The organism is Curtobacterium sp. MCLR17_044 (assembly GCF_003234435.1).
Classification (GTDB): domain Bacteria; phylum Actinomycetota; class Actinomycetes; order Actinomycetales; family Microbacteriaceae; genus Curtobacterium; species Curtobacterium flaccumfaciens.
Genome location: NZ_QKTC01000013.1, coordinates 1 through 57,671 on the forward strand (window position 1 = coordinate 1; position 57,671 = coordinate 57,671).

52 protein-coding genes and 1 other RNA gene (1 of these 53 running past the window's edge) are annotated in these 57,671 nt (G+C 70.8%); 21 read left to right on the forward strand and 32 right to left on the reverse strand.

Going from position 1 to position 57,671, the window contains the following annotated elements; all coding sequences use genetic code 11:
- Positions 1-1,479: LamG-like jellyroll fold domain-containing protein (locus DEJ04_RS10625; protein ID WP_258371354.1), on the forward strand; the 1,479-nt coding region annotated here is incomplete at its 5' end.
- Positions 1,480-1,529: 50 nt separating this feature from the next.
- On the opposite strand, the gene DEJ04_RS10630 is transcribed toward DEJ04_RS10625, so the two are convergent.
- Positions 1,530-1,772, reverse strand: coding sequence for a zf-HC2 domain-containing protein (locus DEJ04_RS10630; protein WP_027465838.1), 243 nt, complete (start codon positions 1,770-1,772; stop codon positions 1,530-1,532).
- Positions 1,769-2,620 (reverse strand): sigma-70 family RNA polymerase sigma factor, encoded by an 852-nt coding sequence (locus DEJ04_RS10635; RefSeq protein WP_111024012.1) that lies wholly within the window; start codon positions 2,618-2,620, stop codon positions 1,769-1,771. Before DEJ04_RS10635 ends, DEJ04_RS10630 begins: the two co-directional genes overlap by 4 nt.
- An 81-nt stretch (positions 2,621-2,701) precedes the next feature.
- On the opposite strand from DEJ04_RS10635, the gene aroA reads away from it, so the two are divergent.
- From aroA to DEJ04_RS10655, 4 genes are all read left to right on the forward strand, one after another.
- Complete coding sequence (aroA, locus tag DEJ04_RS10640; RefSeq protein WP_111047050.1) at positions 2,702-4,087, forward strand: 3-phosphoshikimate 1-carboxyvinyltransferase; 1,386 nt, start codon at positions 2,702-2,704, stop codon at positions 4,085-4,087.
- Positions 4,088-4,090: 3 nt separating this feature from the next.
- Complete coding sequence (gene rsgA / locus DEJ04_RS10645; protein ID WP_111047051.1) at positions 4,091-5,137, forward strand: ribosome small subunit-dependent GTPase A; 1,047 nt, start codon at positions 4,091-4,093, stop codon at positions 5,135-5,137.
- Between the two features lie 358 nt (positions 5,138-5,495).
- Entirely contained in the window at positions 5,496-6,668 is a 1,173-nt protein-coding gene (locus DEJ04_RS10650) for a hypothetical protein (RefSeq protein ID WP_146245672.1), read from the forward strand.
- A gap of 19 nt (positions 6,669-6,687) precedes the next feature.
- Positions 6,688-7,476 carry an inositol monophosphatase family protein gene (locus DEJ04_RS10655; protein WP_084741405.1) on the forward strand — a complete coding sequence of 263 codons (789 nt, stop codon included), beginning with the start codon at positions 6,688-6,690 and terminating at the stop codon, positions 7,474-7,476.
- Positions 7,477-7,494: 18 nt separating this feature from the next.
- Here DEJ04_RS10655 and DEJ04_RS10660 read toward each other — a convergent pair whose 3' ends face one another.
- Complete coding sequence (locus DEJ04_RS10660; RefSeq protein WP_111047052.1) at positions 7,495-9,054, reverse strand: MFS transporter; 1,560 nt, start codon at positions 9,052-9,054, stop codon at positions 7,495-7,497.
- Between the two features lie 524 nt (positions 9,055-9,578).
- Between DEJ04_RS10660 and DEJ04_RS10665 the strand changes: the two genes are divergently transcribed.
- The 5 genes from DEJ04_RS10665 to DEJ04_RS10685 all read left to right on the forward strand — a co-directional run bounded on the left by DEJ04_RS10665 (position 9,579) and on the right by DEJ04_RS10685 (position 18,252).
- Complete coding sequence (locus DEJ04_RS10665; RefSeq protein WP_111047053.1) at positions 9,579-12,278, forward strand: LuxR family transcriptional regulator; 2,700 nt, start codon at positions 9,579-9,581, stop codon at positions 12,276-12,278.
- A 491-nt stretch (positions 12,279-12,769) separates the two neighbouring features.
- A complete protein-coding gene (glmS, locus tag DEJ04_RS10670) occupies positions 12,770-14,584 on the forward strand; it encodes a glutamine--fructose-6-phosphate transaminase (isomerizing) (protein ID WP_071406356.1) in 1,815 nt (604 codons plus the stop codon).
- Between the two features lie 163 nt (positions 14,585-14,747).
- Positions 14,748-15,461, forward strand: a complete 714-nt coding sequence (locus tag DEJ04_RS10675; RefSeq protein WP_181433267.1) for a M50 family metallopeptidase — start codon at positions 14,748-14,750, stop codon at positions 15,459-15,461.
- 88 nt (positions 15,462-15,549) lie between these two features.
- Positions 15,550-16,935, forward strand: coding sequence for an O-acetylhomoserine aminocarboxypropyltransferase/cysteine synthase family protein (locus DEJ04_RS10680; RefSeq protein WP_111047055.1), 1,386 nt, complete (start codon positions 15,550-15,552; stop codon positions 16,933-16,935).
- Positions 16,936-18,252, forward strand: a complete 1,317-nt coding sequence (locus DEJ04_RS10685; RefSeq protein WP_111047056.1) for an LLM class flavin-dependent oxidoreductase — start codon at positions 16,936-16,938, stop codon at positions 18,250-18,252. It abuts the gene before it with no gap.
- 16 nt (positions 18,253-18,268) lie between these two features.
- Here the strand turns inward: DEJ04_RS10685 and DEJ04_RS10690 are convergent, their stop codons facing one another.
- The 8 genes from DEJ04_RS10690 to DEJ04_RS10725 form a co-directional block, all read right to left on the reverse strand.
- Positions 18,269-19,171 carry a hypothetical protein gene (locus DEJ04_RS10690; protein WP_111047057.1) on the reverse strand — a complete coding sequence of 301 codons (903 nt, stop codon included), beginning with the start codon at positions 19,169-19,171 and terminating at the stop codon, positions 18,269-18,271.
- Positions 19,172-19,333: 162 nt separating this feature from the next.
- Positions 19,334-19,710: a transfer-messenger RNA gene (ssrA, locus tag DEJ04_RS10695) on the reverse strand.
- 95 nt (positions 19,711-19,805) lie between these two features.
- On the reverse strand, positions 19,806-20,282 hold the full coding sequence (smpB, locus tag DEJ04_RS10700; RefSeq protein WP_027465851.1) for an SsrA-binding protein SmpB: 477 nt from the start codon (positions 20,280-20,282) through the stop codon (positions 19,806-19,808).
- Between the two features lie 130 nt (positions 20,283-20,412).
- A complete protein-coding gene (ftsX, locus tag DEJ04_RS10705) occupies positions 20,413-21,327 on the reverse strand; it encodes a permease-like cell division protein FtsX (RefSeq protein ID WP_027465852.1) in 915 nt (304 codons plus the stop codon).
- Entirely contained in the window at positions 21,324-22,079 is a 756-nt protein-coding gene (gene ftsE / locus DEJ04_RS10710; RefSeq protein WP_017888215.1) for a cell division ATP-binding protein FtsE, read from the reverse strand. The genes ftsX and ftsE overlap by 4 nt, the downstream gene beginning before the upstream one ends.
- Before the next feature lie 61 nt (positions 22,080-22,140).
- Positions 22,141-23,250: a peptide chain release factor 2 gene (gene prfB / locus DEJ04_RS10715; protein WP_071244840.1), complete on the reverse strand. Its 1,110-nt coding sequence runs from the start codon at positions 23,248-23,250 to the stop codon at positions 22,141-22,143.
- 45 nt (positions 23,251-23,295) lie between these two features.
- Positions 23,296-24,291, reverse strand: a complete 996-nt coding sequence (locus DEJ04_RS10720) for a Gfo/Idh/MocA family oxidoreductase (RefSeq protein ID WP_111047058.1) — start codon at positions 24,289-24,291, stop codon at positions 23,296-23,298.
- Positions 24,292-24,293: 2 nt separating this feature from the next.
- Positions 24,294-25,181, reverse strand: a complete 888-nt coding sequence (locus tag DEJ04_RS10725; protein ID WP_071406362.1) for a sugar phosphate isomerase/epimerase — start codon at positions 25,179-25,181, stop codon at positions 24,294-24,296.
- 68 nt (positions 25,182-25,249) lie between these two features.
- Here DEJ04_RS10725 and DEJ04_RS10730 point away from each other — a divergent pair, with 68 nt between their 5' ends.
- A complete protein-coding gene (locus tag DEJ04_RS10730; RefSeq protein WP_111047059.1) occupies positions 25,250-26,272 on the forward strand; it encodes a LacI family DNA-binding transcriptional regulator in 1,023 nt (340 codons plus the stop codon).
- A gap of 143 nt (positions 26,273-26,415) precedes the next feature.
- Here DEJ04_RS10730 and DEJ04_RS10735 read toward each other — a convergent pair whose 3' ends face one another.
- Entirely contained in the window at positions 26,416-26,910 is a 495-nt protein-coding gene (locus DEJ04_RS10735) for a GNAT family N-acetyltransferase (protein ID WP_220035563.1), read from the reverse strand.
- Between the two features lie 151 nt (positions 26,911-27,061).
- Here DEJ04_RS10735 and DEJ04_RS10740 point away from each other — a divergent pair, with 151 nt between their 5' ends.
- A complete protein-coding gene (locus DEJ04_RS10740) occupies positions 27,062-27,697 on the forward strand; it encodes a hypothetical protein (RefSeq protein WP_111047061.1) in 636 nt (211 codons plus the stop codon).
- On the opposite strand, the gene DEJ04_RS10745 is transcribed toward DEJ04_RS10740, so the two are convergent.
- The 4 genes from DEJ04_RS10745 to DEJ04_RS10760 all read right to left on the reverse strand — a co-directional run bounded on the left by DEJ04_RS10745 (position 27,690) and on the right by DEJ04_RS10760 (position 30,902).
- A complete protein-coding gene (locus tag DEJ04_RS10745; protein ID WP_146248694.1) occupies positions 27,690-28,070 on the reverse strand; it encodes a hypothetical protein in 381 nt (126 codons plus the stop codon). The two genes, DEJ04_RS10740 and DEJ04_RS10745, sit on opposite strands and share 8 nt — an antisense overlap.
- A gap of 174 nt (positions 28,071-28,244) precedes the next feature.
- Positions 28,245-28,706: a hypothetical protein gene (locus DEJ04_RS10750; protein WP_258371355.1), complete on the reverse strand. Its 462-nt coding sequence runs from the start codon at positions 28,704-28,706 to the stop codon at positions 28,245-28,247.
- A 107-nt stretch (positions 28,707-28,813) separates the two neighbouring features.
- A complete protein-coding gene (locus DEJ04_RS10755; RefSeq protein ID WP_146248695.1) occupies positions 28,814-29,617 on the reverse strand; it encodes a hypothetical protein in 804 nt (267 codons plus the stop codon).
- A gap of 103 nt (positions 29,618-29,720) precedes the next feature.
- The gene (locus tag DEJ04_RS10760) at positions 29,721-30,902 is read right to left on the reverse strand and encodes a cysteine desulfurase family protein (protein ID WP_111047064.1); all 1,182 of its coding nucleotides are present in this window, start codon (positions 30,900-30,902) and stop codon (positions 29,721-29,723) included.
- Positions 30,903-30,961: 59 nt separating this feature from the next.
- On the opposite strand from DEJ04_RS10760, the gene DEJ04_RS10765 reads away from it, so the two are divergent.
- From DEJ04_RS10765 to glgB, 3 genes are all read left to right on the forward strand, one after another.
- Complete coding sequence (locus DEJ04_RS10765) at positions 30,962-33,061, forward strand: glycogen-debranching protein (protein WP_111047065.1); 2,100 nt, start codon at positions 30,962-30,964, stop codon at positions 33,059-33,061.
- 174 nt (positions 33,062-33,235) lie between these two features.
- Positions 33,236-35,236 (forward strand): alpha-1,4-glucan--maltose-1-phosphate maltosyltransferase, encoded by a 2,001-nt coding sequence (locus tag DEJ04_RS10770; RefSeq protein WP_181437791.1) that lies wholly within the window; start codon positions 33,236-33,238, stop codon positions 35,234-35,236.
- A complete protein-coding gene (glgB, locus tag DEJ04_RS10775; RefSeq protein WP_111047066.1) occupies positions 35,233-37,794 on the forward strand; it encodes a 1,4-alpha-glucan branching protein GlgB in 2,562 nt (853 codons plus the stop codon). The genes DEJ04_RS10770 and glgB overlap by 4 nt, the downstream gene beginning before the upstream one ends.
- A 211-nt stretch (positions 37,795-38,005) precedes the next feature.
- Here glgB and DEJ04_RS10780 read toward each other — a convergent pair whose 3' ends face one another.
- A complete protein-coding gene (locus DEJ04_RS10780; RefSeq protein WP_111047067.1) occupies positions 38,006-39,016 on the reverse strand; it encodes a tetratricopeptide repeat protein in 1,011 nt (336 codons plus the stop codon).
- Positions 39,013-40,755: a hypothetical protein gene (locus tag DEJ04_RS10785; protein ID WP_111047068.1), complete on the reverse strand. Its 1,743-nt coding sequence runs from the start codon at positions 40,753-40,755 to the stop codon at positions 39,013-39,015. The genes DEJ04_RS10780 and DEJ04_RS10785 overlap by 4 nt, the downstream gene beginning before the upstream one ends.
- A 184-nt stretch (positions 40,756-40,939) precedes the next feature.
- Here DEJ04_RS10785 and DEJ04_RS10790 point away from each other — a divergent pair, with 184 nt between their 5' ends.
- Positions 40,940-42,781: a hypothetical protein gene (locus DEJ04_RS10790; RefSeq protein ID WP_111047069.1), complete on the forward strand. Its 1,842-nt coding sequence runs from the start codon at positions 40,940-40,942 to the stop codon at positions 42,779-42,781.
- 87 nt (positions 42,782-42,868) lie between these two features.
- Here DEJ04_RS10790 and DEJ04_RS10795 read toward each other — a convergent pair whose 3' ends face one another.
- From DEJ04_RS10795 to DEJ04_RS10840, 10 genes are all read right to left on the reverse strand, one after another.
- Positions 42,869-43,618 carry an alpha/beta hydrolase gene (locus DEJ04_RS10795; RefSeq protein WP_111047070.1) on the reverse strand — a complete coding sequence of 250 codons (750 nt, stop codon included), beginning with the start codon at positions 43,616-43,618 and terminating at the stop codon, positions 42,869-42,871.
- A complete protein-coding gene (locus DEJ04_RS10800) occupies positions 43,615-43,917 on the reverse strand; it encodes a hypothetical protein (RefSeq protein WP_111047071.1) in 303 nt (100 codons plus the stop codon). The genes DEJ04_RS10795 and DEJ04_RS10800 overlap by 4 nt, the downstream gene beginning before the upstream one ends.
- Positions 43,918-43,929: 12 nt before the next feature.
- A complete protein-coding gene (locus DEJ04_RS18700) occupies positions 43,930-44,844 on the reverse strand; it encodes a transglycosylase SLT domain-containing protein (RefSeq protein ID WP_258371356.1) in 915 nt (304 codons plus the stop codon).
- A 147-nt stretch (positions 44,845-44,991) separates the two neighbouring features.
- On the reverse strand, positions 44,992-45,540 hold the full coding sequence (locus DEJ04_RS10810) for a DivIVA domain-containing protein (RefSeq protein WP_071406375.1): 549 nt from the start codon (positions 45,538-45,540) through the stop codon (positions 44,992-44,994).
- A gap of 84 nt (positions 45,541-45,624) precedes the next feature.
- Positions 45,625-46,569 carry a phosphatidate cytidylyltransferase gene (locus tag DEJ04_RS10815; protein ID WP_111047122.1) on the reverse strand — a complete coding sequence of 315 codons (945 nt, stop codon included), beginning with the start codon at positions 46,567-46,569 and terminating at the stop codon, positions 45,625-45,627.
- 65 nt (positions 46,570-46,634) lie between these two features.
- Complete coding sequence (gene frr, locus DEJ04_RS10820) at positions 46,635-47,189, reverse strand: ribosome recycling factor (RefSeq protein WP_027465871.1); 555 nt, start codon at positions 47,187-47,189, stop codon at positions 46,635-46,637.
- A gap of 47 nt (positions 47,190-47,236) precedes the next feature.
- Entirely contained in the window at positions 47,237-47,956 is a 720-nt protein-coding gene (gene pyrH / locus DEJ04_RS10825) for a UMP kinase (RefSeq protein WP_071406376.1), read from the reverse strand.
- Between the two features lie 127 nt (positions 47,957-48,083).
- Complete coding sequence (tsf, locus tag DEJ04_RS10830) at positions 48,084-48,911, reverse strand: translation elongation factor Ts (RefSeq protein ID WP_027465873.1); 828 nt, start codon at positions 48,909-48,911, stop codon at positions 48,084-48,086.
- Between the two features lie 88 nt (positions 48,912-48,999).
- Positions 49,000-49,917, reverse strand: coding sequence for a 30S ribosomal protein S2 (gene rpsB, locus DEJ04_RS10835; RefSeq protein WP_027465874.1), 918 nt, complete (start codon positions 49,915-49,917; stop codon positions 49,000-49,002).
- A 322-nt stretch (positions 49,918-50,239) separates the two neighbouring features.
- Positions 50,240-51,682, reverse strand: coding sequence for a sugar porter family MFS transporter (locus tag DEJ04_RS10840; protein WP_258367097.1), 1,443 nt, complete (start codon positions 51,680-51,682; stop codon positions 50,240-50,242).
- 320 nt (positions 51,683-52,002) lie between these two features.
- On the opposite strand from DEJ04_RS10840, the gene DEJ04_RS10845 reads away from it, so the two are divergent.
- Positions 52,003-52,608: a murein hydrolase activator EnvC gene (locus DEJ04_RS10845; protein ID WP_111047073.1), complete on the forward strand. Its 606-nt coding sequence runs from the start codon at positions 52,003-52,005 to the stop codon at positions 52,606-52,608.
- 66 nt (positions 52,609-52,674) lie between these two features.
- Here the strand turns inward: DEJ04_RS10845 and DEJ04_RS10850 are convergent, their stop codons facing one another.
- Both DEJ04_RS10850 and DEJ04_RS18615 read right to left on the reverse strand, forming a co-directional pair.
- Positions 52,675-53,607 (reverse strand): tyrosine recombinase XerC, encoded by a 933-nt coding sequence (locus DEJ04_RS10850; RefSeq protein ID WP_111047074.1) that lies wholly within the window; start codon positions 53,605-53,607, stop codon positions 52,675-52,677.
- Between the two features lie 25 nt (positions 53,608-53,632).
- On the reverse strand, positions 53,633-54,196 hold the full coding sequence (locus DEJ04_RS18615) for a DNA-processing protein DprA (RefSeq protein ID WP_258371357.1): 564 nt from the start codon (positions 54,194-54,196) through the stop codon (positions 53,633-53,635).
- Here DEJ04_RS18615 and DEJ04_RS10860 point away from each other — a divergent pair.
- Together DEJ04_RS10860 and DEJ04_RS10865 are read left to right on the forward strand one after the other, a co-directional pair.
- Entirely contained in the window at positions 54,110-55,546 is a 1,437-nt protein-coding gene (locus tag DEJ04_RS10860) for a recombinase family protein (RefSeq protein WP_146248696.1), read from the forward strand. The two genes, DEJ04_RS18615 and DEJ04_RS10860, sit on opposite strands and share 87 nt — an antisense overlap.
- A 9-nt stretch (positions 55,547-55,555) precedes the next feature.
- Entirely contained in the window at positions 55,556-55,852 is a 297-nt protein-coding gene (locus tag DEJ04_RS10865; RefSeq protein ID WP_111047077.1) for a hypothetical protein, read from the forward strand.
- A gap of 57 nt (positions 55,853-55,909) precedes the next feature.
- Here DEJ04_RS10865 and DEJ04_RS18705 read toward each other — a convergent pair whose 3' ends face one another.
- Both DEJ04_RS18705 and DEJ04_RS18420 read right to left on the reverse strand, forming a co-directional pair.
- Positions 55,910-56,038: a hypothetical protein gene (locus DEJ04_RS18705; protein WP_258371358.1), complete on the reverse strand. Its 129-nt coding sequence runs from the start codon at positions 56,036-56,038 to the stop codon at positions 55,910-55,912.
- Positions 56,038-56,205 carry a hypothetical protein gene (locus DEJ04_RS18420; protein WP_181437792.1) on the reverse strand — a complete coding sequence of 56 codons (168 nt, stop codon included), beginning with the start codon at positions 56,203-56,205 and terminating at the stop codon, positions 56,038-56,040. Before DEJ04_RS18420 ends, DEJ04_RS18705 begins: the two co-directional genes overlap by 1 nt.
- Before the next feature lie 461 nt (positions 56,206-56,666).
- Between DEJ04_RS18420 and DEJ04_RS10870 the strand changes: the two genes are divergently transcribed.
- Together DEJ04_RS10870 and DEJ04_RS18210 are read left to right on the forward strand one after the other, a co-directional pair.
- Entirely contained in the window at positions 56,667-57,287 is a 621-nt protein-coding gene (locus DEJ04_RS10870; protein WP_111047078.1) for a hypothetical protein, read from the forward strand.
- A gap of 21 nt (positions 57,288-57,308) precedes the next feature.
- Positions 57,309-57,671, forward strand: the 5' portion of a protein-coding gene (locus DEJ04_RS18210; protein ID WP_146248697.1) for a hypothetical protein. Its footprint extends 180 nt past the window's final position; only the first 363 of its 543 coding nucleotides appear in the window; it begins with the start codon at positions 57,309-57,311; its stop codon lies off the right edge, out of view.

Here is a 57,671-nt window from a genome sequence, read left to right on the forward strand (position 1 = left end):
ACCCGACCCGCCCGACCCGAGGAGCAGCCGATGCCGAACGTCGCCACCCGCCGTCACGTCCGCTGCGTCGGCGACCTGCCCCGGCTGCTCCTCGCGGTCTCGGCACGGACGGTCCTCTGGTCGGTGCTGCTGCTCGCACTGTGGGCGTCGCTCCCCGCGGCGTTCGGGTGGCACGTCACGACGGTCGTCTCCGACTCGATGGCCCCCGGGATCCGCACCGGGGACGTCGTCGCCGCGATGCCCGTCGGACGCGATGACCTCGAGGCCGGACGGGTGCTGCTCGTCGAGGACCCCGACCACCGGGATCGACTCCGTCTGCACCGACTCGAGCGCATCGAACCGGACGGGGGCCTGCGTCTGCGCGGGGACGCGAACCCGACGGCCGACCGCACGGCCGTCGAACCCGCGGCGGTCCTCGGAGTCGGGGTGCTGCGGTTCCCGTGGATCGGGCTGCCGGGCGTCTGGATCCGCGGGGGCGACTGGACGTCCCTGCTGCTGGCCGGCGTCGTCACCGCCGTGCTCGTCGTCGCCGGGCGTGCTGATCGGGACATCGTCGCCGGTCGCCCCTGCCGCACCTGCGGCACGCCGCGCCGTGATCTCCACTCGCCCGTGGTCGCGGAGCCCCGGACGGCGGCCGTCACCGCCCCGACGTCGACCACCGTTCCGGTCGCGGTGTTCACGGCGGCGGCCATCACCCTCACCCTGCTCGCCGGAGCAGGAGCCGGAGCTGGCGCGGGCGCCGGGTTCAGCGGCTCGACCGGGACCGCCTCGGCGCTCTACACCGGCGGCTTCGGGTGCTTCCACCAGCCGGCACCCGGCACGTCACTGGCGTGGGACTTCGCCGAGAAGAACGGTCCGCAGGTCGTCGACTCGAGCGGGTCCGGGGCCGACGGGGCCTTCACGCCCGCCGCTGCCGCCCGGGTCGACGCGGACTGCGCGACGAACCCCTACGCGACGTTCTGGACCGAGGACGGCGCCGAAGGGTGGGCGGTCACGGACACCGCGGTCGACGCGCCGAACACCTTCACGATCGAGACCTGGTTCCGGACCGACGACACCGACGGTGGCCGGGTGTTCGGCTTCGGCTCGGACCGATCGGCGGCGTCGACCTACCGCGACCGGCACCTGTACATCGGCGCCGACGGAGTCCTGCGCTTCGGGGTCGAGGGCTCCGGATCGCAGTTCAAGTTCACCATCGGGTCCACCGCGCCCGTGAACGACGGCGCCTGGCACCACGTGGTGGCCACCTTCGAGGCACGGTCGATGACGCTCTGGGTCGACGGTTCGCTACAGGGCAGCCGATCCGATGCCGTCACGCTGCGGCAGTACCCCGGCCACTGGCGGGCCGGACGGCAGACGCTGTCCGGTTGGCCCGGTGCAGCGGGCTACGCCTTCACCGGTGACGTGGACACCGTCCGGGTGCACGACACCGTCCTCGACGCAACCGAGGTCGCGCAGGCGTTCCAGGCCGGGCGCTGACACCAGACCGTGCCAGGTCGCAGCCCAGCGAAGCCCAGCCCGGCGTGTCGTCAGTGCGTCGCCTGCTCCACCCGGATGCGCGCGAGGATCTCGCTGCGCAGCTGGTCGGGAGCGGTCTCCTTGCAGGCGCGACGGACGGTCTCCATGAGCACGACGCCGACGCGGTGCTCGGTCTGGCAGTCCTCGCACCCGTCCATGTGCTCGCGGATGTCCGCGGCGTCCTCGTGACGGAGCTCGTCGTGCAGGAACTCCTCGAGCTCGGCCTTCGCCTTCGAGCAGTCGCAGCCGCTCATCGTGCGTCCTTCCGTCCGGTGCGACCCGTGGCCGCGGTTGCCTTCGTCGTCTGTGCCGCGCCTCGTCCCCGTCCACGCATCGTCGCCGTCGACGCTGCGTCCGGGACGATGCCGGTCTCACGGGCGTGGTCCGCCAGGAGCCCACGGAGGAGCCGGCGGCCACGGTGGAGGCGGCTCATGACCGTCCCCACGGGGGTCTTCATGATGTCGGCGATCTCCTGGTACGAGAAGCCTTCGACATCGGCGAAGTACACGGCCATCCGGAAGTCCTCCGGGATGGCCTGCAGGGCGTCCTTCACGGCGGAGGACGGCAGGTGGTCGATCGCGTCGGCCTCGGCGGACCGGGCGGAGATCGACTGGGTGACGCTCTCCGCGCCGCCGAGCTGCCAGTCCTCGAGCTCGTCGATCGTGCCCTGGTACGGGTTCCGCTGGTTCTTGCGGTACGTGTTGATGAACGTGTTCGTGAGGATCCGGTACAGCCAGGCCTTCAGGTTGGTGCCCTGCTTGAACTGGCGGAACGCGGCGAAGGCCTTGACGAAGGTCTCCTGCACCAGGTCCGACGCGTCGGCCGGGTTGCGGGTCATCCGCATGGCCGCACCGTAGAGCTGGTCCATGAAGGGCAGGGCCTGGTCCTCGAACAGGGACCGCAGCTCCGCCTCGGAGACGGTCTTCGCGTCCACCGGCTCGTCTGCGGCGTCGTCGAGGGCTTCGTGCTCCTCTTCGACGGCGTCGAGCTGCACCTCGGTCTCGTCGACCAGGTGGTGCGGAGCTGCCTGCGGTTCGTCGGTCGTCATCGCCGCCAAGTCTAGGCCGAGCGTGCCGAGCGTCGTCGGCACCGCGGTCAGCACGGTCGCCGTGCCGGTCCGCTCTCGTGCGAGTGTTGCTGTCGCCACTGATCCTCCCGGTGCGTTCAGTACCCTGGTGAACCGATGGCAGACACGACGCATTCCCACAGCAGGGCCCAGCCCGCCGACCCCTGGATCGCCCCGGTCGCAGGGGGTCCGCTGCGCGGTGACGTCGCGCTGCCCGGGTCGAAGTCGCTGACGAACCGGGAGCTCGTGCTCGCGGCCCTCGCGGACGGCCCCTCGACGATCCGGCTCCCGCTGCACTCCCGTGACTCGGCGCTGATGATCGCGGGCCTCCGTGCGCTCGGCGTCGGCATCGAGGAGCTCGAGCCGGCGGCCGGCACCGCCCCGAACCCCTACGGCCCGGACCTCCGGATCACGCCCGCCCCGATGCACGGCGACGTCCGCCTGGACTGCGGGCTGGCCGGCACCGTGATGCGCTTCCTGCCGCCGCTCGCCGCCCTGGCCGTCGGGCCCGTCACGGTCGACGGCGACCCCTACGCCCGCAAGCGGCCGATGCACGCCATCGTGCAGGGACTGGTGGACCTCGGTGTGGACGTCACGGACGACGGCGGCGGCTCGATGCCGTTCTCGTTCACCGGTACCGGCTCGGTCCGCGGTGGCGCCCTGACGATCGACGCGTCGGCGTCCTCGCAGTTCGTCTCCGGCCTGCTGCTGTCGGCCCCCCGCTTCGACGAGGGCCTGCACCTCACCCACGTCGGCGAGCGCCTGCCGAGCATGCCGCACATCGAGATGACCGTCGCGGCGCTCCGTGCCCGCGGCGTCCGCGTCGACGAGCCGTCGGTCGGCGAGTGGGTCGTGCACCCGGGCCCGATCGGCGCGCGTGACGTCACGATCGAGCCCGACCTGTCCAATGCGGCGCCGTTCGCGGTCGCCGCGCTCGTCGCCGGCGGCACGGTCCGCATCCGCACCTGGCCGACCGAGACGACGCAGGTCGGCGCCGACCTCGAGACGCTCCTGCCCCTGTGGGGGGCGAGCGTGGCCCGTGACGGTGACGACCTGGTCGTCGACGGCGGCGTCGGGATCCGGGGTGGGGCCTCCTTGCCGGGTCTCGAAATCGACCTGAGCCGCGGCGGCGAACTCGCCCCGGCGCTCGTCGCGCTGGCCGCGCTGGCGGAGGGCCCGAGCGAGATCACCGGCATCGGTCACCTGCGGGGGCACGAGACGGACCGCCTGGCAGCGCTGGCAGCGGACCTCAACCGGTCTGGAGGCGCGGTGCACGAACTCGACGACGGCCTGCGGATCGAGCCGGCGCCGCTCCACGGCAGCGCCTGGGGCGCGTACGACGACCACCGGATGGCGACCGCGGGGGCGATCGTGGGCCTCGTCGTCGACGGCGTCGCCGTCGACGACATCGGGTCGACCGCGAAGACGCTGCCGCAGTTCCCGGAGCTGTGGGCCGCGCTCGTGGCGTCCTCGGTGACCGCTGCACCGGTGAGTGGGGACTGACGCATGAGCTGGTGGGACGACGTCGACGGTGACGACTCCGACGCGGACGAGCCGTACGGGCAGTACGACGAGTCGAGCGTGCGGGTGCGCCCCAACCCGAAGGGCAACCGACCGCGCACGAAGACCCGTCCGACGTACGACGACGCCCCGGTCGGCTGGGTGACGAACGTCGACCGCGGGCGGTTCGGCGTGCTGATCGACGACCACGTCATCACCGCGACGAAGGCCCGCGAGCTCGGCAAGAAGTCCGTCGTCACGGGCGACCACGTGTCGCTCGTCGGGGACGTCTCGGGCAACCCCGGGTCGCTCGCGCGCATCGTGAAGGTCGCCGAGCGCACCACCCTGCTGCGACGGAGTGCCGACGACTCCGACGAGGTCGAGCGCGTCATCGTGGCGAACGCCGACCAGATGCTCATCGTGGTGGCCGCCGCCGACCCCGAGCCGCGCACCCGCCTGATCGACCGGTACCTGGTGGCCGCGTTCGACGCCGGCCTCGACCCGATCCTCTGCATCACGAAGACCGACCTCGCCGACCCGGCTGCGTTCCTGGCGCACTTCGCGTGCCTGGATCTGCGGATCGTGACGAGCCGATCGGACGACGTCCCGTTCGAGGCGCTGCACGAGCTCCTGGACGACAAGGTGACCGTGACCGTCGGGCACTCCGGCGTCGGCAAGTCGACGCTGGTGAACGCCCTGACCGGGTCGACGCGGGCGATCGGGGTCGTGAACTCGGTGACCGGTCGGGGGCGGCACACGTCGTCGTCGTCGATCGCGCTGCAGGTCCGTGACGGCGGGTGGATCATCGACACGCCGGGTGTGCGGTCGTTCGGCCTGGGGCACGTCGACCCCGCGAACGTCTTCCGGGCGTTCGCGTCGCACGCCGTGCCGGTGCGGCCCGCGCGGGACGGCATCCCGTTGGCGCAGGCGCACGACTGGGAGATCGTCGACCGGGTGCAGGACGGGGAGCTCGGGCCGACCGGCGTCGAGCGGCTCGACTCGTTCCGGGCGCTGCTGACCGGCATGGGCGCGTCCGACCCCGGTTCCGAGTAGCGCGCCGGGCGGCGGTGCCGGCCGGGCGGCGGCTCGTCGGCGGCTGGTCGGTCGGCGGCTGGTCACGACACCCCGCGGTGTGTGCCTCGAGTGGTCACGAACTGTCGGCTGGAGGTGCGGCACCCGACCGTTCGTGACCACTCGAGCGCTGGCGCGCGGTGAGTCGTGACCACTCCGGTTCCCGCGCCCCTCGCACGGTGCAGACCTCGCACCGTGCGAGGGGCGCTTGAACGGTGCGAGGTCGTGCACTCCGTGCGGGCTCGCGGCCCTCGCACGGAGTGGGCAACCTCGCACCGGACAGTGCCTCGGCACCGGGCCGGCGTCGACAAGCACGCATCGGGGTTGTACAGTTGCGGTCGTGTCTGAAGTTGCAAAGTACAACTTTGCGCCGACCCCCGCTGTCGACGCCCCGTCCCCGAGCACGACGACGACGTCGCACGCGCACCACTCCCCCACCCACAAGTCCCCACGAGCCCCGAAGCCGCAGCGGTCCGACAGCGTCCTGCGCCCCGCCGGCCTCGGTCGCGTGCTGCTGACGTTCGCCTCGCACATCCTCGTGCCGCTGTTCCTGGCCGCCGGCATGGGCCTGGCCTACCTCGGTGCCTTCCACGCCCCGGCCCCGCAGGAACTGCCCGTCGGCATCGTCGGCCAGGGCGCGGCCACCCAGGTGTTCGCCCAGACCGTGACCGACCAGTCCGACGGTGCCCTCGTGGCCCATGTCGTCGCATCGACGAAGGCGGCCGAGCAGCAGGTGCGCGACCGCGACCTCGCCGCCGTGTACGCGCCGACGGCGACGGGTGCCACGCTCTACGTCTCGACCGCCGCGTCGGAGACCACCGCGAGCGCCGCGCAGAAGGTGTTCCTGCCGATCGCCTACGACCAGCACGTGCCGTTCCGGGTCGTCGACGTCGTGCCCACGGGCGACCAGGACACCACCGGCCAGGGGCTGTTCTTCCTGCTCGTGGCCCTGAGCGTCGGCGGGTACGCGTCCGCGATCGCCGTGGCCTCGGTCGCGACGAAGCTCCGTGCCGTGTGGACCGCGGTCATCGGGCTCGCCACCGCCGGGGTCGTCGCCGGCATCGGCGTGATCGTCGCCGGACCGATCTACGGCGTCATCACCACCCACCACTGGCAGGTGTTCCTGTTCGCCTGGCTCTACGACGCGATCATCGTCGCACTCGGCGTCGGGCTGCACCCCGTGCTCGGACGGTGGACCACCCCGATCCTCACGATGCTGTTCGTGATGCTGAACTTCACGTCGTCCGGCGGGATCTTCCAGCCGGCGTTCCAGCCCGGGTTCTTCGCCGCCCTGCACACCTTCTGGAGCGGTGCCGCGTGGCTGCAGGCCGCACAGGACCTGCAGTACTTCCCGGACGCGTCGCTCGGCCGGTCGTCGCTCGTGCTCGCCCTCTGGCTGGCCGCCGCGCTCCTGCTCTGCGTCGTGGTGCACGGGCTCGTCGCCCGCCGGACCCGCATCGCCCGCGAGCGCGAGGTCACCCGGCTCGAGGAAGAAGAGGTCGTCGCCGCGTAGCGACGGTAGGTTGGGCGACGTGGACCTCAGCGCCGACCTGGACTTCGCCCGCTCCCTCGCCGACACCGCCGACGCGATCAGCCTCGAGCGCTTCCGTGCCGCCGACCTGCACGTGACGAAGAAGGCCGACAGCACGCACGTCACCGACGCCGACCAGGCCGTCGAACGGGCCCTGCGCGAGCGGCTCGCCGCCGAGCGACCGGACGACGCGTTCCTCGGCGAGGAGACGACGGCGGACACCGGGGCCGAGGCCGTCAGCGAAGGACACCGCCAGTGGGTGGTCGACCCGATCGACGGCACCGCCAACTACCTGCGCGGCGTGCCGGTGTGGGCGACCCTCATCGCGCTCGCGGTCGACGGCCGTCCGGTGCTCGGCGTCGTCAGTGCTCCCGCCCTCGGCAAGCGCTGGTGGGCGGCCGAGGGTTCCGGCGCGTTCTCGCTGGACGGACCGCTCCGGGTCTCCGGGGTGTCCGAGCTCGCCGACGTGAGCCTGAGCTACAACAGCATCCAGCAGTGGGACGACGACGACCGCCTCGAGCCGCTCGTCGACCTGTCGCGCCGGGTCTGGCGGACCCGGGCCTACGGCGACATGTGGTCGTACATGATGGTGGCCGAGGGCGTCCTCGACGTCGCCGGCGAACCGGACCTGAAGCCGTGGGACATCGCAGCCCTCGTCCCCATCGTCGAAGAGGCCGGCGGCCGCTTCACCTCGCTCGACGGCGATCCCGGGCCGTGGCACGGCAGCGCGCTCGCCTCGAACGGCCTGGTGCACGACGCCGTCGTCGAGGTCATCCGCCGCGACTCCTAGGCACGGTCGGCGGGCAGGTCAGCCCCGCTCGGCGGATCCGGACGCCCCGGTGCGCTCGGCGGACCCCGCAGCCGTGCCAGGGTGCTCGGCGTCACCGCCCGACCGCCGCGCCGCCCGCCGACGCGCCACCAGGTCCGCACCGGCCAGCACGAGCGCCAGCGCCATCAGCGACACCGTGAACGTCGTGCCGCTGCGGAACGCGTCGTGGTACGCGTCAAGACGAGCGCCGGAGCCACCGGAACCCGAGCCCGCCGCCTCGCTCCGCACGATCCCGTAGAAGATGCTCGTCGCGACCGCGGTGCCGATCGCGGTACCGACACGCTGCCCGAGCTGCTGCATCGACCCCGCCACGCCGGACTGCTCGACGGGGATCTCGGCCAGGGTCAGGGTCTGGTTCGGCGACACCACGAACCCGCCACCGAGTCCGCCCACCAGGAACGCGCCCGCCATCGCCCACGGGGTGACCTCCGGCGGGGTGGCGACGGCGGCGACCATGAGCAGCAGGAAGCCGACGACGACCATCCCGAGCCCGGCGACGACCAACGCCCGCCCGACCCGGTCGACGATCCGTCCGCCGATGTACGAGCCGACGGCACTCGTCGCGGCGAAGGGGATGCTCACCATGCCGGCGAACAGGGGCGAGAGCCCGAGGCCCTCCTGCAGGTACAGCGTGACCATGAGGAACGACGCCGGCAGCGCCGCGAAGTAGACCGCCACGATCGACAGCCCGTTGCGGTACGACGACAGCCGGAAGAGCTCGAAGTGCACCACGGGCGACTTGCCCTGCCGCTTGAACCGCTGCTCCCAGAGCACGAACAGCACGAGGAACACCGCGAAGCCGACCAGCCAGAACCAGCGGGTCGCGGAACCACCACCGCCGCTGGTCAGCACGAACGGCAGCATCAGGGTGATGATCGCCGCGCCGAGCAGCAGGATGCCGACGACGTCCAGTTCACGGTCCTGCGCCTTCCCCTGGGCACCCTTCGGCAGCAGGCGGACGGCGAAGAGCAGTGCGGCGATCCCGAGGGGCACGTTCATCCAGAACAGCAGCCGCCAGCCGGACTCCTCGCCGCCGATCGCGATGAGGCCACCGCCGATGGTCGGCCCGAGGGCCGTGGAGATGCCGATCATCGCCCCGAACAGCCCGAACGCGCGGCCTCGCTCCGGTCCGCGGAACAGCTGCTGCACCAGTCCGATGACCTGGGGCATCTGGATCCCGGCGGCGAATCCCTGCAGGATCCGGGTGACGATCAGGACCTCGATGTTCGGTGCGACGGCGCACAGCAGGCTCGATCCGGTGAACGCACTGAGCCCCACGATGAACATGACGCGCCGGCTCTTCAGGTCCCCGAGCCGACCCGCGGGCACCAGGGCGAGGCCGAACGCCAGCGCGTACCCCGCCACGATGAGCTGGAGCGACGAGCTGGTGGCCCCGAGGGACTGCTCGATCGAGGGCAGCCCGACGTTCACCTTGGACAGGTCGAGGATCGTCAGGGCCGCCACCGCGACGCACACGGCGAAGGCGCGCCACCGGGTGCGGTCATCGAGGCGGGCGTCGGTCGGTTCAGCGTTGGACATCCCGTCCTGGCTACACCTGCGACGACGAACGAGGTCCGGACAGAGCTGTACCCCGGTTCCGTCAGGCGGACCCGGATCGGGGTGCAGAGGGCTGGTGCCACACCCCCCCGTGGCCCCCCGTACTGGGGGCACCGTTCTGGACATCTGCGAGCCGGAGTCCGCTCGGCGGGCCGGTACCTGAGTTATCGTGCTCCAGACGGCAGGTCACGTGACGCTCTCGGATTCCCTAGATCCGGACGGCGGAACAGACCGGTCGTGTTCGTCCGAAGACCCTAACCCGAGGGGTGATACAGACGATGACATCATCGTTCCCGAGCGGAACCGAGTGCACCCACACTCGTCGACCGCATCCAATCCACGACAGTTCCGGCGCGCGCTCAGTCGCCGCCGCTCGTCCGCACTCCGCCACGGTCACCCGCCGTGCAGCAGTCCGGTCCGCCTCCGTGCGCCCCGTCGCAGCGACCCCCGTGTTCGCCGACGCCCTCCTCGCAGCATCCGCCTCCGGACCCGGAGGCCGGTGAGTCATGGCACTCACCGGTCGACGTCTCGAGGTCGACCGGATCGCGACCCTCGCAGTGCTCCCACGGGAGTCCGCGATGGTCGTGGTCGGCGACCCTGGTTCCGGACGCAGCAGCGTCCTCGACGCGGTCTCGAACCGCGTTTCCCTCCCCGTCGTCCGGGTCGGTGTCAACGGGAGTGAATCCCGCTGGCCACTGGCCGGGGTGACCTCCCTGTTCACCGCGCTCGACGACCCTCGAGCGACCGCACACATCGCCCACCTGCTGCAGGCCGGCGGGACCGCGGCCGCCGTGACGGCCGGGCTGGCGGCGGCGCACGACTTCCTCGACGCCGTGCACGCCCTGACCCTCCCGCCGACGCTCGTCCTCATCGACGACCTCGACCGGATGGACTCGGAGAGCCAGGAACTCATCGCGTTCCTCGCCGGACGACTCGCGGGCACCGCCCTGCGTGTCGTGGCGACGGTCCGCTCGGTGCCGTCGGACGGGCCGCTCGCGGCCCTGCCGACCCTGCGCATCGAACCGCTGCCCTCGGACGAGGCACTGATCCTCGCCCGGGCCATGGCACCCGCCGAGGCGAACGACGGCGTCCTCGCCGTCCTCGCCGAGGAGACCGGTGGCAACCCCGGCGCGCTCCGCGAACAGCTCGCGGTGCTCACCCGGGAGCAGCTCACCGGCGCGGAGCCGATCGTGCTCCCGCTCCGACCCACTCCGACGACCGAGGCCATCGCGGCACTCGCACTCGGGCCCGCCGCGGGACGCGATCTGGACGTCCTCGCGAAGCTCGCCCTGGTGCCCGTCGCGAAGACCACGGCGTGGGACCGCGATGAGCTGGACGACCTGGTCGGGGCCGGTCTCGCGACCGTCCGCGGCCAGAGCGTCACCGTCCGGCACCCGCTGGTCCGTTCCGCGCTCTACTGGCGGATGCCCGCCCGTGACCGTCGTGCGGCACACGCCGAGCTGGCCACGGCGAGCGCGGAGAGCGACCCGCGGTCGGCCGCGTGGCACCGGAGCTTCGTCGACGACGTCCCCGACGTGGTCGCACTGCTCCAGGCTGCACGGTCGTACGTCGTGGACGGCAACGTGCACGCCGCGATCGCGCTGACCGAGCGTGCCCTGCACATCGGTGGCGGGACCGAGGACGAGCACGTCGCGCTCCTCGGGGTCGCGGAGGCCATGCTCGGCAAGCGCCTCCTCGGCTTCGCTGCGCGGTACCTCGCGGCGCTCCGTCCGTTCCGGACGACGCCGAACGAGGTCCGCCGGCTCCGCCTGCAGTACTCGGCCGAGTACCTCAGCGGTGACGCCGTGCACGCGGACGAGCTGCTCGTCCCCGTCGACGCGACCGACCCGGCCGAGGTGGACGCCGTCGCCGGGCTGATGGCCATGGTGGCCTGCTTCCGTGCCGAGGCGTGGGAGCTCGACCAGGCGAAGGACCTGCTGCACCGGATCGAACCGCTCGAGGGGTCGGCGTCCGCGCACACCCTCGAGATCACGACGACCGCGCGGGAGCTCATCGCCGCCGTGGACGGCGTGCTGCCGCCCGACACCGAACTGCACGACGGGCTCGCGACGTCGGAGCTCGTGGCGATGTCCGACCCGGCCCTGCTGCTCCTCGCCCACGCGCTCAGCATCAGCGAACGCTACCGGAGCGCGCGACGGGTGTTCGCACTCGTGCTCGCCCGGGGGCCGGAGACCGCGGCGGTGTGGACCGAGGCGGCCCGCTACCTGACGTCCGAGAACGAGGTGCGCTCCGGCAACTTCCGGCAGGCGCTCCGCGCGATCGACGTGTGGGAGTCCGGTTCGTCCGTCGCCGAGCGGTTGCGTGAGCCCTCCCGGGCGATCGCCGTCGCGTGGCGGCACTTCGCCGAGGGCCGTTCCGCCGAGGCGCTCGACGTCGTGGACCGATGCCTCGAGCACCGTTCGACGAGTCGGCTCTGGGGTGCGACGGCGAAGCTGCACGCGCTCCGCGGCAAGGTCCTGCTGCTCGACGGTCGACTCGACGAGGCAGCCACCGCGCTCGAGGCCGCCGACGCCATCGGTCGGTCGCTCCGGAACCCCGCGGTGCTCCGGCACCTCGGCGACCTGGTCGAGGCGTACGTGCGCCTCGGAAGGATCGACGACGCGCGGACGATCACGGCTCGCCTGGCGGCGGACCACCACGCCCGTCCGGGGCGCTGGGGTGCCCTGGTGCTGGCGCGGAGCCTCGCGCTCGTCGCCGACGACACCACCCGCGAGCCGGCCCGGCGCCGTGCGCTGGAACTGTTCCAGCCGCACGACTCGCAGTACGAGCGGGCTCGCACGTTCGCGGCGCTGGCCGCCGTCGGCAACCCGGCGGAACGGCCGCGTCTCGGAGCGGCGGCCGCAGCGGCGTACGAGGCGGCCGGCCTGCGTCGACCGCTCGTGACCCCGGCTCCGGCTGCGGCGATGCCGCAGTTCGGCACGGGCTCGTCGTCGATCCGGTCCGCACCGGTGCTCTCGCCGGCGTTCCCCGCGACGCCGCGCAGCGCCCCCGACGCGTCGGCGGTGCTCACGTCACTGACCGCCGAGGAGCGCGCGGTGGTGCAGAAGGTCACCGAGGGCTACCGCAACCGCGAGATCGCCTCGTCGCTGTTCATGTCGCAGCGCACGGTGGAACTGCGGCTCACGCAGATCTACCGCAAGGTCGGCGCGCGATCGCGATCGCACCTGGTCGCGCTCCTCACGTAGGAGACGCACCACAGGACGGACGGGAGGCCCGGTACCAGCTGGTACCGGGCCTCCCGTCCGTCGTCCCTCCACGTCTTCACGCAACCGACCTCGCAGGCTCGGTCGGCGCTGGCGCCGCGCGCCGCTGGCGCGTCGCTCCACGCGAAGCGCGCGCGCTTGCGGGAGTCCGCACGCGACCGCAGCGCGGTGCGCCCCCGCACGCGGGGAACCGCAAGAGCGTCCGACGGGTGTTGCCGTGTGGTCGGCGGCGGGTGAGGCTTCTCCTGCACCGACCGCCGTGCCCCTCCCCCGGGGGCCAGCCCGCGGTACCCCGTCCGGTACCCGAACCCCTCGGCCCAACGACACCGACGTCCGTCCTCGCCTGATCCGAGGACGGGCGTCGGTTCCCGGGCCGGGAGGCCCCGGACGCGCGGCAGACCCGACGGCGGTCGGTGCCGCACCAGTCCCACCTCCCCGTTCCACCCACCCTCGTTCCCCCGAAGGGACAGCCGATGTGCGGCATCATCGCGGCCCGCGTGTCTGACGACGCGACCCCCTACCTGCTCGACGGACTCGAACGACTCGAGTACCGCGGGTACGACTCCGCCGGCATCGCCGTCCGGACGGCCGTCGGCCGCACCGAGACGATCCGCTCGGTCTCCCGCGTCGGCGACCTGCGCACCCTCGTCGCTGCACGCTCCGGTGACGCGCTCACCGGCGTCGGCATCGGCCACACCCGCTGGGCCACGCACGGTGCCGTGCGCGAGGCGAACGCGCACCCACACGCCGACTGCACCGGCCGGATCTCGATCGTGCACAACGGCATCGTCGAGAACGCGGACCGGCTGCGCCAGACGCTCGAGGCGCAGGGGCACCGCTTCCGGTCCGACGTCGACTCCGAGGTCATCGCGCACCTGGTCGAGCGGGCGCTGGCGGTCGACCCGGACCTGATGCTCGCGGTGCAGATCGCGACGGCGCAGCTCGAGGGCTCGTGGGCGATCGTGGTCCTGGACGCCCGGGACGGCCGCATGGTCGTGGCGGCGGACCGTTCGCCGCTCGTCGTCGCCCGCTCCGGCCGCGGCGACTTCGTGGCGAGCGACATCGGCGCGATCGCCGAGTGGTGCGAGACGTTCGTGGCGCTGCGCGACGGCGACGTCGTCGAGCTCGGTGAGGCCTGGACCTGGTCGTCCGACGGCATCACGGTGCCCGTGCCGTTCCCCACGCCGTCCCCGTTCGCCGCCGCAGCACTCGACCTCGGCGACCACACCGACCACATGGCGAAGGAGATCGACGAGCAGGCCGACGTCGTCGCGACGATCCTGGACCGGGTGACCCGCCGCACCGCCGACGGCAGCATGTGGGTGGGCCTCGGCCTGGCCGGCTTCCACCGGCTGGCGATCGTCGCCTGCGGTACGTCGCTCAACGCCGGCCAGGTGATCGCGACCGCACTGCGCGGGATCGGTGGTGTGCCGACCGACATCGTCGTCGCGAGCGAGGCCGACCAGGCCGTGCTCGGTCCGGGAACCCTGGTCGTCGCGATCAGCCAGTCCGGTGAGACGGCCGACGTGCTCCGTGCCCTGGACCGGTTCGAGGACCGCCACCCGGTGCTCGCGCTGACGAACAACATGCACTCCTCGCTCGCTCGGCGGGCCGACGCCGTGCTGGACTGCCACGCCGGCCCGGAGATCGGGGTCGCGGCCACGAAGACGTTCACGGCGCAGGTCGTGGTGGGCGTCGCGGCGATGATCTCGGCGATGGTGGCGTCCGGCCGCATCGAACCGTCGCGCGCCCAGGTGCTCGTCGACGAGCTGCTCGACCTGCCGGCCCGGATCGAGCACGCCGCGCGGGTGTCCGCCGAGCGGATGCCGCTGCTGGTGTCGAGCGTCAAGGAGGCGACCGGGTTCCTGTTCCTCGGCCGCGGTGCCGGACTGCCGTACGCCGCCGAGGGCGCCCTGAAGCTCAAGGAGCTCAGCTACCGCTGGGCCGAGGCCTACCCCGCCGGCGAACTCAAGCACGGGCCGCTCGCGCTGGTGGACGACGGCACCCCGGTGGTCGTCATCGATCACGGTGAGCCGAAGATCCAGTCGGCGATCGCCGAGGTCCGGGCACGCGGTGGCTTCGTCATCACGATCGGCGGCGAGTCGGCGGACATCCCCGCGCTCGGCCGCCGTGGCACCGGCGACCTGGCCTGGGGTGCGATGACCGCGCCGTGGGGTCCGCTCGAGGCCGTCGTGCCACTGCAGATGCTCGCGCGGGAACTGGCCCTGCAGCTCGGGTGCGACGTCGACAAACCCCGGAACCTCGCGAAGTCGGTGACGGTCGAATAGCCGGGCGCCGACGCGTGAACCGCCTGACGGTCTTCCTCGCCGTCCTCACCGCCCTGGCGATCGCCGGCACCGTGGTCCTGGTCACGGTGGTGCTGACGACGCCCGGGCTCTCCTGACGCCGGTCCCGCAGGGTCTTCCTGGGCGGGGCTGCGATGCTGGTCACTTGACCACCGCAGCCCCGCCCCTCGTCTTCGTCGCGCTCCTCGTCGGCGCCGTCCTGCCGTTCGTGCCGTTCGTCGGCCGCGTGGCCCGCATCGCCGCGACCATCGCGCACGAGGTCGGGCACGCGATCGTCGTCGTGCCGTTCGGCGGGCGGATCCAGCGGATCGAGCTGCACCCGGACGGGTCCGGCGAGGCCTGGGTCCAGCTCGGCCGGGTGCCCGGCGGCATCCGGTGGCTCGTCCGGATCCTGAACCTGTACGCCGGGTACAGCGCACCCCTGTGGGCGGGGGTGCTCCTGGTCACCGGGGTGCTGCACGGCTCCCGCTGGCTGCCCGTGGTGGTGCTCGCGGTCATCGGGCTCGTGGCGCTGGCGTTCGTCCGGAACTGGTTCGGCCTGCTCGTCGTGCTCGGCTTCGACGCGCTCGCCCTGTGGGTGGCCGTCCGCCCGTCCGAGGCCACCGTCCTGGTGGTCGCCGCCGTCGGGGCGTTCTTCGTCGTCGACGGCCTGCGCTCGGTGGTGCAGGTCGGCCGCTGGCTGGTCACCGGCGCCCGGGTGCAGACCGACTTCCACATCGCCGCGGCCGAGATGCGGGTGCCGGCGTCCCTGTGGTTCGTGCTGTTCGTCGCCGTGAACGCCGTCGCGGTGTGGCTGGCGCGCGAGCCGCTGCTCCAGGTCTGGGACACCGTCGTCGCCGGGGTCCGCGCGCTCGTCTGAGGCTGTGCGCGCGTAACCGGGGGCCGCAATCGCCTCTCCGCACCGAGGGGCTGCGAGGCTACCGCCAGACGACCCCCGGAGGTGTCCCATGGCGACCGACGACCACGGCTTCGCGACCGAGCAGGTACACGGCGGCTTCGTGCCCGACACCGGGCACGGCGCCCGGGTCCCCGCGATCCACATGTCCTCCGGGTTCCTGTTCGACGACTTCGACCAGGCCCGCGACCGCTTCGCCGACACCGATGACGGCTACACCTACACGCGCCTCGGCAACCCCACGAACGCCGACGTCGAGCGTCGCGTGGCGCTGCTCGAACGCGGTGTCCAGGCGATCCTGGTCGGCAGCGGTCAGGCTGCGGCGACCGTGGCGTTCCTCGGCCTGCTGCAGGCCGGCGACCACGTCGTCAGCGCCCGGAGCATCTACGAGGGCACGCGCGGGCTGCTGCTGCAGAACCTCGGCCGGCTCGGCATCGAGGTCGACTTCGTCACCGATGCCCGCGACCTCGACGCCTGGGCCGCCGCGGTCCGACCGAACACGAAGGCGTTCTTCGCCGAGACGATCCCGAACCCGAAGAACGACGTCCTCGACATCACCGGTGTCGCCGAGACCGCACACCGCGCCGGCGTCCCGCTGATCGTCGACAACACCCTCGCCACGCCGTACGTGGTGCGCCCGGTCGAGCACGGTGCGGACATCGTCGTGCACTCGGCGTCGAAGTTCCTCTCCGGGCACGGCGCCGGACTCGGCGGCGTGGTCGTCGACGGCGGCCGCTTCGACTGGTCCGCCGCCCCCGAGCGCTGGACCCACCTGACCAGCCCCGAACGGTCCCTCGGCGGCGAGAGCTACGTCGACCGGTACGGCAACCGGGCCTTCGCCGTGTTCGCCCGCGACGTCGTCGCCGCACGCATCGGCCCGGCGCCGTCGCCGTTCAACGCGTTCCTGCTCCGCCAGGGCATCGAGACGCTGTCACTGCGGGTGGAACGCCACTGCGCGAACGCGCTGGCCGTCGCGTCCTGGCTGGACCAGCAGCCGGAGGTGACGAGCGTCGACCACGCGGGCCTGGCCTCCAGTCCGTTCCACGACCTCGCCCAGCGCTACCTGCCCCGCGGGGCCGGGTCCGTCTTCGCCTTCACGCTCGCCGGTGGCGAAGCCGCCGCGCGGGCGTTCATCGACGCCGTGCAGCTGTTCAGCCGGATGACCCACCTGGGCGACGTCCGCTCGCTGATCCTGCACCCGGCCACCACCACGCATGCCGGCCGCACGCCGGAAGAGCGAGCCGAGCAGGGCATCGACGACGGCCTGATCCGGCTGTCGGTCGGCATCGAGGACGTCGCGGACCTGCTCCGCGACCTGGAACGCGGGCTCGTCGCGGTGCGGTCCGCAGACGCCGCCGCCGGCCTGGAGGCACGTGGAGCGTCCGACGCGCAGCGCACGGCAGTCGGTGGGCCGGCCCTCGACCGGCAGGAGCGCTGAATGGCCGAGCTGCAGCACTTCGGGTACTTCTTCTCGCGCGGCTTCGGCCCGCAGGCCTGGGGCCGGTCCGACTGGGACTGGGGCCACGACTGGACGAAGCCGGACCTGTACCAGGAGTCCGTCCGGACGCTCGAGCAGGCCGGCATGGACCTGGTGATCGCCGAGGACGCCGTCTCGCTCGGCTCCCCCGCGACCCTCGACCTGCGCATCCGGCAGGCGTACGGCGGCCCGAAGCACGACCCGCTGCTGCTCGCGCCGTACCTGTTCGCCGCCACCTCGCACATCGGCATCGCGCCGACCGTCAACGCGGGGATCACCCCGCCGTACCTGGCGGCACGGCAGTTCGCGACCCTGGCGCACCTGTCCTCGGACCGGCTGGGCATCAACATCGTCACCGACGTCGGCAGCGCACGCCACGCCGGCCTGCCGCTGCTGCCGCACGACCAGGCGTACGACCGCGCCGAAGAGTGGATCACGCTGCTCCGCCGGCTCTGGCACTCGTGGGGCGACGCGTACGTCGGCGCACCGGACTCGTGGCACTTCGCGGACGGCGACGCGCTCGACGCGTTCCACCACGAGGGCGCCCACTTCACCGCCGACGGTCCGCTCAACGCGCTGCCGCTGGCGTCGGACCCCGTGGTCGTCTCCCCCGGTGGCTCGGGCCGAGGGCTCGCGTTCGCCGGGACCCACTCGGACGTGCAGCTCGCGCTCGCGCCGCTGTCCGCCGCCGCGGTGACGGACTACCGCGCCCGGGTGATCGCGGCAGCCGAGGCCGCAGGGCGGTCCACCGCGGACCTGCGGATCCTGTTCGTGCTCAAGCCCGTGATCGTGTCCTCACCGGAGGAGGCCGACCGCATCGTCGCGGCGTCCGAGCACCCCACCGACGACGCGCTGCGTGCGGCGGCGATCGCGTGGTCGAGCGACTCCGAGACCGACCTGCTCGCACTCGACCTGGATGCCCCGGTGCCCGACGGGACCTTTGGGGAGCACGTCTCGGCCGGCACGATCCGCGGGCTGCTCGGGGACACCCCGGACGCACCGCTGCGGGAGCTGCTCACCCGCAAGGCGCGGCAGGGGCGGATCGCGCCGGGGTCAGGATCGCGGTCCGGGTTCGTCGGGACAGCGGACGAGTTCGCGGACTTCATCGAGGAGCTCGGCAGCGACGCCGACAACGACGGGATCATCTTCTCGGGCGACCTGCACCCGGCGCAGATCCACCGGATGTTCGGCGACCTGGTGCCCGTGCTCCGGCGCCGAGGGCTCCTGCGACGGGAGTACGGCGCCGGAGGGATCCGGGCGAACCTGTTCGACTTCTAGCGGGGGCTGCTGCGAGCTACTTCTTCTTCTTGGACTTCTTCTTCGCGTCGTCGTCCTTCTTCGACTTCTTCTTGCCGTTGTCGTCCTTCTTCGACTTCTTCTTCGCGTCGTCGTCCTTCTTGGACTTCTTCTTCGCGTCGTCGTCCTTCTTCGACTTCTTCTTGCCGTCGTCGTCCTTCTTGGACTTCTTCTTGCCGTCGTCCTTCTTCGACTTCGCCTTGCTCGCACCCGTCGGCAGCGGCAGGACGGCCGACACGGCCTCCGGCTCCGCCTGCGAGGCGTCGGCGTCGTCGGACGCAGCCTCGGTCTCCGGCGACTCCACCCCGTCGATCGGCTCGACGACCACGGCCGAGCCGGTGTCCAGCTCGACGTCGACCGCGTGCTCCTCGAGCACCGGTGCCAGGGCGTCGGCGACCCGCTCGACCGTCAGGACCGCGTCCGCCTCGGCGAGCCGGAGCAGCGCCTGCGCGGTCCGGACCCGGGTGGTCGTCTTGCGCTCGAGGACGTCGGACCGTGCCCCCTCGAGGAACGTGCGCAGCGCGCGTTCCACGGCGGAGCGTCCGCGCGGGGCAGCGCGATCGAGCCGATCGAGTTCCCCGGCGACCCCGGAGACGTCGTCGGCGACGTGCTCGTGGCGGACCGACTCGATGAGCGCGGCGATGGCGGCGGCGGCACGCTCGACCGCGGCGGAGCGCTGGTCGAGCACGACGAGCATCTCGACCACCGAGCCGTACGTGACGGTCTCGAGCCGCACCGGTTCGGCGCCGCGGCCGCGAACGACCAGGCGGGTGTCGGGGTTCGGCAGCCATGCGGCGAGGGCGGCGACCGTGGCGACGGAGCCCACGATCCGCTCGTACTCACTGAGCACCACTCGTTCCTGCTCCCGCAGACGGACACGGATCGCGATCTCCTGCACCACGTGCTGACCTCTCGTTCGGGTTCGACGCGAGCGTGTTCTGCGCGCCTGCTCCGGAGCGTAGTCCTCGGACGTGGCGGAACAGCGAACGCCCCGGCACTGTCCAGGGGACGGTGCCGGGGCGTTCAGGTGGCGCAGCGTGACAGCGGTTCGTCGTTCGGCGAATGGTGGAGATGGGGGGAATCGAACCCCCGTCCATCGCTGCAATTCGACGTCTTCTACGGGCGTATCCGGATAGTTCGTTCTGCTCGGCCCCGTCCTTTGCTACCGGCTTCTAGGACGACGGGCCCAGTCTCAGTGCAAGTCCCGCACGGCCCTGAGGCGCAACCGTGCAGCAAGTCCTCTGGATGACGTCGGGATCAGGTTAGAAGACGGTCACCTGGCCGACGGACTTCATGTGCTGGGCTGCTTACGCAGCGAGAGCGAAGTCAGTGCGCTTGGAATTGGCACTTGTTGTTTTCCACGGATCGTTTACGAGATAACCGTGGGTCCTCGGCCCGCTTCCCGTCGGCACACAGGCAATGTCGAAACCGATCATCCCCATGCGGGCCGGACGTGCGAGCCGCTGTCACGCTGTTGAGTTGCCAATGCCCCTGTCGGAGCAGTCCCTCAGTCTAGCCGAGGAGGTGCGTCGGCGCTACTCTCCGACGCGGTTCCGGGTGCGCATGGCCCGCTCGGCCTCACGCTTGTCGGTCTTCTCGCGCAGCGCCTGGCGCTTGTCGAACTCGCGCTTGCCCTTCGCGACGGCGATCTCGATCTTGGCCCGACCGTCGTGGAAGTAGATCTGCAGCGGCACGAGGGTGTAGCCGCCCTGCGCCGTCTTGTGCGAGATCTTCACGATCTGCTGCTTGTGCAGGAGCAGCTTGCGCTTCCGCCGCGGCGAGTGGTTGTTCCACGTGCCCTCGGTGTACTCCGGGATGTGCACGGCGTCGATCCACGCTTCGCCACCGTCGATGTAGGCGTACCCGTCGACCAGGGACGCGCGCCCCATCCGCAGGGACTTCACCTCGGTGCCGGACAGGACCATGCCCGCTTCGTACGTGTCCTCGATGAGGTAGTCGTGCCGGGCGCGACGGTTCGTCGCGACGATCTTCTCCCCGCGTTCCTTCGCCATGACGACTCCTCTCGATGGTGACCGGTGCAGTGCGCTGCGCGGGTGGTTCCGCGCAGCCCTACAGACTACTCAACACGAAGCGGGCGGCACACCTTCCCGGCGCGCCGCCCGCTCGCGGATGCTGTGTGCGTCAGACCTTCAGGTACCGGCGGATGGCGATCGACGCCGACGCCGCGGCGAGGAGCACCCCGATCACGATCACCGCGGGGACCACGATGGCCGCGTCCCCCATGCCGATGAACGCCGTGCCGGTGAAGCGCTCCGCCAGGAAGTTCCGGACGAAGAACCAGACCACGGCGGTGATGGCGCCACCGGCGAGGACGGCTCCGATGGCGGCGGCGATCACCCCCTCGAGCACGAACGGTGTCTGGATGAACCGGTTCGATGCACCGACGAGCCGCATGATGCCGAGCTCTCGCCGTCGACTGAACGCCGACAGGCGGATCGTCGTCGCGATGAGCAACACCGCCGCCACGAGCATGAGCGCCGCGATGCCGATCGCCGTGTACGACGACGCGTTGAGCAGGTTGAAGATCGGCTGCAGGTACCCGCGTTGATCGACGACGCTCTGCACGCCGGCGACCTTCGACAGGCTCTCGACCAGGACGTCTGCCTGCGACGGGTTCTTCAGGTTCACCCAGAAGGTCTCGTTCAGGTACTCCGGCTTGACGAACTCCGTCGCGGCCGAGTCCTTGAACTGCTCCTTGAACCGGGTGAAGGCCTGGTCCTGGTTCTCGTAGTAGGTCTTCTCGATGTACGGCTTGAGCGTCGACGAGTCGAGCTGCGCCTGGACCTGCTCGCGCTGGTCGGCGGTGGCCTTCGCGCCGGTGCAGTTGCCCGTGGTGTCGGTGTCGGTGCACAGGTAGACGGCGACCTGCGCCCGGTCGTACCAGTACCCCTTCATCTGGTTGATCTGCATCTGGAGCAGGATCGCCGTGCCGACGAAGGTCAGGGAGATGAAGGTCACGAGGACGACGGAGACGACCATCGACGCATTGCGCCGCAGGCCCGAGCCGACCTCGGACATGACGAGCCCGAGCCTCATCGGATGAGCCCCGGGATCGTCTGGATGCCGGTGGTGTTGGACACGGTGCCTCGCTGGATCGGGACGGCCTGGGTCTGGTAGCCGCCGGACTGTTCGTCGCGCAGGACGGTGCCGTTCGAGAGCTCGATGACCCGCCGCTGCATCTGGTTCACGATGCTGGCGTCGTGCGTCGCCATCAGCACGGTGGTGCCTCCCTGGTTGATGCGTTCGAGGAGCGCCATGATGCCGGCGGACGTCGTGGGGTCCAGGTTCCCGGTGGGCTCGTCGGCCAGCAGGATCGCCGGCTTGTTCACGACGGCGCGGGCGATGGCCACACGCTGCTGCTCACCACCGGAGAGTTCGTGCGGCATGCGAGTGGCCTTGCCGGCGAGCCCGACGAGCTTCAGCACGTCGGTCACGGCCTCGCTGATGAAGCCCTTGCTCTTGCCGATGACCTGCAGCGAGAACGCCACGTTGTCGAACACGTTCTTGTTCGGCAGCAGACGGAAATCTTGGAAGACCACCCCGAGGTTGCGGCGGAAGTACGGGACCTTCCGCGATGCCAGGGACCCGAGGCGCTGCCCGAGCACGTGGATCTGCCCGCTCGTGGGCTTCTCCTCCTTGAGCACGAGGCGCAGGAAGCTGGACTTGCCGGAACCGGACGCGCCCACGAGGAACACGAACTCGCCCTTGAGGATCTCGAGGGTGAGGTTGTCGAGCGCCGGACTCGGGTTGCCCGAGTAGACCTTGGTGACCTGGTCGAATTTGATCATGACCGGATCAGGGTAGGTCGCCCCGCTTGGAAAGCAAGCGAGGCGCGCGGCTCAGGAACCCCTACTCGGCAGCGGATTGCTTGCGCCAGCGGATGCCCGCGTTGATGAAGCCGTCCAGATCGCCGTCGAACACGGCTGAGGGGTTGTTCACCTCGTGCTCCGTCCGGAGGTCCTTGACCATCTGGTACGGCGCCAGGACGTAGGAGCGGATCTGGTCGCCCCAGCTCGCCGTGATGTTGCCGGCGAGTTCCTTCTTCTTCGCGTTCTCCTCTTCCTTCTTCAGGAGGAGCAGGCGCGACTGCAGCACGCGCATGGCGGCCGCACGGTTCTGGATCTGCGACTTCTCGTTCTGCATCGAGACGACGGTGCCGGTCGGGATGTGCGTCAGGCGCACCGCGGAGTCGGTCGTGTTGACGGACTGGCCGCCGGGGCCCGACGAGCGGAACACGTCGACGCGGATGTCGTTCTCGGGGATGTCGATGACGGCGGTCTCCGGCATGAGCGGGATGACCTCGACCGCGGCGAAGGACGTCTGGCGCTTGCCGGCGGCACCGAACGGCGACATCCGGACGAGGCGGTGGGTGCCGGCCTCGACCGACAGCGTGCCGAACGCGTGCGGGGCGTCGATCTCGAACGTCGCGGACTTGATGCCCGCTTCTTCGGCGTACGAGGTGTCCATCACGGTGGTCTTGAAGTTGTGCTGCTCGGCGTACCGGAGGTACATGCGGAGGAGCATCTCGGCGAAGTCCGCCGCGTCGACACCGCCCGCGCCGGCGCGGATCGTGATGACCGCCGGACGGTCGTCGTACTCGCCGTCGAGGAGCGTCTGCACCTCGAAGTCACCGATCATCTTCTGGATCGCCTTGAGCTCGGCGAGCGCTTCGTCGGCGGACTCCTGGTCGTCGCCCTCGTTCGCCATCTCGACCAGCACCTCGAGGTCGTCGATGCGCTGCTCGGTGTCGGTGATCTTCTTCAGCTCCGACTGGCGGTGCGAGAGCGCGCTCGTCACCTGCTGCGCGTGGTCGACGTCGTCCCAGAGGTCCTGGGCCCCGGCCTGCTCGCTGAGGTCGGCGATCTCACGCTGCAGGCGGTCGACGTCGACCACTGAGCGGATGTTGCCGAAGGTCTCGCGAAGGGCGGAGAGCTGCTCGGTGAAGTCCAGTTCGACCATGGTCATCGATCCTACCGGCGCGAGTCCGACTCGGCCGACCGGGGGTCAGTAGTCGATGTGCTCCGTCCGTCCCGACGACAGGGCACGAGTGGCCGCCTCGGCGATGGCCTGGGCCCTGAGCCCGTCCTCCAGGGAGACCGGCGGCTCGGATCCGGACTCGAGCGACGCGACGAAGGCGGCGAGCGTCGCGGCGTAGGTGGGCTGCACACGCTCGAACCAGCCGTCGTGGAGTCCGTCCGCGACGATCTGCCCATCGGTGTAACGAGCGACGTTCCCGCGGTGGTTCCGCCGCGACTCGACGAGTCCGGACGATCCCATGACCTCGATGCGCTCGTCGTAGCCGTAGCCGGTGCGCCGCACGCTGTCGATCTGCACGAGCGCGCCGGAGGGCATCGTGAGGGTCGTGACCGATGTGTCCACGTCGCCGAACTCGCGGATGGCCGGGTCGACGAGCGCCGAACCCGCCACCGCGACCGTCACCGGATCCTCGCCGGTGATCCACCGCACGAGGTCGAAGAAGTGCACGGTCTGGTCGCGGAGCTGGCCGCCGGAGACCCGCAGGTAGTCGAGCGGCGGCAGGGACGGGCCACGGGAGCTGAGCTGGAGGAGTTCGACCGCACCGATCTCCCCCGCGGCGACGATGCGTTGCAACTCGGCGTGGTCACGGTCCCACCGCCGGTTGAAGTCGAGCATCGCCGGCACGCCGCTGGCACGCACGTGCTCCACCACCGCGACCGCGTCGGCGTACCCGGCAGCGATGGGTTTCTCGCAGAGCACGGCGATCCCGGCGTCGGCGGCAGCGTGCAGGTGCTGCGCGTGGGTGTCGGTGGAGGAAGCGACGAAGACCGCGTCGACCTGCGCCGCGTCGAACGCCTCGTCCCGGGTGAGCGCCCGCGTGCCGTGCCGTGCCGCCAGCGATGCAGCGCGGTCACGGTCGACGTCGTGGATCCCCACGAACTCGACGTCGGGGTGCGCTGCGAGGGACGCGGCGTGCACGGCGCCGATGAAGCCGGCACCGACGAGTGCGAAGCGTTGCGTCATGATCAGCCCACCAGGATCGCGGTCAGGTCGTGCATGGTGCGTGCGACGACGGCGGGATCCTGTTCGTTCGCCCGGTCGGAGAACATCTCGGTGACCCACCATCCGTCGTACCCGGTGGCCTTGATCGCGTCGACCCACTGCTGCAGCGGGATCGCACCGCCACCGATGACGACGTTCCGGTGGACGGCTTGGTCGGGAACCGTCCGGTCGCGGTCCAGGTCGAACCCGTCCGACAGGTGGACGGCCTTGATGATGGACGCGGGCAGCGCTCGGACCTCGGCCAGCGTGTCCCCGGTCGTCCAGAAGTGCCAGGTGTCGAGTGCGATCCCCACGTTGTCGCGCCCGGCCTCCTCGATGATGTCCAGCGCGTGCCGGCATCGGTTGAGGTGCGCCCAGGCGAGGGGCTCCAGGTAGACCTCGAGCCCGTGGTCCGCGGCGATGTCCGCCGCCAGACGGACGTTCGCACCGGTGATGCGGACCGCTGCGTCCTCGTCGAGTCCGAGCGTCGCCCGGTACCGGGTGTCGTCGTCGGCCAGCCGGCCAGCGCGGTGGTCACGGACGACGGCGGAATCGACCGGCCCGGTGCAGAGCTGCACGATGGGCGCACCGACGGCGGTCGCCACACCGCACATCCGCTCGACCTCCGCGACGAAGTCGTCGCGACCGGCACCTTGACGCTCGATGTCGAGCACGGCACCGAGCCCCGTCACTTCGAGGCCCTCGAGCAGTGGCGGCAGTGTCTGGACGTCGTAGCCGGCATCGAGGTACCGGTAGAGCTTCGGGCTCTGCAGCTCGATGCCGCCGTAGCCGGCTTCCTTCGCGAGGCGGACGTCCTGGACGACGTTGCCGTGGAACGTCGTCGTGACGTTCATGGAGATCTTCGGGGGCATCTGCGCTCGCTTCGTTGGACAGCACTGGAACAAACTGGACCGGTCCAGAATAGGACTAGCCTGCTCTCATGTCGAGACCGCACCACGCTCCGACCATCCGGGACGTCGCCGAGCGCGCCGGGGTCTCGAAGTCGCTGGTCTCACTCGCGCTCCGCGGCGACCCAGGAGTCAGCGACGCCCGTCGGGCGGCCGTCGAACGAGCAGTCGTCGAACTCGGCTACCGACCGAACCGCGCAGCGAGGAGCCTCGGCGAGCAGCGGACGGGCACGGTCGGAGTGCTCCTGAACGACTTGCGGAACCCCTGGTTCGTCGACCTGCTCGCCGGACTCACCGCGACGCTCGACACCGTCGGACTGGCACCCATCCTGGTCGACTCGGCGACCACACGGCGCGTGGGCGGTTCGCCCGTGGACATGCTCCTGCGACAACAGGTGGACGGCATCGTCGTGGTCGGCACCACAGAGGACGACGCCGCGCTCCGTCGGGCGGTCCAGGAGGTCCCGGTGGTCCTCGCCGGGACGTACGAGCCTGACGACCTGCACGCCGACGTGGTCGTGAACGACGACCATGCCGGCGCGTCGATCGCGACAGAGCACCTCCTCGCGCTCGGACACACCCGGATCGGTCACCTCGTCGGCCCGGGGCGCGTCGGAGAGCTCCGCGAGCAGGGTTTCCGCGCGACCATGACCCGCCACGGTGCCGACGCCGTCGTGGTGCCGGCCGGCATGAGCGAGGAGAGCGGGTACGCGGCGGCCCGACGAGTCCTGGGCACGGCCGACCGTCCGACCGCGCTCGTGGCCTACAACGACCTCGTCGCCATCGGCGCGTTGTCCGCGGCCGACGACCTCGGCCTCGTCGTCCCGGACGACGTGTCCCTCGTCGGGTACGACGACACCTACCTCGGCAGCATCCGGCACATCTCGCTCACCACTGTCGACAACGGGACGTTCGCGATCGGGGCCCAGGCGGCACGGTGGCTCGGTGAACGCGTGCAGGGGCGAGACCCGGAGCCGCGCGTGCACCGAGTACCGGTGTCACTCGTGGTGCGGCGCACCACGAGCGGTCCGAGACCGACGGACGGCGACCGCTGACGACGACGTCGCCGACGGTCCGGGGTCCCAGCGCGCCCGCCTGTCCGGCGCGCACCCGGAAGGCCGACCGGGAGGCCCGGCGCAGGTCCGCCTCGCTGGTCGCGGTCTTCCTCCGAACGCCTCGCACCCCCGCCTCGGCCCCGTCATCCGGGCCTCCGGTGCGACCTGGCGATCGCGTACCGTCGCAGCCGCACGCCACCGCGGCGCTCGGTCGACAGCAGGACGGCGTCGTAGTGCTCCAGCACCCCGATGGAGCCGTCGTTGTCGTCATGGCAGACGGCGATCACCGGGTCGATCCCGACGCGCGACGCGTGCGCGAGCACCTGGCCCAGCGCCCAGGTCGCCACGCCTCGGCCCCTCGCCGACGGGCGGATCCCGTACCCGACGTGGCCGAACCGCTGCACGCCGGCCGCGTCTCCCGGCGCCCGGAGTGCGATCCCGCCCAGGACGCGGCCGTCCTCGACGATCCACCAGAGGGCCCCGGGTCTGGCGTGCAGTCGGCCGACCCAGGTGCGGAACCCGTCCTCGTCGCCGACGTCGTCGTGCGCGGTGATCCCGAATCCGTCCTCGTGCACACCCGGCCCCCACTCGGCATACGCTTCGGCCCACGCCTCGTACAACGCCGTCTGCGGTCTCACCAACTCGAGCATGTCCAAGTATCACAACGAAGCGGGTCGGTGGCGATCCCCTCCTGCGGATCCGACGCCAGTCGCTTCCGGGGTCGCGTGCGCGACCCCCACCGACCGTGACCCGTAGAGTCGAGAGACTCTCGACGTCAGGACCCGAACGATGACCAGCCCCGCAACCGACCCAGCCGGAGCCGAGCGTTGGGCAGCCGCCGCCCGGCTCGCCGACGGCCAGAGTGACGACGGGCTCCGCCGCCGCCGGACCCGCGTGTTCGTGTGGGCGGGGGCACTCGTCCTGGTGTCGTGGGCGGTCGGGGTGGTCCTGGCACTGGTGCTGGTGCCGGCCACCGGGAGCAGCCACGCGAGTGGCGGCGATGGCGTGCAGCTGCTCGTCCAGCTCCTGCTGTTGCTGCTCGGGCTGGTCGTCGGCATCGTCGGTTTCGTGTGGGCCTTCCGCTCCGGTCACTACGTCACTCGCTGGCGATCGGTGAGCAGCCCGCTCTCCCGCGCGGAGCAGCGGTCGGTGCGGCGTCAGATCGCCGGCAAGGAGCCGATCGACGACGAGCACGCGGACATCGTCGTCGCGGTGGCCGTGCAGAACCGTCGAGCCACGCTCGGGATCCTGCCGATCTTCGGCGCCGTGATGCTGTTCGCCGCCTCGACGGCGGTGAGCACGGACAGTCTGCCCATCAAGCTGATCGAGCTCGTCGCGTCGTTCGCGGTGGTGCTCGGGGTCGTGCAACTGGCCGTGCAGTACCGACGAGCCGGGCGGTTCCTCTCGGAGCGCCCCGTCAGCTGACGTCGTCCGGCTGGCCGCCCGCACCGCTCGACCGTCGGCGGCGTCGGCTCCTCATGACCAGCAGGAGACCGACCAAGGACGCGGCGCTCCCGAGGAACACCCCCGCCCCGACCCACGTCGTGACGGACGTGCCGTGCCCGAAGAGCGCGTTGATGAGCATGCCGAGTCCGACAGCCACGCCGGTGAGCAACACCGCGCAGGTCGGTTCGAGCCACGGAGGCGACAGGAGCGACCGTCGGTCGACCGGGAGGCCGCGGTCCAGTCGAGCACGCGCAGCTCGCTCGCGGTCCTGGATCGCGATCCCGATCGTCGGCCCCCAGAAGGCCACCGTGGCCTGGCTGCCGTCGGGATCGACCAGGATCAGGATCGCCACCGTCGCAACCGCACCGCTGAGGTACCACCAGGGGAAGACCCGACGGATCGGGACGGCCCAGCGGCTGTCCCGCCGAGTGCCGTTCCGCGGGTGGTGCTCGCCGCCACTCGTGACCACGGTCAGCGCTCCCGGCGCAGATCGGCGCTGCCCTGTGGGCTCGGAGTGGTCACGGGCTCAGGCTACTGGCGGACGTCCGTCCACCTCGCCGCTCCCGGTGACTGCTTCCGCAGTGCCGTCACGTGCCCGAGACCGCGCAACCGCCAGTGCCTGGTCAGCCGACGCGAGGAGCACCGGATCACTGGCCCGTCTGAGCGCGACGGCGAGTGTGAAGTCCTCGACGGCACGGTCGACGCTCCCGGCTGCGAGGAGCGCCTTGCCCCGGTGTTGCCGCATCACGGCCTCGCGAGTCGTCCCGATGCACTCGGCGACGAGGAGGTCGTACTCGCGCACAGCGGTGCGGGTGTCGCCGAGGTCACGGTGGCAGTCGGCCCGCAGTGCTCGGACACGCTGCGTCGAGGCGACCCGTTCGAGACGACGAAGCGCATCGCCCGCCTTGCCGGTCCACAGCAACTCGATCTCCTCACGGAGTGGGTCGTCGGCCGATCCTGCGCGGAACGCAGCGAGGTCGGTGATCACCGGACGGAGATCGGCGGACCGGATTCGCCAACCGGGGCCACCCTCGACGTCGATCGTGGTGGCCGTCCCCCGGGTGTGCGGCGTTCGAGGTTCCGGGATGCACGCCGTCACGGTCGTCCCTTGCGGAACGGAAACCGGAACGACCGTCGCCGAACCGCCACGGGCCGAAGCCCTTCTGCCAATCGCGTCAGCTCCACACGCAGGTCCGCATCAACGGTCGGCACCCCGACACCCGGGTGCCGAGGGAACGGGTTGCCCTCGATCCCGAGCACGGTCAGTGCGGCGTGGGCGTGCCCGGATGCCGCCTCCGGGTCGCCCAGCCGGCTCGCGACGCGGGCCCGCGCTGTCAGGTACCGGACGACGCGGTCGCGGAAGAACGCCGTCCTCCGGATCGAGTCCTCGGCGCCGGCGAGCAGTGCGTCCGCCTCGGCGAGCGACGAGGGATCGCCGAGCTGCAGGAGCACCTCGGCCAGGAGGACCTCCGACATGCCGGTGGTGAACGAGTCGGAGCCGCACTCGGCGATGCGCCGGAGGACGCTCCAGTACTCGTCAGCGGCGTCACGCAGACGTCCCGACAACGCCAGCGACATCGCGAGCACCTCCCCGCCGTCGTTCACGCGCGCCTGCGACCCGCCGACGGCCTCGATCTCCTCCATGAACCGGACGAGCAGCCCCCGACCGACCTCGCGGACGCCCTCGTCCGCGTCGCCCTGCAGGGCGAGGGTCACCCCCTGGATGCGGATGTACTCGAGCCTGGACGATCTCGCTCGTGCGAGCTTCGCTTCGAACGCCGCAGCGATCTCGTCGTCCCACTCGGTCGAGCGGTACCAGTTGTCGTCCCGCGGCGGTCGGACGCGCGCTGGACGGCGGACGTCCCCTGCGTCGTGTACGTCGTCCGGCCTCGGCACCACGAGCAGCAGTATGCCCTGGAAGGGGACCGGCGTCAGCGTCGCAGCCGAGATCGCCGGTGTCCCGCCCAGGCGCAACCCGCAACGACTGCGCCGGAGTCAACCACTACCGCCCGAGCAGCGGCTCCCGCGACGCCATCCCAGCTGCACCGGCCCGAGCGACCGCATCGGGCAGCGCCGTCAGGAACGCGTCGACGTCGGCATCGGTCGTCGTGTGGCCGAGCGTGATCCGGAGCGCACCACGGGCGTCCTGCTCCGACAGTCCCATCGCGAGCAGCACGTGCGACGCCTCGGGCACGCCGGCCTGGCACGCCGACCCGGTCGACACCGCGACCCCGGCGGCGTCGAGCAGGAACAGGAGCGAATCGCCCTCGCACCCGGGGAACGTGAAGTGGGCGTTGCCCGGCAGCCGGTCGACCGGGTCCCCCATCAGCGCCGCTGACGGCACGGCCGCACGGACCCCGGCGACCAGGCGGTCACGCAGGGCGACGAGCGACGGGTGCGGCATCGGCTCGGCGACGACCGCGCTGGCCGCGATACCGAAGGCCGCAGCCGCCGGGGCGTCCTGGGTGCCGCTCCGCACCTGCCGCTGCTGCCCACCGCCGTGGATGAGGGGTTCGACGGTGGCCTTCCGCCCGAGCACGAGTGCACCGATGCCGACGGGCCCGCCGATCTTGTGCGCGGAGACGCTGAGGGCGTCGAGGCCGGACCCGGCGAACGACACCGGCACCTGCCCGTAGGCGGCGACCGCGTCGCTGTGCACGGGCACGCCGGCGGCGTGCGCGAGCTCCACGATCCGTGACACGGGCTGGATGGTGCCCACCTCGTTGTTCGCCCACAGGAACGTGACCAGGGCGACGTCCGAGGCGTCGGCGAGCCGCGCCTCCAGTCCGGCGAGGTCGACGCGACCCTGCGCGTCCAACGGGACCACGTCGATGACGGCGCCCTCGTGCGTCTCCAGCCAGGTCAGGGTGTCGACGGTGGCGTGGTGCTCGCCGCCCGGGACGACGATGCGGGGCCGCTGGCGGTCGCGCTGGCGAGCCCAGAACAGGCCCTTCACGGCGAGGTTGATGCTCTCGGTGCCGCCGGAGGTGAACACGACCTCCACGGGGTCGGCGTCGAGCGAGCGGGCGACGGCGGCGCGGCCGTCCTCGAGCAGCATCTTGGCGCGCTGACCGGCGCTGTGGATGGACGACGGGTTGCCGACGGTGCCCAGGGCATCGGTGAAGGCGGCGAGCGCCTCCGGCAGGATCGGCGTCGTCGCGGCGTGGTCGAGGTAGACCGACAAATGCACCCCCTGGATCGAGCAGTGTCCAGGATACGCGCCGGTCCTCGTACCCTTGTCGCGTGCACGAGACAGCGATCGACCTGACGCCGGGGTTCTCCCTGGGCGGGACCGTCCCCCGGTTCACCCTGCGGTCCGCGACGGCGACGGACGTCGTCCTGGTCGTGGCGAGCGCGGGGAGCGCCGACGGAGCCGACCCCTCCGACGTGCGGCCGACACGGTACGCGCTCGAGCGGGTGCTGGACACGGACGTGTGGACCGGCGAGGTCCCCGGGATCGTGCCCGGCGACCGCTACCACCTGCTCGTCGACGGGCCGGTCGGGCCGCGGCACGAGTTCGACCCGACGCGTCCGCTGCTCGACCCGTACGCGCGGGGCATCCTGCCGACCGGCGACGACGAGGCGGCCGGCCCCCGATGGACCAGCGTGGTCGTCGACGACGCGTTCGACTGGGGCGGCGTCGTGAAGCCGCAGGTCCCGCTCGACCGTGCCGTCGTCTACGAGGCGAACGTCCGCACCCTGACGGCCGCGAACCCGCACCTGCCGGAGCACCTGCGCGGCACGTACGCCGGAGTCGCCCACGAGAGCACGATCGCGCACCTGCACCGCATCGGCGTCACGACGCTCGAGCTGCTGCCCGTGCAGGCGTTCGACACCGAGCGGTGGCTCCGCGACGCCGGCCGACAGAACGCCTGGGGCTACAACACGCTCGGGTTCTTCGCCCCGCACGCCGCGCACGCCTCGGCACCGGCGCAGCAGGAGGGCGCCGACGCCGTCCTGCGCGAGTTCAAGGGCATGGTCCGGCTGCTGCACGAGGCCGGCATCCAGGTCGTCCTCGACGTCGTCTACAACCACACCGCGGAAGAGGGCCTGGGCGGTCCGACGACGAGCCTGCGCGGCATCGACGGCGCGAACCGCTACCGCTGGGCGCAGACCGACCCGCCCCGCCGGGACACCTACTACGACACCACCGGGTGCGGGAACACGCTCGACACCTCGGTCGAGGCGACGGCGGACCTCATCCTCGACAGCCTGGTGTACTGGGCGCGCGAGGTGCAGGTCGACGGGTTCCGCTTCGACCTGATGGCCGCCCTGGCCCGCGACGGCGAGCACCGGTTCGACCCGTCGCACCCGCTGCTCGAGCGCATCCGGAACCACCCCGACCTGCAGGACACCCTGGTGATCGCCGAGCCGTGGGACGTCGGCCCGGACGGCTGGAAGACCGGGGAGTTCGGCGCGGCCGGGCACCGCACGAGCGAGTGGAACGACGGGTTCCGCAACACGGTCCGCCAGTTCTGGCTCACCGACATCGCCGAGGAGCGCCGCACCGGCCTGCCGCAGACCGGGATCGGTGCGCTCGCCGGAGCCCTGACCGGGTCGCGTCACGTCTTCGGCGCCGATCGCGGCCCGCTGGCGAGCGTCAACTTCGTCACGGCGCACGACGGGTTCACCCTGCTCGACCTGGTGTCGTACGACGGCAAGCACAACGAGGCGAACGGCGAGGACAACCGCGACGGCTCGAACGACAACCGCTCGTTCAACCACGGCATCGAGGGTGACACCGCCGACCGCGGGGTCCGCGCCGCGCGCGGCCGGTCGATGCGCAACCTGGTGGCGACCCTGATGCTCTCCGCCGGGGTGCCGATGCTCACCGCCGGCGACGAGCGGAGCCGCACGCAGCACGGCAACAACAACGCCTACGTGGTGTCCGACGACCTGACCCCGGTGGACTGGTCCGACGACGAGGACGCCGAGACGATGACCGAGGCCGTCGCCGCGCTGGCCCGGTTCCGGCAGGCGCACCCGTCGCTCCGCCCCACCCGCTTCGGCGTCGAGGGGCAGGAGACCCCCGGGGCCTCGCGGATGTCCTGGTACGGGCCGGACGGGCACCCGATGACGATCGAGGGCTGGGACCAGCCGGTGCACCGCGCCCTGCAGTACTTCGTCGAGTCGACGCCGGAGCACGAGCCCTTCGACCGCGTCCTGGTGGTCGTGCACGGCAGCGGCCGCACCCGCGACCTGACCCTGCCGGTGCGCGAGGACGTCCTCGGGTACCGCCTGGCCTGGTCGAGCGAGAAGCACCGCGACCACGAGCGCCTGCGTCCCGCCGGGCAGGTCTTCACCGCCTACGGCCCCGGCATCCACCTGTTCGAGGTGGCGTAGCGCCGAGCAGGCGGGTGCGGCCCGGCGTCGCGACCGGGTGGCGGACGGGAGGCCCGTGGCGGCCCCGCCACGGGCCTCCCGTCCGGTCCTCAACAGGCTCCACGGCGCGCCCGGCCCTCCACAGCGGGCCGATTCCGGGGAACGCGGAGCCGCTCGCCGGGTAGCGTCGCTTCCGTGGCCACCGCAGACCGACCCCGCCGCCCGAAGATCGGGCGCATCCCGATCACCGAGCTCGCCCCGAGGACGCCGAACGGCTTCCCCGGCAAGGCATTCGACGGCGAGGTGATCACGTTCGGTGCAACCGTCTTCCGAGAAGGACACGGCATCATCGGCGCCGACCTCGTCCTCGAACGCCCAGACGGTGGAACCCGCACCGTCCCCATGACCCTCGGTGCCCCCGGCACCGACCGCTACGAAGCCACCGTGCAGGTCGACCACGTCGGCGTCTGGACGTGGCACGTCGAGTCGTACTCCGACGACTGGGCGAGCTGGCTGCACGGCGCACGCCTGAAGATCGCGGCCGGCGTCGACACCGAGGCGACCCTGCTCGACGGTGCCGTGCTGCTCGACCGGCTGGCCGAGGAGACCGACTCCCCCGCCGCCACCCGTGCCGCCGCACGCGTCCGCGACACCGACCTCGACCCCGCCGAGCGCCTGGCCGCCGTCGACGACCCGCGGATCGTCGCCGAGGTCGAGGAAGCCCCGCTCACCTCGCTCCGGACCCGCTCCGCCACCCAGCTGCTCGACGTCGAACGCACCCGCGCCGGCGTCGGCGCCTGGTACGAGTTCTTCCCCCGCTCGGAAGGCGCGAAGAAGAACCCCGACGGCTCCTGGAAGAGCGGCGACTTCCGCACCGCGGCCCGCCGGCTGCCCGCCGTTGCCCGGATGGGCTTCGACGTCATCTACCTGCCGCCGATCCACCCCATCGGCACCACCGCCCGCAAGGGGCCGAACAACACGCTCACGCCCGGGCCGAACGACCCCGGCAGCCCCTGGGCGATCGGCTCCCCCGAGGGCGGGCACGACGCGATCCACCCCGACCTCGGAACCGAGGACGACTTCCGCGACTTCGTCGAGACGGCGAAGAACACCGGCATGGAGGTCGCGCTCGACTTCGCGCTGCAGTGCTCCCCCGACCACCCCTGGGTCACGCAGCACCCGGAGTGGTTCACGCAGCGCGCCGACGGCTCCATCGCGACCGCCGAGAACCCGCCGAAGCGCTACCAGGACATCTACCCGATCCAGTTCGACACCGACCCCGAGGGCCTGGTCACCGAGGTCGAGCGGGTCCTGCGCCACTGGATCGCCTTCGGCATCCGGATCTTCCGCGTCGACAACCCGCACACCAAGCCGCTCTGGTTCTGGGAACGGGTCATCCGTGAGATCCGCGACGAGCACCCCGACACCGTGTTCCTCGCCGAGGCGTTCACCCGCCCGGCGATGATGCGCGCGCTCGCCGAGGCCGGGTTCCAGCAGTCGTACTCGTACTTCACCTGGCGCAACACGAAGGACGAGATCGAGGACTACTTCACGGAGCTCTCGCACGAGACGAGCGACTACCTGCGCCCGAACCTCTTCGTGAACACGCCCGACATCCTCACCGAGTACCTGCAGTTCGGCGGCCGTGCCGGCTACAAGGTGCGCGCGGCACTCGCCGCCACCGGTGCGCCGACGTGGGGCATGTACGCCGGGTACGAGCTGTTCGAGGACGTCGCCCGACCGGGCTCGGAAGAGAACATCGACAACGAGAAGTACGAGTACAAGCCGCGCGACTTCGCCCTGGCCGAGGCCGAAGGTGCGTCCCTGGCGCCGTACGTGACGATGCTCAACCGCCTCCGTGCGGCGCACCCCGCGCTGCGACAGCTGCGGAACCTGCACGTGCACGCCGCCGACGACCCGGCGATCGTCGTCTACTCGAAGCACCTGTCGGGCGAGTACATCCGGTCAGGGCGCCCCGACACCGTGATCGTGGTCGCCAACGTCGACCCGCACTCCGCCCGCGAGACCACCGTGCACCTGGACCTCGCCGCACTCGGTCTGCCGACCGAGGGCCTGTTCGACGTCCGTGACGTCGTGACCGGTCAGCGCTGGACCTGGGGCGCGTCGAACTACGTCCGCCTGGACGCGTTCCAGGAGCCCGTGCACCTGCTCGTCGTGGAAGGACCCCACCGATGACCCCCGAACCGACCGACCCCACGAAGCGCGGACCGGCCGTCCCGCCGGTGCCGCCTCCGCCGCCGGCCGTGCCGCGGTACGAGCCGAAGGTGTCAGCGCCCGACGAGGACCTGCCCGGCGCTCCGCCGGCGCAGCGCGAGGCGCCCGACCGCGGCGTGGCGGAGTCCGCCACGCTCGCCGGGCACCCCGCCGACCCGACGCACCCGCGGCAGCCGCCCGTCGCAGCCGCCTCGACTTCCGACTCCCCGACGGCCCCGACCGGCGGCGCTGCACCCGTGGTCCGTCCGGCCTCCGTCGACGCGCCGGTCGCCCCCAGCGCCGCTGCTCCGGCGTCGGCTGCTGCCTCGGCTCCGGCCGCCGCTGCCGCCACCGGTACGGCCGCGGATCCGCGTCCGGCTCCGATCGAGGACTGGCTGCGTCTGCAGGTGGCCGAGGGCCGCTGGTCCCAGCCGCACGACGTGCTCGGCCCGCACCCGGTCGACGGCGGCACCAGCGTCCGCGTCGTCCGGCACCTGGCCCGCGCGGTGCGCCTCGTGCGCCCCGACGGCGACGACATCGAACTCACGCACGAGGGCGACGGGCTGTGGGCCGGCGCCACTGCCGAGACCCTCGGTCGCTACCGCGTCGAGTCGGAGTACGACTACGACGAGTCCACGGACGAGGACGACGCCACCTGGACCACCGACGACGCGTACCGGTTCGCCCCGACGCTCGGCGAGCTCGACCTGCACCTGTTCGGCGAGGGCCGTGACGAGCAGCTCTGGCACCACCTCGGCGCACACGCCCGCACGGTCGACGGTGTCGACGGTGTCGCGTTCGCCGTCTGGGCGCCCCGGGCCACCGCCGTCCGCGTGATCGGCGACTTCGAGGGCTGGGAAGGCCGCACCACCGCGATGCGCCGTCTGAGCGACCTCGGCGTCTGGGAGCTGTTCTGGCCCGGCGCCGTCGTCGGGCAGCGCTACAAGTTCCAGATCCTCACCGACTCCGGGTGGGTGGAGCGGGCCGACCCCTTCGCCCGCGAGGCCGAGATCGCGCCCGCCACGGCCTCCGTCGTCACCGAGTCCACGTACACGTGGTCCGAGGGCGACGCCGCATGGATGGAGCGCCGCGCACAGACCACCACGCACGACGCCCCGATGAGCGTCTACGAGGTGCACCTCGGCTCGTGGCGCCCCGGCCTGTCGTACCGCGAGGTCGCCGACCAGCTCATCGGGCACATGGAGTACACCGGCTTCACCCACGTGGAGTTCCTGCCGCTCGCCGAGCACCCGTTCGGCGGCTCGTGGGGCTACCAGGTCACCGGGTACTACGCGCCGACCGCACGCTTCGGTTCGCCGGACGACCTGCGCTACCTGATCGACCGCCTGCACTCCGCCGGCATCGGCGTGATCATGGACTGGGTCCCCGGGCACTTCCCGAAGGACGAGTGGGCCCTCGGCCGCTTCGACGGCTACGCGCTGTTCGAGCACCCGGACCCCCGCCGCGGTGAGCAGCTCGACTGGGGCACCTACGTGTTCGACTTCGGGCAGCCGCAGGTGCGCAACTTCCTGGTCGCGAACGCGCTGTACTGGTTCGAGGAGTTCCACATCGACGGCCTCCGGGTCGACGCGGTGGCCTCGATGCTGTACCTCGACTACTCCCGAACCGACTGGCTGCCGAACATCCACGGCGGCCGCGAGAACCTCGACGCGATCTCGTTCCTGCAGGAGACGAACGCGACGGCGTACAAGCGCTACCCCGGCATCGTCATGATCGCCGAGGAGAGCACCTCGTGGCCGGGCGTGACCCAGCCGACGAGTGCCGGCGGACTCGGCTTCGGGCAGAAGTGGAACATGGGCTGGATGCACGACTCGCTCGAGTACGTGCAGCGCGACCCCGCGTACCGCAGCTACCACCACGACGAGATCACGTTCTCGTTCGTCTACGCGTTCAGCGAGCAGTTCACCCTGCCGATCAGCCACGACGAGGTCGTGCACGGCAAGGGCTCCCTGTACGGCAAGATGCCCGGCGACGAGTGGCAGAAGCTCGCCAACGTGCGTGCGTACCTGGCGTTCATGTGGGCGCACCCCGGCAAGCAGCTGCTCTTCATGGGCCAGGAGTTCGCGCAGCCCGCCGAGTGGTCCGAGGCGAAGGGCCTCGACTGGTGGCTCCTCGACCAGCCAGGCCACCGCGGTGTGCAGGACCTCGTCGCGGAGCTCAACCGCGTGTACAAGGACTCCCCTGCGCTCTGGACGCACGACTCGACGGCCGACGGCTTCGAGTGGCTCGAGGGCGGCGACGCACCGCACTCGACCCTCGGGTTCCTGCGGAAGGACGGCGACGACCGGGTCGCGGTGTTCGTGAACTTCTCCGGCGTGCCGGTGGAGCGTCGCTTCGGGCTGCCGACCGCCGGCGAGTGGCACGAGGTGCTCAACACCGATGCTGCCGAGTACGGCGGCTCCGGAGTCGGCAACCTCGGCGTCGTCACCGCAGAGGACACCCCGTGGGCGGGCCGCCCCGCCTCGGCGCACCTCATGGTGCCGCCGCTCGGTGCCGTCTGGCTGAAGCTGGCCCAGTAGCCCGGCCAGCGTCCGCGACGCGACCGACGGACAGACGGGAGGCCCGGTGCCAGCTGGCACCGGGCCTCCCGTCTGTCTCGTCCCGGGCGAGCGGTTGTGCTCGGGACGCCGTCGTGTCCTCGAGACGCCCCCGAGACGCCGAGACGCCGCCGGATTCGGCGGCGTCTCGGTGTGACGACGGCGTCTTCTTCGCCGTACGGACCCCGCAGGTCTAGTACAGCGCGTTCGCCAGGCGGCGACGCGCCGCGACGACGCGCGGGTCCTCGCTGCCGATGAGCTCGAAGTACTCGACGAGCCGGACGCGCAGGGCCTCACGGTCCTCGCCGAACACCGTCGGCACCAGGTCCAGGAGACGTCCGAAGGCGTCGTCGACGTGCCCGCCGGAGATGTCGAGGTCGGCGACCGCGAGCTGTGCCTGGACGTCCTGCGGTCCGGCGGCAGCGGCCGCACGGATCTCGTCGGCCGTCCGGCCGTTCAGCCGGTCGAGCAGCGACACCTGTGCGAGCCCGGCCACGGCCATCTGGTCGTGCGGGTCCTGCAGGATCGCGGTCTTGTACTCCTCGATCGCGGTGGCGTAGTCGCCCTGCTCGATCGCGTCGTACGCGGCCTGGTGGTGCGGCGGGAGTGGCTCCGGCTCCGGCTCGCCCTGCTCAGCGTCGACGTCGGTCGCAGCGCCGGCGACGCTCACGCGACCGGCCACGCCGTTCTGCTCGGCGGCCTGGAGCACCTGCTCGTAGACGTCGCGGACCTGCGCCTCGGGCAGTGCCCCGACGAAGAGCCCGAGCGGGCGTCCACCGATGACGGCTGCGACGGTCGGGATCGACTGCGCCTGGAACGCCTGCACGAGCTGGGGGTTCGTGTCGGCGTCCACCTTGGCGAGCACCACGCGGCCGTCGTACTCCGCGGTGAGCTGCTCGAGGATCGGCGAGAGCTGCTTGCACGGCCCGCACCACTCGGCCCAGATGTCCACGATGACCGGGACGACGTTCGACAGCTCCAGGACGTCCTGGAAGGTCGCGTCGGTGACGTCGATCACGAGCGACGGGACGGTGAGGTCGGCACCGTTCACGGCGCCGGCCTCGGTGCCGGGAACGGCTCCGCCGGCGGAACCCGCCGGAGCCGGAGCACCGGACGGCTGGGGCGGCCGCTGTGCGCGGTCGACGAGGGACGACAGGTCCACGGCTCCGCGGAGCCCGGACGGGGTCGGGGGGATGTTGCTCATTGCACCTCACTCGCTGCGGTCAGGCCCTGTGTGAACCCGAGCAGGACCACTTTGCCATCCGAGGCGACCGGCGGCACGTAGAAGAGCAGCTGGACGCTGTAGGTCGCGCTGATGCCCTTCTTGCTCGTGTCCACGCCGGACAGTGCCTTGACGGCACCCTCGGTGTTCACCTCGGCACCCGAGGCGGTCGGGGTCACCTTCTCGATCTCGTCCAGGTCCGCGGAGACCAGGGCGCCGGCGTCGTCGGTCGCGATCGCGACGGCGGAGTCGGCGGGCACCTCGGAGGAGTACTCGATCTTCGCCGTGTCCGGCAGGGCCTTGGCCTTCTTGTCCTTGTACGCCTTGCCGATGGTGGTGCGGAGCGCATCGCCCTCGGTCGCGAACAGGTCGGCGTACTCGCTGGCGGTGTCCTTCGACAGGATGTCGCCGTAGGCGGTCGCGACCTGGTCGGGCTGGATCGTCAGGAGCTTCGACTCCGGCGCGAGCAGTGCGGCACCGATCGTCGTCGGGGCGAGGCTCGGGATCTTCGCGTCGGCCTCGAGCGAGACGTCGTACGCCACCTTGTAGGGATCGCGGGCGGTGTCCTGCACCAGGGTCAGGGCCTGCGGCGCGGACTTGGCGTCACAGTCCTCGGCGACGATCGTGAAGACCGTTCGGGGCCAGGTGTCGGTCTGCTGCGGCAGCGCGACGCACACCTGCGCGGCCGAGATCGCCGGCGGTGCCTTGACGTCCGAGTCCTTGCCGCGGATCGAGTAGTTCGCCAGACGGAGGTCGAGCGCCGCTCCGGAGAACCGGGTCCGGACCAGGTCACGGTCGCGCGCCCCGTCGGCCTGCTTGGCGACGGCGGCGGTCCGCTGCACGATGCGGGTGATCTGCTGCTTGGTCGCAGCCGTCGGCTCGGTGGTCTCCGCAGCCCCCGTGGCGGTGGCCGTCGGGGTCGGTGTGGCGAGCGACGGGTCGCCGCCCTGCGGCCAGTAGTCCGAGGAACAACCGGCCAGGGTCAGGGCGCCGACGAGCAGCACCGGGACGCCGATGAGCGCGCGCGTGCCGCGACGACCGCGGCGCGGCACCTGCGCTCCGGCGGCGGCGGCTCGACGGGACGCACGCACCCGCGGCGGGCGGCTGCCACCACTGCGACGGCGGGGACCGCGGCCACGGCGCTGGTGCAGGAAGGCGAGGACGAGCAGCAAGAGACCTCCGAGGACGAACACGCCGCCGGCCACGAGCAGCGGACCGACCGCCGGCGTCGCGGTGTCCTGCGGCCAGGTGACGGACACGTCGCTCGGCGCTGCGGCCTTGCCGTCGCTGACGACCAGGACCGAGACGTCCTGCGGCAGGCGGACGGTGAACTGCCCGGCACCGTCGTACTCCTGGTACCAGAGGTCGCTGCCCTTCGGCGACGGGACGCTGGTCTCGCTGCCCGAGGTCGACCCGACCAGCGAGCCCTTCTCGGCGTCGAAACGGAGCGTGGTGTGCTCGGCGTCACCGATCCAGGCGTCGACGTCGGCGGTCTTGCCGTAGGCCGCGAAGACCTTGCCGGAGCCGGACACGTTGATGCGCTGGTAGCCGGGGTTGGCGTTGAGCGTCGTCCCCGGGATCACGGTCACCGGGGCGGAACTGGTCGTCGAGCTCTCGGCCACGAGCGAGGACGGCGGCGCGAACACGGTCCGCTGTCCCACCGCCAGCGCCACGAGCAGCAGACCGATGACGAAACTGACGATCGCCAGGACGAATCGCACGAACTCTCTCCCTACCGCGCCGGGGTGGGGATGTCGGCGCGCGAATCAGCGACTCAGGATAGCGAGCAACGCTGGACAGCGCATCAATCCGGTCTGTCGCCGGACTCAGACGACCCACTTCGGCCGCCACTACAATCGACCGCGGGCCGATCCGGGCCCTCCGCCGAGCACCCAGGAGCGACACGTGGCGAACGACGAGGCCGAGTTCGGGACCGAGCTGCGGGGGTACCGCCGCGACGAGGTGGAGCGTTCGCTGAACGACCTGCGCCGCGAGCTCATCAAGTCGAACAACGACCGCGCCGACGCCGCGAAGGAGATCCGTCTCCTGCAGGCCCGGGTCTCCGAACTGCAGGGCGAGCTCGACGAAGCCGGCACCCCCACGTACAGCGGACTGGGCACCCGCCTCGAGTCCACCCTGCGCGTGGCCGAGGAGCAGTCGACCCGTCTCATCAGCCAGGCGGACATCGACGCCCAGCGCCTCCGTGCCTCGAGCCGTTCCGAAGCCGAGCGCACCGTCCGAGAGGCCCAGGAGGAAGCGCGCGACACCCTCGAGGACGCCCGCACCCGCGCCACCAACGAACTGACCCGCGCCCGCGCCGAGGCAGCCGACACCGTCGAACGTGCCCGCGCCGAGGCCGGTCTCCTCACGCAGGACGCCCGCAACGAAGCCGCCGCGATCCGCGGGGCAGCCGTGACCGAGGCCGCCGAGGTCCGTTCCGTCGCCATCCGCGAGACGAACGCGCTGCGCGCCCAGGTCGAGCACGAGGTCGCCGAGCTGCGCGAGATCGCCCAGCGCGAGTCCGCCGACGCCCGCACCGCCGCCGCCGAGCTCGACCGCGAGACCGAGCACCGCCGTTCGGTCTTCGAGGCCGACCACGCCCGCCGCACCGAGGACCTCGACCGCGAGGAGACGACCCGGCGAGAGGCCCTGGAGCGCGAGGTCACCGAGGGCCGTGCCGCCTGGCACCGTGAGCGTGACGAGGAGCAGCAGGCACACGCGCTGGCACTCGAGACCGGTCGCGCCGAACTCGAGTCCGAGGTCACCCGCCGCCGCGCCGAGCTCGACTCCGAGGTCGCGGACCGCCGCCGCGAGCTCGACGAGGAACTCGCCGCCGCCCGCGCCGAGTGGGACCGCGAACTCGCCGCAGCCCGCACCGCACTGGAGCAGGAGATCGAGGCGGCCCAGGCGCAGCTCCGCGTCGACGAGGAGCAGACCCGCGTCGAGAACGCGCGCCTGGTGCAGGAGACCGCCGACCGGATCGCCCGGGAGCTCGAGGAGCACGACGCCCGGATCGCGCAGGAGCGCGCCGAGGCCGATGCGGCAGCCGAGCGTGCCGTCCGGGAGCACGAGAACGCCATCGCCGCCCGACGCGAGCGCGAGCACGCCGAGGTCGACACCGAGATCGCCGACCGCCGCACCGCCGAGCTCGGGGTGCTCGAGGCCGAGCGCACCGCCCTGCGGCAGGAGATCGACACCGCACGCGCCGCCCTGGTCAAGGAGCGCGACGAGGTCCGCGCCGAGATCGCCCGGGAGCGCGACGAGGCCCGCACGACGCTCGAGTCGGAACTCGCGTCCCGCCGCGACGACGCCGAGCAGGACTACCTGCGGAAGCACCACGAGACGGTGACCGAGACGCAGAAGTACCTGGACGAGGCCAACCTGCAGCTCGCCGAGGCCACGCGCCGCGCGACCGAGGCCCGCGAACGCGCCGAACGCCTGCAGCAGGAGGCCGACGACCTCGAGCGCACCAGCACGGCCGAGGCCCAGGAGCACGCCCGCACCATCGTCGCCGACGCGCAGGACCGCGTGCACCGGATGGTCGCCGACGCCGAGGAGCGCACCGCCGGCGTCATCGCCGAGGCCGAGGACCGCCTGGCGGCGATCCGCACCGAACGCGAAGCCGTCGCGGGCTACCTCGAGAACCTCCGCGGGGTCCTCACGAACGCCACGGGCCTGCTCGGCACGGCACCCGCCGCGGCGTCCACTGCGGACGCTGCCGACGACGTGGACGCGACCGACCGCTGACGGTCCACGGCCTGGAGGCGCGACCCGCGCCTCCAGGCCGTCCCACCTGGTGCAGGTGGCAGGCCGCAGGGCGTCGTGCGGACGTGCTCAGACGGGCCAGTGGGTCGGCAGCGGGGCGCTGCCCGGCACGACGAGGTCGGCGATCGCGTCGAGGACGATCCGCACGTACCGCTCCCCCACCCACAGGTGCTTCGCACCGTCGACGGGCACGACCCGGACGTTCGGGGCGAGCGCGAACCGTGCCGCCGCGGCCTCGGGCTGCAGGAAGTCGTCGTGCTCGGGGACGAGCGCCACGACCGGCACCCCGACGGCAGCCCAGCGGGCGAGCTCCTCGTCCGAGGTGCGGTGCAGCGGCGGGGACAGCAGGACGACACCGGCGACCGTGCCGGCCTCGACGTGTTCGAGCGCGTGCTTGAGGATCACCTCGGTGCCGAAGGACCACCCCACCAGCCACGGCGTCGGCAGGTTGCGGTCGACGACCTCGGCGACGGCGGCGCGCAGGTCGAAGCCCTCGGACACACCCTCGCCGAAGACGCCCTCGGACGTGCCGCGCGGCGACGTGACGGACCGGAAGTTGAACCGCAGCACCGCGATGTCGGCGAGGGCGGGCAACCGTGCCGCGGCCTTCTTGAGGACGTGCGAGTCCATGAACCCGTGCGCGGTCGGCAGGGGGTGGAGCGTCACGATGGTCCCGCGGGCCGGGGCGTCGGCCGGCTCGGCGAGCTCACCGACGAGCGTCAGGTGGTCGTCCGTGACGAGCTCGATCTCGGTACGACGGGCCGGCAGCACGGTGGCGGACCGGATCTCGTTGTCGTGCGGCACGTCGTGCTCGGTCATGCGATGCTCCAGCAGTGGTTGTGCCAGTGCCGGCGCGACGCCAGGTCGGCGGCGTCCCCGAGCACGCCGTCCGCACGCCAGACCACCACGTGGGCGGTGCCGGGCAGGACGCTTCCGCCGCACCCTGGGCAGATGTACTCCTTCTGCGCCGACGCGGCCGAGATCGGCTGCACCTGGTACTCGCGACCGTGGCGGACCTCGGTGCGCATCCACGAGCTCATCAGCCGGTCGAGGGTGGTCTCCTCGTCAGGCTCGACGTCGCGACCACGGGGACGCCGCGGTCGGTTGCTGCGCGGCACCCGAGCAGCCGATCAGTACCAGTTGTTGGCCTGGCTGTGTCCCCAGGCACCGCAGGGGGTGCCGTAGACGCCGGCGATGTAGTTGAGACCCCAGGTGATCTGCGTCGCCGGGTTGGTCTGCCAGTCGGCGCCGGCCGTGGCCATCTTGCTGCCGGGGAGGGCCTGCGGGATGCCGTACGCACCGCTGGGGTTGTAGGCGTTCACCCGCCAGCCGGACTCCTTGTTCCACAGCGAGACCAGGCAGTTGTACTGGTCGGTGCCCCAGCCACGAGCCGTGACCTGCTGCAGGGCGATCGCCTGCGCGCTGCCCGGGTCGGGCGTCGCAGCGGTCGCGGCGAGCGTGTTGGCGGCCGAGACCGGCTGGTTCTCGGTGGCCGCGGCGTCCGCGCTGTCGTCGGTGGTCTCGGCGTCGGCGTCGGCTTCGTCCTCTTCGACGACGGGCTTGACGACCTTCGGGGCCGGGACGGTGACGTCGTAGCCGTCACGGTCGGCAGCGGCCACGGCGTAGGTGCCGTGCGCGGTGTACTGCTGCGGCGCCGGCGGCGTCTTCACGAGCACCGGGGTGTCGACGGCGGCCTGTGCCACGTCGGCCTGCAGCGGGTTGAACAGCGAGCCGCCGACGAACAGGAACACGCCGACGAAGGACATCATCGGGGCGACCGCGCGCTTGCGGGCGACGGCGTTCACCGACGACGCGGCGGGCTTCACGAGCTTCGGCGTCGCACGGCGCTGCACCGTCGCGGTGCGCTGCTTCGCGGGACGCTGGTCGGCGTCGACCAGAGCATCGTGCGCGAAGGACGCCACACGCTCGTCGGAGACGCGGGTCGCCGCCACCGACTTCGGCGTGGCGACCGGACCCGTCGTCGCGGGCGCTGCCTGCGGGGTCACCCCGAACGCCGACGTCTCCGTCGTGCGGGTTCGCTGCATTGCCGCGCGGCGCTCACCGGAAGCCTGGAGGCTGAGGTGCTCGCGGGTATCGCGGTCGGAGCTTGAGTCTGCCGTGTGCCTGCCCATGAGTAGGACCAGGGTAACGGAACGATCACGGAAAGCGAAGCACCTGGGGACAGCGCGTCGTCACCGGACAGCGAGCATCACTTCGACGACGGCGTCGAGCAGGGCGTCGACCTGCGCCTCGCGGTACCCGCCGTGCTTCGGGCGGAAGACGATCGAGCGGACCTCGGTGAGGCTGAGCGGCTTGCCCTCGCGGAAGTACCCGGCGAGTCGGGCGGCGAACGCGTCGACGTCCTTCGGGTGGTAGCCGGTGCCGAGCACGCTGACCCGGCTGAACCGCTGCCCGTCGGGCCGCTCGAGCCGCGCCACGACGTCGGAGGCCTTCGTCCGTGCCTCGGCGTACCAGGCCTTCTTGCCGACCTCGCTCATCTCCCGCTCACGCTCGCGGGCCGCGAAGGCGTCCTCGAGTCGCTCGAGTGCGGCGTCGACGTGCGACGTGGAGTAGCCGCCCTTGCGCATCGAGAACGCCGTGGCGCGGATCTTCGCGGCCTCGATGCCGGGGGCGCTGTCGTCGGCGGAGTACGCGCGCCGGGCGTCCTCGAGGAAACGCTCGACTTCGTCGACGTCGTAACCGAGGGCGGAACGGGCTGCGGTCGGGAAGGTGGTGGCCACGGCGTCATTCTGCCAGTCCCCGACCGTGGCACAACCTGGACGCGCTGAGTGCGGCGTTCAGCCCGGCCCGACAGCGGTCAGTGGTCAGTGGTTGACGACGAGGTACAGCACGTAGGCGACGGCGGCGGACGGCAGGATGCTGTCGATGCGGTCGAGCAGGCCGCCGTGTCCGGGCAGGAACGACGAGATGTCCTTGATGCCGAGGTCGCGCTTGATCATCGACTCGGTCAGGTCGCCGAGCGTGGCCGAACCGGAGATGAGCACACCGAGCAGGACACCGGTCCACCAGGGCAGCCCGAGCATGAACACGGCCACCAGGATGCCGACGATGATGCTCGCTGCCACGGACCCGGCGAAGCCCTCCCACGTCTTCTTGGGGCTGATGCGGGGAGCCATCGGGTGCTTGCCGAGGTTCAGCCCGGTGGCGTACGCGCCGGTGTCGACCGCGACGACGACGAGGATGAACCCGATCACCCAGAGGTTGCCGTCCGGCTGGGCGGAGAGCAGCACGACGCACGCGCCGAGCAGGGAGATGTAGGCCTGCACGAACAGCCCGTTCGTGAGGTCTCGGGCGACGTTGCCGGCCGGGGGCTTCTGCCGCGCGACGGCGACCTCGAGCATTCGCCAGACGCTGATCAGGACGATGCCGCCGAGCAGGGTGAACAGCGCCGCGACCTGGCCGAGCAGGAACGCCGCCGGCACGATCGCGATCGCGACGGCGACGCTCGGGATCCGCGGGACGTCGCGGCCGGCGAACCGCATCGCGCTCGTGAGTTCGTAGACGCCGACGCCCAGCAGGAACGCAGCGACGACCATGAAGGACGGCGGCCAGAGGAGCAGCGTGCCGAGCATCACGACCGCGAACGCGAGCGCGATGCCGATCGCCGCCGGCAGGTTGCGCCCGGTCCGCGCGGTCAGCGCTTCGTTGCGCGCGCCGAAGTCGGCCTTGCGCTGGCGGAGCTGCGCCTCGAAGTCGGTGCGCGCCGCTCGTGCGCGCGCATCGAAGTCCTGACGGAGCCCCTTCTTCACGGGCCCGCTCGACGCGGGCCCGTGCTCTGCTGTGGGGCGGTCATCGCCCTGGTCGGAGCGCCGCATCAGACCTCGAGGAGTTCGGCTTCCTTCTTCTTCAGCGACTCGTCGATCTGGTCGACGTGCTTCTTCGTCAGGGCCTCGAGGTCCTTGTCGCCGCGCGAGATCTCGTCGTCGGAGATCTCACCCTTGAGTGCGTCGAGGTCGTCCTTGGCCTTGCGGCGGATGTTCCGGACGACGACCTTGTGGTCTTCGCCCTTCGTCCGAACGAGCTTGACGAACTCCTTGCGGCGGTCCTTGGTGAGCTCCGGGATCGTCACGCGCACGATGTCGCCGTCGTTCGTCGGGCTGGCACCGAGGTTCGGGAAGGTCGCGATCGCGCGCTCGATCTCCTTGAGCGCCGTCTTGTCGTACGGCGTCACGATGAGCGTGCGGGCCTCGGGCGTCTGCAGCGACGCGAGCTGCGCGAGCGGCGTCGGCGTGCCGTAGTACTCGACCGGGATCTTCTGGAAGAGTGCCGCGTTGATGCGGCCGGTGCGGACGGTCGAGAAGTCGTCCTTGGCGACCTCGACAGCCTTCGCCATCTTCTCGGTGGCTTCGGTCAGGACATCACTGATCACGGTGTTACTCCTTCGGTACTGGCGTCGAGTCTAGTCAGCGCCGGGGGTCAGTTGCTGACGACGGTGCCGATGCGCTCGCCACGGATCGCGGCCTGGACGTTGCCGTCGCCCTCCATGCCGAAGACGTGCATCGGCATGCCGTTGTCCATGCAGAGCGAGAACGCGGTGGCGTCGACGACCTTGAGGCCCTTGAGTAGCGCGTCCTGGTAGGTCACGTGGTGCAGCTTCTCGGCGGTGGCGTCCTTCTTCGGGTCGGCCGTGTACACGCCGTCGACGCCGTTCTTGGCGACGAGGACCTCGTCCGCCTTGATCTCGAGCGCACGCTGCGCCGCCACCGTGTCGGTGGAGAAGTACGGCAGTCCGGCACCGGCGCCGAAGATGACGACCCGGCCCTTCTCGAGGTGCCGCTCGGCGCGCCGCGGGATGTACGGCTCGGCGACCTGGGTCATCGCGATGGCGGACTGCACGCGGGTCGCAGCGCCCGCCTGCTCGAGGAAGTCCTGCAGCGCGAGTGCGTTCATCACCGTGCCGAGCATGCCCATGTAGTCGGCGCGCCCGCGGTCCATGCCGCGCTGCGAGAGCTCGGCTCCGCGGAAGAAGTTGCCCCCGCCGACGACGATCGCGATCTCGACCTCGCGCGCGGCGACGGCGATCTCCTTGGCGATGGTGCCGATCACGTCGGGGTTCACCCCGAGGGAGCCGGCGCCGAACGCCTCTCCCGACAGCTTCAGCAGAACGCGGCGTCGTCCGGTCTTCTCGTCGGTCATCTGGTCCGCACCCTTCGTCGTGGTCTCGTGGAAATGTACTCGCGGATGTGTCGCGCGCGTGTCGTGCCGGCGCGCGCGAAAAACGGGGCCAGGAACCTGGTTGGTTCCTGACCCCGTCACGGGTTCGTTACGCGCCGACCTTGACGCGGGCGAAGCCCTGGATCGTGATGCCGGCGTTCTCGGCGGCCTTCGCGACGGAGATCTTGTTGTCCTTCGCGTAGTCCTGGTCGAGGAGCGACACCTGCTTGATGTAGGCGTTCACCCGGCCCTCGACGATCTTCGGGAGCGCAGCCTCGGGCTTGCCCTCTTCGCGCGTGATCGCCTCGACGGTCGCGCGCTCCTTCTCGATGGCCTCGGCCGGGACCTCGTCGCGGGTCAGGTACGTCGGGTTCGCGAACGCGACGTGCTGGGCGATCGAACGTGCCTCGGCGGCGTTGTCACCCTCGTACGCGATGACGACGGCGATCTGCGGCGGCAGGTCCTGGCTGGTCTTGTGCAGGTAGATCTCGAAGGCCGAGCCCTCGACACGGCGGACCGTGCGGACCTCGAGCTTCTCGCCCAGCGCGGCAGCCGACTCGTTGACGACCTCGAGGACGGTCTTGCCGTCCAGCGGTGCGGCGTTGGCAGCAGCGACGTCGGCGGCACCGGCAGCGGCGACCGCGCCCAGCACCTTGTCGGCGAGGGTCGTGAACTTCTCGTTCTTCGCGACGAAGTCGGTCTCGCTCGCGAGCTCGACGACCGTGGCGGCGCCGTTCTCGGAGGTCGCGACGACGACACCCTCGGAGGTGGCACGGTCGTCGCGCTTGGCGACGGCCTTGGCACCCTTGATGCGGAGCAGCTCGACGGCCTTGTCGTAGTCGCCGTCGGCCTCGACGAGCGCGTTCTTCGCGTCCATCATGCCGGCGCCGAGGTCCTCGCGGAGCTTCTTCACGTCAGCAGCGGTGAAGTTTGCCATTGACTGGAGTCCTTTCTGGACTGTACGTGTGTGGAGAGTGGAGTGCAGTCGGGGCGCCGGACCCGGTGGGGTCCGACGCCCCGGCGACTCACTCGGCGGGGGTGGTCTCCGCGGCTGCCTCGGCCTCGGCCGTCGGCTCCGCGTTCTTCGCCTCGTCGGCGATCGGCTCGCCGATCTCCTTCGCGGCGACCTGCGCGTCAGCGTCGTTCTCCTCGACCGGGGCGGCGGGCGCCTCGGTCGTGGCGGCGGTCTCGCCACCGAGGAGCTCCTGCTCCCACTCGGCGAGGGGCTCGCTGGCCTCGTCCTCGTCGCCACCGTTGTGGCGGGTCTTCAGGCCCTCGGCCGCGGCGTCGGCGACGATGCGGGTCAGCAGACCGACGGAGCGGATCGCGTCGTCGTTGCCCGGGATCGGGTACGTGATCTCGTCGGGGTCGCAGTTGGTGTCGAGGATGCCGATGATCGGGATACCGAGCTTCTGCGCCTCGTCGACGGCGAGGTGCTCCTTCTTGGTGTCGACGATCCAGAGCGCGCTCGGGGTCCGCGTGAGGTTGCGGATACCACCGAGGGTCTTGTGGAGCTTGTCCAGCTCGCGCTTCTTGATGAGGAGCTCCTTCTTGGTGAAGCCCTTCGTCGTGTCGTCGAAGTCGATCTCCTCGAGCTCCTTCATGCGCGCGAGGCGCTTGGAGACCGTCTGGAAGTTCGTGAGCAGACCGCCGAGCCAACGCTGGTTGACGTACGGCTGGCCGACGCGGGTCGCCTGCTCGGCGATGGAGCCCTGCGCCTGCTTCTTGGTGCCCACGAAGAGGATCGTGCCACCGTGCGCGACCGTCTCCTTGACGAAGTCGTACGCGCGGTCGATGAAGGCCAGCGACTGCTGCAGGTCGATGATGTGGATGCCCGAGCGCTCGGCGAGGATGAAGCGCTTCACCTTCGGGTTCCACCGACGGGTCTGGTGTCCGAAGTGGACGCCGCTGTCGAGCAGCTGGCGGATGGTGACGACGGCCATGTGCCGTCCTCCTTCTGTGTTCTCGGCGCGCAGCCGTGCTCTCGCACGTCGCTGCGGACCTGTTGCGGTTGTGTCGATCACGACCGTCGGTCGTGGTCCCTGGTGTCCTGGCACGCGACCGCCCGCTCGTGAGAGCGGGACCGATGGTCGGGTACCGAGCCCGTGAGGGCTTGGTGGACACGCGAAGTCAGCGCGCATCAGCACGCTGCTGGATAGATGCTAACAGAAGGGAGGCCCGGATCACGCGCGCCTCGCGGCTGACGTGATCCGGGCCTCCTGTCCGGCGATCCGTGCGGAACGGACGCGGTACGCGACCGGCCGATCAGGCCTTGGCGTCCACCGTGTCGCCGTCGGCGGAGATGCCCATCTCCTCGAGCGAGCGGCCCTTGGTCTCCGGGATCTTGGCGATGACGAAGAACAGCGACAGCAGCGCGAACAGCGCGTAGATGCCGTAGGTGACCGTCAGGTTGAAGCCCGAGAGCACCGGGAACGAGATCGTCACGATGAAGTTCGCGATCCAGTTGGCGGCCGAGCCGATGCCGAGCGCCGTGGCGCGGATGCGGTTCGGGAACATCTCGCCGAGCAGGACCCACATGAGCGGACCCCACGTGGCGCCGAAGGACACCACGAAGAGGTTCGCGAAGATCAGCGCGATGACGCCCCACGAGCCGGGGAGGCTCGGGCTGCCGTCGACGATCGTCGCCTGCGAGAACGCGATGGCGACCATGGTGAGCGAGACGAACATGCCCGCGGAACCGGCGACGAGCAGCGGCTTGCGGCCGACCTTGTCGACCAGGAAGATCGCCACGAAGGTAACGGCGACGTTGACCACCGAGGTGATCGTGGAGATGAGGAACGAGTCCTCCTCCTTGAAGCCGACCGCCTGCCAGAGCGTCGTCGAGTAGTAGAAGATCACGTTGATGCCGACGAACTGCTGCAGCACGGCCAGGATGATGCCCACCCAGACGATCGGCTGGAGCCCGAAGCGGTTGCCCCGGATGGAGCCCTTCTTCTCGTTGGCTTCCTTCTTGATGCCGTCCTGGATCTCCTCCAGGCTCGTGTTCACGGTGTCGCGCGGGACGATCTTGCCCATCACCACGCGCGCATCGTCAGCACGGCCCTTGGTGAGCAGGTAGCGCGGGGACTCCGGCAGCGTGATCGCCAGGACGCCGTAGACGACCGAGGGGATCACCCCGACCAGGAACATCCAGCGCCAGGCGGCCAGGCCCCAGACCTCGGCCGAGGCGCTGCCCGCGGTGACGGCGAAGAGCTGGTCGGACAGGAGCGCGGCGAAGATACCGAGCGTGATCGCCAGCTGCTGGAACGAGGCCAGCCGCCCGCGGATCGCCTTCGGGGAGACCTCGGAGATGTACGCCGGCGCGATGACCGAAGCGGTACCGATGCCGAGACCGCCGACGAGACGCCAGATCACGAGGTCCCACGTCGCGAACGCGAACGCCGAACCGATCGACGAGACGAAGAACAGCACGGCGGCCCAGAACATGATCCGGGTGCGGCCGTAACGGTCGGCGAGGCGGCCTGCGAAGTAGGCGCCGAACGCGCAACCGATCAGGGCCGATGCGACCGCGAAGCCGCTGGCCGCGTCGGAGAGGTTGAACTCGCCCTTGATCGCGTCGACGGCGCCGTTGATGACGGACGAGTCGAAGCCGAACAGGAAGCCACCGACCGCCGCCGCGATGGCGAACAGGGTGACCTTCCCCTTGAACGCACGGTCTTCGCCGTGCCCGGTGGTCGTGGTGGACACGATGCTCCTGGGTTCTGCCGCCGTGCAGTTGTGCAGCACGGTGCCCCGGCGGTCGGCTGGTTCGCCGTCCGAGCGGCGTTGCGTGTTCCGGAGCGGCCCCGACTGTACTCCTCGCTCGGGATCTGGTCATAACCGGGGGCGTGATCGGGACGGCGCGGGGCTTGCGCGCCGACGCGGAACGACACTGTCGCCGTCGTACGACGTCGGTTCTGTCGTTTCCGTCCTCGGCACGTTCCTCCCCAAGCCTGGAGGCGCGACTCCCCCTCCACGGATCGCCCACGCCCGCCCCGGGGCCGGGTTCCACCGCCCAGGCTGGGGACATGCGATCGAACGCACGTCCCGTCCTGCTGTCCGTGGTGTGCGCGGCGGTGCTGAGCGTGACCGTGGTGTGCGCGGCGGTGCTGGGCGGGACGGCGGTGTTCGGTGCCGCGCCGTCGACGGGAGCCGGGGTGTCGGCGGGCGCCGGGGCGTCGGTGGGCACTACGACCGCTTCGGGCCGGGTCGAGGCTCGCTGGGTCTGGCCCACCGGATCGCGGATCGTCGAGCGCGCCTGGGAAGCACCGTCCTCGGACTACACCGCCGGCCACCGGGGCCTCGATGTCCCGGCCGCCCTCGGCAGCACTGCCTCGGCGGTGGACGACGGCACCGTGGCGTTCGCCGGCCCGGTCGGCGGCCGCACCGTCGTGACGATCGACCACGGCGACGGACTGGTCAGCACGCTCGACTCGGTGACGCCCCTGGTCGCCGCCGGGGACGAGGTCGTGCAGGGCGCGCCGGTCGGGCGCGTCTCGGTCGGGCACTGTCCGGCGTCGGCACCGTGCCTGCACCTCGGTGCTCGCGTCGACGGTCGCTACGTCGACCCGATGGCGTACCTGCCACCAGCCGAGTGGCCGGTGCTCCTGCCCGAGTCGGCCTGGCCCGGGTGAGTCGAACCGACCGGAAGCCGATCGAAAGCTGACCTGCAACCGACCGGGACGCACGTCGGCCCACCGTCAGGCGCGCGGGTGTGCCGTTCGGTAGACCTCGCGCAGCCGGGCCGACGACACGTGCGTGTAGATCTGCGTCGTCCCGAGGCTGGCGTGACCGAGGAGTTCCTGCACCGCGCGCAGGTCCGCTCCGCCGTCGAGCAGGTGCGTCGCCGCGGTGTGCCGGAAGGTGTGCGGCCCGCTCGGCCCCTCGCCCGGCAGGTCACCGAGCAACCGCGCCACCACGCGGTAGGCACTGCGGACGCCGAGTCGGGCACCACGGTCCCCGAGGAACAGCGCCGTGCCTGCCGGTCCCTCCGACCGTGCGACGAGGGCGGGCCGTCCGCGCTCGAGCCACGCCTCGAGTGCGTCCCGCGCCGGCACCCCGAACGGCACCACGCGTTCCTTCCCGCCCTTGCCGAGCACCCGCACGGTCAAGCGTCCGCGATCGACGTCGGTCACGTCGATCCCGACGAGTTCGCTGACCCGGATGGCCGCCGCGTACAGGAGCTCGACGAGGGCCAGGTCCCGCAGCGCCGCCGGGTCGTCCGTCGCCGCTCGGGCACCGAGCCCGTCGAGCAGGGCGCGCACCTGGTCGGCCGACACCACGCGGGGAAGGTGCGCCCCGCCCTTCGGTGCACGGAGCCGGACCCCGGCGTCGGTCGTCGTCACCCCGGTCTCGCTCGCCCACCGCGTGAACGCCCGCACGGACGAGGACCGCCGAGCGATCGTGGACCGGGCGAGCCCCCGGTGGTCGGCGTCCCACAGCCAATCACGCAGGAGGTCGAGCTCGACGTCGGCGACGCGGTCGACCCCTCGGGCGTCCGCGAAGGCCACGAGCTGCTCGAGGTCGTTGGCGTACGCGCGCAGGGTCTGCTCGCTGAGGCCCCGCGCGTGCCGGGCGTGCCCGAGGAAGGCGTCCACCGCCACCACCAGTCGACCGTCCGTCCGCGCAACCACGACGTCAGCGTACGGCTGTCGACCGTCATGCCCGGCCCCACCCGCCGCCGCTCGCGACGACGAGTCCCTGCAGCTGCGCCAGGGCGAGCGCGTCGGCGACGTCGGCCGTCGACATGCCCGCCCGACGGGCGATCTCGGCCTCGGGCAGCGCGCGACGACCGAGCGCGTCGAGCACCCGGAGCACCTCGGGGTCCTGCCGACCGGACAGGAGCGGTTCGTCCGGCACCGCTCCCCCGCTCGTCCCGGTCGCCGGCCTCGCCGCCGCGACCGGATCCCCTGGGTGCACGACGATCTGCGCCCGTCCCTGTGCGATGAGCCGGTGGCACCCGACCGATGCCGAGGACGCGAACGCTCCCGGTACCGCGAACACCGGCCGGCCGAGCTGCGCTGCGTGGTGGGCCGTGTTGAGCGCCCCGGACCGGGCGCCCGCTTCGACCACGACCGTGACGTCGGCCAGCGCGGCGATCAGCCGGTTCCGGGCCAGAAACGCCCCAATAGATGTGTGACGTTGACACTCGACGGGCCTGACCCGCGTACATCCCTCATGACAGTGCGATGTGCCCTCTACCTCCGACAGTCCGTTGACCACGCCGAGGGCATCGACCGCCAGGAGGCCCGCACCCGCGGCCTAGCTGACCAGCGGGGCTACTCGATCACCCGGGTCTACCGAGACAACGCCCAGAGCGCCAGCAAGGCCCGAGGAGTCAACAGCGCTTGGGGTCAGATGCTCCGGGACTTGGAGGCAGGGGCCTTCACTCACATCATCGCCGTGAACCTCGACCGCCTGACCCGCTCCCAGCGTGACCTCCTCACGTTGATCGACGCCGGGGCGAAGGTGATGACGGTTGACGGCGAAGTGGACCTCAGCACGCCGGACGGTGAGTTCCAGGCCACGATGTCCACGGGGTTCTCCCGCATGGAGGTCCGGCGCAAGAGCGAGCGCCAGAAGCGCGCCAACGAGTACCGAGTGTCGAAGGGCAAGCCGGTGCCGGGGCGTCGTCGCTACGGGTACCAGCAGGACAACATGACGCCAGTCCCCGAAGAGGCTGCCGTGGTCCAGTTCATATTCCAGCGCTTCGTGGAGGACCGCTCCGTCCGGGCCATCGCAACCGCTCTCAACGCTGAGGGCCGCTACCCGACCACGGGGACTGACAGGTGGACCACGCGACGCGTCCGGGACACGATCATGAACCGCTCATATATAGGGGAGGTCCGGCACCTGGGGACATGGACCCCTAGCGAGTACGTGGTGCCCCTCGTGGACGCCGACCTCTTCAAGCGGGCCAACGACATCCTGGCCGACCCCACGCGCAAGACCAGCCCTGGGGCCGAGGTCAGGCACCTTCTCAGCGGCCTCGTGCACTGCGGTGTCTGTGGGGCACGGTTCACCTACATGCGGGACTACCGGTGCCGCGCCAACGCTAGCCACCCCGTCATCAAGAAAGCGATCCTGGAGCCTCTGGTCCTCAACCAGGTGGTCGGTGCGCTCCTCATGGGTCCCGGCACGATCTTGGGTGCGATCGGTGACCAGGGGCATTCGGTAGCAGACCTGGACGCCGCTCTGACGGAGATTCGTACCCGTCGCGAAGGCATCATGCTCCTGGTCCGCGAAGGCCTCTCTACGCCCCAGGCAGAGCGCCCGACGCTGTCCCGCCTCGTGGAGGAGGAGAAGCGGCTTGCAGCGCGCCGGGACTCGATCCTCCAGACCTCCGTTGCCGCTGAGGTTCTGTCCGACTTGAAGTCCAGCATCTTCGACGGTCACACCGCCGACTTCGCGAAGGCTGCCGATGCTGCCCGCGCCATCGCTGAGCGAGTGCAGGCCCTACCTCTTCACCGTCACCGGGAGTTGGTGTCACTTCTTCTCGACATCGAAGTCCACTCCGGGCGATCCACTGACCGTGTGCACGTCAAGCACCGCGTCGTGACCAGCCTCAACTAGGTTTGGGCCATGTTCCCGTGGATGGATAACGTACGCACCCGACAGCGGCCGGGAGCGCCCTGGCTGGTTGAGCACTACTGCGAGAAGCACGGCTTCTTCGGCAACTCAGGCGTCGCCCCCGAGGCGCAGAGGCAGAAGCGGCTCCAGCACGAGCGGCTGACAGAGCACGTCATCGACAGCGAACTGTGGGCTGACATCTGGGGCGGCTCCCCACCCGATGCCTTCGCTGGGCCTGAATTCAAGGACTATACGGGTGACGCGGACCTCCTCCCAAGCGACGAGCGGGGCTGGAGCGACCGAGGCTGAGACCGAGAACAACGACGGCCCCGGACAAGGTAAGTGTCCGGGGCCGTCGTCGTCAGTCTAGAAGCCGAGTTTCTTCAACATCTCTGCCTCAACGCCGTCCATGAACTTGTCCACGGCTTCGTCCTCCGTCATCCCGTCCGGCACCGGGACATCGACTTCGAAGGAGAAGTCGTCCTTGCCCGCCATCAGTTCTTGTCTCGGTTCATCTGCTCAGCGAGAGCCTGCACAGCCTGAGCGAGGCTCTGCACCGCGTAGGCCAAGTTGGTGGACTTGATGTCTTCCGGCCCTCCTGCCGAGGACGCCGCCCAGTTCGCTGCCTGCTGTGCCTTCGCTGCCGCGTCGAGATAACCCATGACTTCTCCTTGTCCGCCTCAGCCTTTCGGGTTGACTGAGTGCTGGGCCACCCTACACACGAACGCCGAAATCACGTTCCCGATCTGAAGATGCGGAGCGGTCATGGAAAAAACCTTGACGCTCCCCGTCCGAACCTCCGGCTTGCAAACACACAAACACACAAACACACAGTACACAAACACACAAATACACTGAGAGTTCACCCCGTTTCCCTAATAACCCTCGACAAGCCCGACATTCTTCTGCAGGCTTGTCTCGGGTACAGAAACTGCCGACGGGGATTCCCTGAGGGCGGAGATGATCCCTAACCCGTGGTGCTTCGACTTACGCAGTCGTGCCTCCCCTTGGCGGAGCGGGTAGGGATACATTTCTGCCGTTGGGGCCGCAGGCACGGCAGGCCATGCATTCTTGCCAGGCTTATGTCCCGACCTGCGTACCGAGGAGCGAAAGGACCACGAGGATGAAACAGAACCTCATGCGAGAGCCAAGCGCGATCGCGCAGATGAAGCTCATCCACGTTCTGGCTCGGGAGTCGGACCACTGGATTCCACCTCGGGACTACAAGCGTCTTCAGCGCGGGACTGCAGCCGATCGCTCAGAGTTCATCACAACGTTGCAGTTCAAGCGCGACCTGCGGGAACTCCTCGCGGGCAAGCGGATGCAGGGCGACGCCACCAAGACGCAGATCCTCTACTGGATCGACGTCAGGGAGCGATGCAATACCCGCCCGACGATGGACGAGGTAAGTCAGAAATGGATGCTCTCCACTTCGGAGATGCAGGCTGCGATCTCCGAAGCAATGAAGGCCTTCAACGACTTGTGTGATCAACAGGGGCGGGACGTGAATGAGTGGCGACAGGCTCGTGGTCTCTACGATGACGAAGTCCGCCGCGAGGCGCATCGGCTTCAGGTCCAGAAGAAGAATCAACGCCAAGAAGAACGTCGCGGGGCCATCAAACTAGCAGAAAAGGCGGCCATCCTCGCTTGGAGGATCGAAGGGCCAGACGACCTGAAGGCGCAACAGCGTGCTTACAAGCACTGGGAAAGTAAGTGGGTACATCCCTATGATCGGCATAAGTAAAAGCAGCACCAGGGAGTCGGCATGACAACTGGTCGTCGTTGCCTGACCTGCAGCCACCCGAAGACCGTCGAGATCAACGAAGCGTTGATCTCAGGGCAGAAAGTGTCGGCGATCTCGCGCCGGTACGGCATACCCAGTGACGCACTCTTCCGACATGTCCGGAACCACCTCTCCACCGTGGTCGGATCCGCAGATCGGCTCGACTTTGCCACCGTGCTTCCAACGTTGACACGTCGCGTCCTTGACATCGCGGACGCGAACGCCAGCGCTAGGGAGGCGGCCCGAGCAAGCGGTCAGACAGCTCAGGCGGCTCGCCTCGGTGATGCAGAACTGCGGGCAATCACGGTACTGACACAGCGCCTCGGGATCGACGATGAAGACATC

What these genes read in the sequence shown, in the direction of transcription:
- DEJ04_RS10730 (WP_111047059.1), top strand. Translation starts at nt 25,250, where the DNA reads ATGTCGAGACCGCACCACGCTCCGACCATCCGGGACGTCGCCGAGCGC.
- DEJ04_RS10845 (WP_111047073.1), top strand. Translation starts at nt 52,003, where the DNA reads ATGCGATCGAACGCACGTCCCGTCCTGCTGTCCGTGGTGTGCGCGGCG.
- glgB (WP_111047066.1), top strand. Translation starts at nt 35,233, where the DNA reads ATGACCCCCGAACCGACCGACCCCACGAAGCGCGGACCGGCCGTCCCG.
- smpB (WP_027465851.1), bottom strand. Translation starts at nt 20,282, where the DNA reads ATGGCGAAGGAACGCGGGGAGAAGATCGTCGCGACGAACCGTCGCGCC.
- DEJ04_RS10740 (WP_111047061.1), top strand. Translation starts at nt 27,062, where the DNA reads ATGACCAGCCCCGCAACCGACCCAGCCGGAGCCGAGCGTTGGGCAGCC.
- DEJ04_RS10725 (WP_071406362.1), bottom strand. Translation starts at nt 25,181, where the DNA reads ATGCCCCCGAAGATCTCCATGAACGTCACGACGACGTTCCACGGCAAC.
- ftsX (WP_027465852.1), bottom strand. Translation starts at nt 21,327, where the DNA reads ATGAGGCTCGGGCTCGTCATGTCCGAGGTCGGCTCGGGCCTGCGGCGC.
- DEJ04_RS10680 (WP_111047055.1), top strand. Translation starts at nt 15,550, where the DNA reads ATGGCGACCGACGACCACGGCTTCGCGACCGAGCAGGTACACGGCGGC.
- DEJ04_RS18705 (WP_258371358.1), bottom strand. Translation starts at nt 56,038, where the DNA reads ATGGCGGGCAAGGACGACTTCTCCTTCGAAGTCGATGTCCCGGTGCCG.
- DEJ04_RS10720 (WP_111047058.1), bottom strand. Translation starts at nt 24,291, where the DNA reads ATGACGCAACGCTTCGCACTCGTCGGTGCCGGCTTCATCGGCGCCGTG.
- DEJ04_RS10630 (WP_027465838.1), bottom strand. Translation starts at nt 1,772, where the DNA reads ATGAGCGGCTGCGACTGCTCGAAGGCGAAGGCCGAGCTCGAGGAGTTC.
- rsgA (WP_111047051.1), top strand. Translation starts at nt 4,091, where the DNA reads ATGAGCTGGTGGGACGACGTCGACGGTGACGACTCCGACGCGGACGAG.
- tsf (WP_027465873.1), bottom strand. Translation starts at nt 48,911, where the DNA reads ATGGCAAACTTCACCGCTGCTGACGTGAAGAAGCTCCGCGAGGACCTC.
- prfB (WP_071244840.1), bottom strand. Translation starts at nt 23,250, where the DNA reads ATGGTCGAACTGGACTTCACCGAGCAGCTCTCCGCCCTTCGCGAGACC.
- DEJ04_RS18700 (WP_258371356.1), bottom strand. Translation starts at nt 44,844, where the DNA reads ATGCAGCGAACCCGCACGACGGAGACGTCGGCGTTCGGGGTGACCCCG.
- ftsE (WP_017888215.1), bottom strand. Translation starts at nt 22,079, where the DNA reads ATGATCAAATTCGACCAGGTCACCAAGGTCTACTCGGGCAACCCGAGT.
- DEJ04_RS10865 (WP_111047077.1), top strand. Translation starts at nt 55,556, where the DNA reads ATGTTCCCGTGGATGGATAACGTACGCACCCGACAGCGGCCGGGAGCG.
- DEJ04_RS10795 (WP_111047070.1), bottom strand. Translation starts at nt 43,618, where the DNA reads ATGACCGAGCACGACGTGCCGCACGACAACGAGATCCGGTCCGCCACC.
- rpsB (WP_027465874.1), bottom strand. Translation starts at nt 49,917, where the DNA reads ATGGCCGTCGTCACCATCCGCCAGCTGCTCGACAGCGGCGTCCACTTC.
- DEJ04_RS10870 (WP_111047078.1), top strand. Translation starts at nt 56,667, where the DNA reads ATGAAACAGAACCTCATGCGAGAGCCAAGCGCGATCGCGCAGATGAAG.
- DEJ04_RS18420 (WP_181437792.1), bottom strand. Translation starts at nt 56,205, where the DNA reads ATGGGTTATCTCGACGCGGCAGCGAAGGCACAGCAGGCAGCGAACTGG.
- DEJ04_RS10780 (WP_111047067.1), bottom strand. Translation starts at nt 39,016, where the DNA reads ATGAGCAACATCCCCCCGACCCCGTCCGGGCTCCGCGGAGCCGTGGAC.
- DEJ04_RS10660 (WP_111047052.1), bottom strand. Translation starts at nt 9,054, where the DNA reads ATGTCCAACGCTGAACCGACCGACGCCCGCCTCGATGACCGCACCCGG.
- DEJ04_RS10665 (WP_111047053.1), top strand. Translation starts at nt 9,579, where the DNA reads ATGGCACTCACCGGTCGACGTCTCGAGGTCGACCGGATCGCGACCCTC.
- aroA (WP_111047050.1), top strand. Translation starts at nt 2,702, where the DNA reads ATGGCAGACACGACGCATTCCCACAGCAGGGCCCAGCCCGCCGACCCC.
- glmS (WP_071406356.1), top strand. Translation starts at nt 12,770, where the DNA reads ATGTGCGGCATCATCGCGGCCCGCGTGTCTGACGACGCGACCCCCTAC.
- DEJ04_RS10685 (WP_111047056.1), top strand. Translation starts at nt 16,936, where the DNA reads ATGGCCGAGCTGCAGCACTTCGGGTACTTCTTCTCGCGCGGCTTCGGC.
- pyrH (WP_071406376.1), bottom strand. Translation starts at nt 47,956, where the DNA reads ATGACCGACGAGAAGACCGGACGACGCCGCGTTCTGCTGAAGCTGTCG.